General features: G+C 55.4%; 53 protein-coding genes (1 of these 53 running past the window's edge). 21 read left to right on the plus strand and 32 right to left on the minus strand.

Going from position 1 to position 57,671, the window contains the following annotated elements:
* Positions 1-433: 433 nt before the first annotated feature.
* The 4 genes from MDHKLMBL_RS18840 to MDHKLMBL_RS18855 all read left to right on the plus strand — a co-directional run bounded on the left by MDHKLMBL_RS18840 (position 434) and on the right by MDHKLMBL_RS18855 (position 2,773).
* Positions 434-1,045 carry a DUF6685 family protein gene (locus MDHKLMBL_RS18840; RefSeq protein ID WP_104272030.1) on the plus strand — a complete coding sequence of 204 codons (612 nt, stop codon included), beginning with the start codon at positions 434-436 and terminating at the stop codon, positions 1,043-1,045.
* Between the two features lie 273 nt (positions 1,046-1,318).
* The gene (locus MDHKLMBL_RS18845; protein ID WP_104272032.1) at positions 1,319-1,537 is read left to right on the plus strand and encodes an MbcA/ParS/Xre antitoxin family protein; all 219 of its coding nucleotides are present in this window, start codon (positions 1,319-1,321) and stop codon (positions 1,535-1,537) included.
* 48 nt (positions 1,538-1,585) lie between these two features.
* Positions 1,586-1,873, plus strand: coding sequence for a hypothetical protein (locus tag MDHKLMBL_RS18850; protein WP_104272035.1), 288 nt, complete (start codon positions 1,586-1,588; stop codon positions 1,871-1,873).
* Between the two features lie 102 nt (positions 1,874-1,975).
* Complete coding sequence (locus MDHKLMBL_RS18855) at positions 1,976-2,773, plus strand: tyrosine-type recombinase/integrase (protein ID WP_104272038.1); 798 nt, start codon at positions 1,976-1,978, stop codon at positions 2,771-2,773.
* A gap of 399 nt (positions 2,774-3,172) precedes the next feature.
* Here the strand turns inward: MDHKLMBL_RS18855 and soxR are convergent, their stop codons facing one another.
* Positions 3,173-3,634: a redox-sensitive transcriptional activator SoxR gene (soxR, locus tag MDHKLMBL_RS18865; RefSeq protein WP_104272046.1), complete on the minus strand. Its 462-nt coding sequence runs from the start codon at positions 3,632-3,634 to the stop codon at positions 3,173-3,175.
* A 184-nt stretch (positions 3,635-3,818) separates the two neighbouring features.
* On the opposite strand from soxR, the gene MDHKLMBL_RS18870 reads away from it, so the two are divergent.
* From MDHKLMBL_RS18870 to MDHKLMBL_RS18885, 4 genes are all read left to right on the plus strand, one after another.
* Positions 3,819-4,967: an efflux RND transporter periplasmic adaptor subunit gene (locus tag MDHKLMBL_RS18870; protein ID WP_199185539.1), complete on the plus strand. Its 1,149-nt coding sequence runs from the start codon at positions 3,819-3,821 to the stop codon at positions 4,965-4,967.
* A complete protein-coding gene (locus MDHKLMBL_RS18875; protein ID WP_104272052.1) occupies positions 4,964-8,032 on the plus strand; it encodes an efflux RND transporter permease subunit in 3,069 nt (1,022 codons plus the stop codon). The genes MDHKLMBL_RS18870 and MDHKLMBL_RS18875 overlap by 4 nt, the downstream gene beginning before the upstream one ends.
* Positions 8,033-8,034: 2 nt before the next feature.
* The gene (locus MDHKLMBL_RS18880; RefSeq protein ID WP_104272055.1) at positions 8,035-9,468 is read left to right on the plus strand and encodes an efflux transporter outer membrane subunit; all 1,434 of its coding nucleotides are present in this window, start codon (positions 8,035-8,037) and stop codon (positions 9,466-9,468) included.
* Between the two features lie 1,063 nt (positions 9,469-10,531).
* Positions 10,532-11,038, plus strand: coding sequence for a (R)-mandelonitrile lyase (locus tag MDHKLMBL_RS18885; RefSeq protein WP_167450414.1), 507 nt, complete (start codon positions 10,532-10,534; stop codon positions 11,036-11,038).
* 137 nt (positions 11,039-11,175) lie between these two features.
* On the opposite strand, the gene MDHKLMBL_RS18890 is transcribed toward MDHKLMBL_RS18885, so the two are convergent.
* The 6 genes from MDHKLMBL_RS18890 to MDHKLMBL_RS18915 all read right to left on the minus strand — a co-directional run bounded on the left by MDHKLMBL_RS18890 (position 11,176) and on the right by MDHKLMBL_RS18915 (position 17,689).
* The gene (locus tag MDHKLMBL_RS18890; protein WP_104272058.1) at positions 11,176-11,973 is read right to left on the minus strand and encodes a carboxymuconolactone decarboxylase family protein; all 798 of its coding nucleotides are present in this window, start codon (positions 11,971-11,973) and stop codon (positions 11,176-11,178) included.
* A 74-nt stretch (positions 11,974-12,047) separates the two neighbouring features.
* Positions 12,048-12,410 carry a cyclophilin-like fold protein gene (locus MDHKLMBL_RS18895; protein WP_199185541.1) on the minus strand — a complete coding sequence of 121 codons (363 nt, stop codon included), beginning with the start codon at positions 12,408-12,410 and terminating at the stop codon, positions 12,048-12,050.
* 119 nt (positions 12,411-12,529) lie between these two features.
* A complete protein-coding gene (locus MDHKLMBL_RS18900) occupies positions 12,530-14,863 on the minus strand; it encodes a xanthine dehydrogenase family protein molybdopterin-binding subunit (RefSeq protein WP_104272061.1) in 2,334 nt (777 codons plus the stop codon).
* Positions 14,860-15,321: a (2Fe-2S)-binding protein gene (locus MDHKLMBL_RS18905; protein WP_104272065.1), complete on the minus strand. Its 462-nt coding sequence runs from the start codon at positions 15,319-15,321 to the stop codon at positions 14,860-14,862. Before MDHKLMBL_RS18905 ends, MDHKLMBL_RS18900 begins: the two co-directional genes overlap by 4 nt.
* 103 nt (positions 15,322-15,424) lie before the next feature.
* The gene (locus MDHKLMBL_RS18910) at positions 15,425-16,366 is read right to left on the minus strand and encodes an AraC family transcriptional regulator (RefSeq protein ID WP_104272070.1); all 942 of its coding nucleotides are present in this window, start codon (positions 16,364-16,366) and stop codon (positions 15,425-15,427) included.
* Between the two features lie 207 nt (positions 16,367-16,573).
* Positions 16,574-17,689, minus strand: a complete 1,116-nt coding sequence (locus MDHKLMBL_RS18915; RefSeq protein WP_104272189.1) for an MBL fold metallo-hydrolase — start codon at positions 17,687-17,689, stop codon at positions 16,574-16,576.
* A 221-nt stretch (positions 17,690-17,910) separates the two neighbouring features.
* Here MDHKLMBL_RS18915 and MDHKLMBL_RS18920 point away from each other — a divergent pair, with 221 nt between their 5' ends.
* Complete coding sequence (locus MDHKLMBL_RS18920; RefSeq protein ID WP_104272075.1) at positions 17,911-18,351, plus strand: (R)-mandelonitrile lyase; 441 nt, start codon at positions 17,911-17,913, stop codon at positions 18,349-18,351.
* A gap of 57 nt (positions 18,352-18,408) precedes the next feature.
* Here the strand turns inward: MDHKLMBL_RS18920 and MDHKLMBL_RS18925 are convergent, their stop codons facing one another.
* Both MDHKLMBL_RS18925 and MDHKLMBL_RS18930 read right to left on the minus strand, forming a co-directional pair.
* Positions 18,409-19,263, minus strand: a complete 855-nt coding sequence (locus MDHKLMBL_RS18925; RefSeq protein ID WP_104272079.1) for an aldo/keto reductase — start codon at positions 19,261-19,263, stop codon at positions 18,409-18,411.
* 197 nt (positions 19,264-19,460) lie between these two features.
* A complete protein-coding gene (locus tag MDHKLMBL_RS18930; protein WP_104272081.1) occupies positions 19,461-20,363 on the minus strand; it encodes a LysR family transcriptional regulator in 903 nt (300 codons plus the stop codon).
* A gap of 120 nt (positions 20,364-20,483) precedes the next feature.
* Between MDHKLMBL_RS18930 and MDHKLMBL_RS18935 the strand changes: the two genes are divergently transcribed.
* From MDHKLMBL_RS18935 to MDHKLMBL_RS18945, 3 genes are read left to right on the plus strand one after another with little or no spacing between them, the layout of a single operon-like run.
* Entirely contained in the window at positions 20,484-21,293 is an 810-nt protein-coding gene (locus MDHKLMBL_RS18935) for a DODA-type extradiol aromatic ring-opening family dioxygenase (RefSeq protein WP_104272084.1), read from the plus strand.
* Positions 21,294-21,337: 44 nt separating this feature from the next.
* A complete protein-coding gene (locus tag MDHKLMBL_RS18940) occupies positions 21,338-22,132 on the plus strand; it encodes an SDR family NAD(P)-dependent oxidoreductase (RefSeq protein ID WP_104272085.1) in 795 nt (264 codons plus the stop codon).
* Positions 22,133-22,186: 54 nt separating this feature from the next.
* Positions 22,187-22,705 (plus strand): cytochrome b, encoded by a 519-nt coding sequence (locus MDHKLMBL_RS18945; protein ID WP_104272087.1) that lies wholly within the window; start codon positions 22,187-22,189, stop codon positions 22,703-22,705.
* 88 nt (positions 22,706-22,793) lie between these two features.
* On the opposite strand, the gene MDHKLMBL_RS18950 is transcribed toward MDHKLMBL_RS18945, so the two are convergent.
* Positions 22,794-25,622, minus strand: coding sequence for a PAS domain-containing protein (locus tag MDHKLMBL_RS18950; protein ID WP_158254294.1), 2,829 nt, complete (start codon positions 25,620-25,622; stop codon positions 22,794-22,796).
* Positions 25,623-25,863: 241 nt separating this feature from the next.
* The gene (locus tag MDHKLMBL_RS18955; protein WP_104272092.1) at positions 25,864-26,733 is read right to left on the minus strand and encodes a LysR family transcriptional regulator; all 870 of its coding nucleotides are present in this window, start codon (positions 26,731-26,733) and stop codon (positions 25,864-25,866) included.
* Positions 26,734-26,894: 161 nt separating this feature from the next.
* On the opposite strand from MDHKLMBL_RS18955, the gene MDHKLMBL_RS18960 reads away from it, so the two are divergent.
* Both MDHKLMBL_RS18960 and fghA read left to right on the plus strand, forming a co-directional pair.
* Positions 26,895-28,013 carry an S-(hydroxymethyl)glutathione dehydrogenase/class III alcohol dehydrogenase gene (locus MDHKLMBL_RS18960; RefSeq protein WP_241956275.1) on the plus strand — a complete coding sequence of 373 codons (1,119 nt, stop codon included), beginning with the start codon at positions 26,895-26,897 and terminating at the stop codon, positions 28,011-28,013.
* A 47-nt stretch (positions 28,014-28,060) separates the two neighbouring features.
* The gene (gene fghA, locus MDHKLMBL_RS18965) at positions 28,061-28,915 is read left to right on the plus strand and encodes an S-formylglutathione hydrolase (protein WP_104272095.1); all 855 of its coding nucleotides are present in this window, start codon (positions 28,061-28,063) and stop codon (positions 28,913-28,915) included.
* Positions 28,916-28,952: 37 nt separating this feature from the next.
* Here the strand turns inward: fghA and MDHKLMBL_RS18970 are convergent, their stop codons facing one another.
* From MDHKLMBL_RS18970 to styA, 8 genes are all read right to left on the minus strand, one after another.
* A complete protein-coding gene (locus MDHKLMBL_RS18970; RefSeq protein ID WP_104272097.1) occupies positions 28,953-29,567 on the minus strand; it encodes a response regulator transcription factor in 615 nt (204 codons plus the stop codon).
* Positions 29,560-32,484 (minus strand): ATP-binding protein, encoded by a 2,925-nt coding sequence (locus MDHKLMBL_RS18975; RefSeq protein WP_104272099.1) that lies wholly within the window; start codon positions 32,482-32,484, stop codon positions 29,560-29,562. The genes MDHKLMBL_RS18970 and MDHKLMBL_RS18975 overlap by 8 nt, the downstream gene beginning before the upstream one ends.
* Before the next feature lie 189 nt (positions 32,485-32,673).
* Positions 32,674-34,095: an aldehyde dehydrogenase family protein gene (locus MDHKLMBL_RS18980; RefSeq protein ID WP_104272101.1), complete on the minus strand. Its 1,422-nt coding sequence runs from the start codon at positions 34,093-34,095 to the stop codon at positions 32,674-32,676.
* Positions 34,085-34,435: an EthD family reductase gene (locus tag MDHKLMBL_RS18985; RefSeq protein WP_104272104.1), complete on the minus strand. Its 351-nt coding sequence runs from the start codon at positions 34,433-34,435 to the stop codon at positions 34,085-34,087. The genes MDHKLMBL_RS18980 and MDHKLMBL_RS18985 overlap by 11 nt, the downstream gene beginning before the upstream one ends.
* A 10-nt stretch (positions 34,436-34,445) precedes the next feature.
* Positions 34,446-35,822, minus strand: a complete 1,377-nt coding sequence (locus MDHKLMBL_RS18990) for an OmpP1/FadL family transporter (RefSeq protein WP_104272107.1) — start codon at positions 35,820-35,822, stop codon at positions 34,446-34,448.
* Positions 35,823-35,872: 50 nt separating this feature from the next.
* Complete coding sequence (gene styC, locus MDHKLMBL_RS18995; protein WP_104272109.1) at positions 35,873-36,361, minus strand: styrene-oxide isomerase StyC; 489 nt, start codon at positions 36,359-36,361, stop codon at positions 35,873-35,875.
* A gap of 47 nt (positions 36,362-36,408) precedes the next feature.
* Positions 36,409-36,924: a styrene monooxygenase NADH-dependent flavin reductase subunit StyB gene (gene styB, locus MDHKLMBL_RS19000; RefSeq protein ID WP_104272111.1), complete on the minus strand. Its 516-nt coding sequence runs from the start codon at positions 36,922-36,924 to the stop codon at positions 36,409-36,411.
* Positions 36,925-36,988: 64 nt separating this feature from the next.
* Positions 36,989-38,236, minus strand: coding sequence for a styrene monooxygenase subunit StyA (gene styA, locus MDHKLMBL_RS19005; RefSeq protein WP_104272114.1), 1,248 nt, complete (start codon positions 38,234-38,236; stop codon positions 36,989-36,991).
* A 585-nt stretch (positions 38,237-38,821) separates the two neighbouring features.
* Here styA and MDHKLMBL_RS19010 point away from each other — a divergent pair.
* The 6 genes from MDHKLMBL_RS19010 (at position 38,822) to MDHKLMBL_RS19035 (ending at position 45,257) form a co-directional block, all read left to right on the plus strand.
* Positions 38,822-40,468 (plus strand): AMP-binding protein, encoded by a 1,647-nt coding sequence (locus MDHKLMBL_RS19010; RefSeq protein WP_104272119.1) that lies wholly within the window; start codon positions 38,822-38,824, stop codon positions 40,466-40,468.
* A 53-nt stretch (positions 40,469-40,521) separates the two neighbouring features.
* Entirely contained in the window at positions 40,522-41,289 is a 768-nt protein-coding gene (locus MDHKLMBL_RS19015; protein ID WP_104272124.1) for an SDR family NAD(P)-dependent oxidoreductase, read from the plus strand.
* A 32-nt stretch (positions 41,290-41,321) separates the two neighbouring features.
* A complete protein-coding gene (locus MDHKLMBL_RS19020; RefSeq protein WP_104272127.1) occupies positions 41,322-42,104 on the plus strand; it encodes an enoyl-CoA hydratase-related protein in 783 nt (260 codons plus the stop codon).
* Between the two features lie 57 nt (positions 42,105-42,161).
* Positions 42,162-43,301: a cyclohexanecarboxyl-CoA dehydrogenase gene (aliB, locus tag MDHKLMBL_RS19025; RefSeq protein WP_104272131.1), complete on the plus strand. Its 1,140-nt coding sequence runs from the start codon at positions 42,162-42,164 to the stop codon at positions 43,299-43,301.
* Positions 43,302-43,369: 68 nt separating this feature from the next.
* Positions 43,370-44,581 (plus strand): ABC transporter substrate-binding protein, encoded by a 1,212-nt coding sequence (locus MDHKLMBL_RS19030; RefSeq protein WP_104272136.1) that lies wholly within the window; start codon positions 43,370-43,372, stop codon positions 44,579-44,581.
* 178 nt (positions 44,582-44,759) lie between these two features.
* Positions 44,760-45,257 carry a MarR family winged helix-turn-helix transcriptional regulator gene (locus tag MDHKLMBL_RS19035; RefSeq protein WP_104272141.1) on the plus strand — a complete coding sequence of 166 codons (498 nt, stop codon included), beginning with the start codon at positions 44,760-44,762 and terminating at the stop codon, positions 45,255-45,257.
* Positions 45,258-45,325: 68 nt separating this feature from the next.
* Here MDHKLMBL_RS19035 and MDHKLMBL_RS19040 read toward each other — a convergent pair whose 3' ends face one another.
* From MDHKLMBL_RS19040 to merT, 9 genes are all read right to left on the minus strand, one after another.
* Positions 45,326-45,517, minus strand: coding sequence for a nucleotidyl cyclase domain-containing protein (locus tag MDHKLMBL_RS19040; RefSeq protein WP_104272144.1), 192 nt, complete (start codon positions 45,515-45,517; stop codon positions 45,326-45,328).
* A gap of 30 nt (positions 45,518-45,547) precedes the next feature.
* Positions 45,548-46,755, minus strand: a protein-coding gene (locus MDHKLMBL_RS19045) for an IS3-like element ISMaq2 family transposase (protein WP_094182537.1) whose coding sequence is annotated in 2 segments (ribosomal slippage) — positions 45,548-46,428 and positions 46,428-46,755 — 1,209 coding nt in all. Because the reading frame shifts where the segments join, the coding sequence is not laid out codon by codon here.
* A 44-nt stretch (positions 46,756-46,799) separates the two neighbouring features.
* Positions 46,800-47,567 carry a GGDEF domain-containing protein gene (locus tag MDHKLMBL_RS21310; RefSeq protein ID WP_158254295.1) on the minus strand — a complete coding sequence of 256 codons (768 nt, stop codon included), beginning with the start codon at positions 47,565-47,567 and terminating at the stop codon, positions 46,800-46,802.
* Positions 47,568-48,324: 757 nt separating this feature from the next.
* A complete protein-coding gene (locus MDHKLMBL_RS19055) occupies positions 48,325-49,275 on the minus strand; it encodes a hypothetical protein (RefSeq protein WP_104272147.1) in 951 nt (316 codons plus the stop codon).
* A gap of 89 nt (positions 49,276-49,364) precedes the next feature.
* The gene (locus MDHKLMBL_RS19060) at positions 49,365-50,159 is read right to left on the minus strand and encodes a hypothetical protein (RefSeq protein WP_199185543.1); all 795 of its coding nucleotides are present in this window, start codon (positions 50,157-50,159) and stop codon (positions 49,365-49,367) included.
* Between the two features lie 218 nt (positions 50,160-50,377).
* Positions 50,378-51,832, minus strand: coding sequence for a mercury(II) reductase (gene merA / locus MDHKLMBL_RS19065; protein WP_206769573.1), 1,455 nt, complete (start codon positions 51,830-51,832; stop codon positions 50,378-50,380).
* Complete coding sequence (gene merF / locus MDHKLMBL_RS19070) at positions 51,774-52,034, minus strand: mercury resistance system transport protein MerF (protein ID WP_014421551.1); 261 nt, start codon at positions 52,032-52,034, stop codon at positions 51,774-51,776. The genes merA and merF overlap by 59 nt, the downstream gene beginning before the upstream one ends.
* A complete protein-coding gene (gene merP, locus MDHKLMBL_RS19075; protein WP_011783481.1) occupies positions 52,031-52,333 on the minus strand; it encodes a mercury resistance system periplasmic binding protein MerP in 303 nt (100 codons plus the stop codon). The genes merF and merP overlap by 4 nt, the downstream gene beginning before the upstream one ends.
* A 15-nt stretch (positions 52,334-52,348) precedes the next feature.
* Positions 52,349-52,705: a mercuric ion transporter MerT gene (gene merT / locus MDHKLMBL_RS19080; RefSeq protein ID WP_011783480.1), complete on the minus strand. Its 357-nt coding sequence runs from the start codon at positions 52,703-52,705 to the stop codon at positions 52,349-52,351.
* A gap of 73 nt (positions 52,706-52,778) precedes the next feature.
* Between merT and merR the strand changes: the two genes are divergently transcribed.
* Complete coding sequence (merR, locus tag MDHKLMBL_RS19085) at positions 52,779-53,213, plus strand: mercury resistance transcriptional regulator MerR (RefSeq protein ID WP_014421553.1); 435 nt, start codon at positions 52,779-52,781, stop codon at positions 53,211-53,213.
* A 145-nt stretch (positions 53,214-53,358) separates the two neighbouring features.
* On the opposite strand, the gene cap2-3 is transcribed toward merR, so the two are convergent.
* The 4 genes from cap2-3 to MDHKLMBL_RS19105 all read right to left on the minus strand — a co-directional run.
* Positions 53,359-55,683, minus strand: a complete 2,325-nt coding sequence (cap2-3, locus tag MDHKLMBL_RS19090; RefSeq protein WP_158254296.1) for an anti-phage 6A-MBL system cap2_3 protein — start codon at positions 55,681-55,683, stop codon at positions 53,359-53,361.
* A complete protein-coding gene (mblB, locus tag MDHKLMBL_RS19095; RefSeq protein ID WP_104272154.1) occupies positions 55,673-56,842 on the minus strand; it encodes an anti-phage 6A-MBL system MBL-fold protein in 1,170 nt (389 codons plus the stop codon). The genes cap2-3 and mblB overlap by 11 nt, the downstream gene beginning before the upstream one ends.
* A 19-nt stretch (positions 56,843-56,861) precedes the next feature.
* A complete protein-coding gene (locus MDHKLMBL_RS19100) occupies positions 56,862-57,485 on the minus strand; it encodes a hypothetical protein (RefSeq protein WP_104272156.1) in 624 nt (207 codons plus the stop codon).
* Between the two features lie 84 nt (positions 57,486-57,569).
* A protein-coding gene (locus MDHKLMBL_RS19105; RefSeq protein ID WP_104272158.1) for a hypothetical protein crosses the window boundary here: on the minus strand, positions 57,570-57,671 show its end. 318 nt of this gene lie beyond the right edge of the window; the window shows 102 of its 420 coding nt (coding positions 319-420); its start codon lies off the right edge, out of view; it ends in the stop codon at positions 57,570-57,572.

The following is a 57,671-nucleotide window of genomic DNA, read 5'->3' on the forward strand; positions in this document are numbered from 1 at the left end:
CTTGTTTCAGGATCGACAGGATCTGGCTGTCGGAAAATCGTGACTTCTTCATGCAGAATCTCCCTGCGTGTAGCTTACGGAAAATTCTACTTTTGATCACCGCTGTTTTTCGGGGGGATTACCGAATCTCCTGAGCGAACGAACGCGATTGGGGAGTGAGCTTCGTCTCACTGGTCAGCCATTGTTACACCCATTTGAAGTTCCAGCTCCTACCGTCCTTGAAGAGACTCGTTGTGAACTCGAAAGGCTCCGAAATATTGCGCTTTCAGGTTACCTACCAGGACTGAGCGAGAATGTTCGGTCCGTTGTAGAAAGCACTTTAAGATCAGTGGTGACAGAGAAGTCATATGCAACCACTTTCCCGATGGCCTCACTACACGGCTGCTCTTCTAGCAAAGCTAAACACAGATCTGATCGGGCAGCATGTAGCTCGATGGCTGAGCTGGGAGCGCTAATTGATGACCTTAGAGACCTAAAGGGAAAGAGCGGAGGAGAAGTCGTTTCTGCGTGTCTTGAGTGGCCAGAATTGAGGCTGGATGAAGGGGTTAGATTGACCACAGATGATTGGCATAAACGGTTTTATTGGTCCAATTCTGGTGGATCCCACCATATGGCTGTTCTTTGTTATGAGCTGCAAAGGCAGGACAAACAGTGGTGCCCAAAAGTTGAGATTAAGGAGTTCTCTCTAAACGTCTCGGCGCTAAAGCGGGTCACTGATGTGGCCTCTCTTTTCATTATTACACCGAAGCCACGCTCTTACGGCTTAGACCGGCTGTTTCAGCCCTTGGGGCATCATGTGTATTCGTCAGAGTTGCGTAGCCGACTTGGTGTTGAGCTGTTGCCGTTGGAAGTTGGGCAAGGCATTTTGAGCCGTTACGACCTGGTGGTGATTGATCATAGTAAGAAATATGCGTCACTGAGCTTGAAGCGCTTATCAGAGGCAGTCGAAGCCGGTTATGCAATGACGTTCCAGGATTTCCTTGCTAGCTGGGCAGAAGCAGACACTAAAGACAGGATGCCGTCTGTCCACGACGTGATGAATTAAAAGCTACACCACAGTCCCTTTAACATAATGTTTATTATGCGTAGCAACCTAACATATAGCACACTATGCACAATCCGAAAATAGTAGACGTCCACACAAAGTACTAAATTTCTCAACACAAAGTACTTCATTTCCACACAAAGTACTGAATCTGGCGTACTGCCGTTTGTTAATGCCTGTATGTAACCATCCTCTATGAATTCCATTTTGGAGGGGTAAACTTGAGCTTCGAGATCGCGGATTTACCTGTCGGCGAACGTTATCGGAGGAATTATGGCAACTCCTGAAGAAAGTCTTTCGGTATTACGTGAAAAGGCTTCACATGAAGCCCTGGAAATGTTCAATGGCAATCAAGATGATGCCGACCGCTGGTGGAACAATCCCGTTCTGGGGCTCGGCCACAAAACTCCTGTGGAGTGTATGGAAACTCGTGAAGGGATTGATCGAGTTAGAACGCTGATCGCACGCTTGGAGCATGGAATCTTAATATGATTGAGATATTGATCACTGAGTTTGTGAGTGTTGCGTGGAGGGACTTCGATGAGTACCAAAGCATCAATTAGCGCTGGTGAACGTCACCATCTCTACTTCCAGGAATACTTGAATACGGAACCAAAGAACGTCTTTTTCGAGCTCAAAAAGCCTCGAGAATTCTCCTTTACTACAGAAACAATGCGGGACGGAGCGATCGATAGCCTCGTCGTAGAAATCCCCGCCGAGATTATGGACGACATTGCGATCGCATGGATAAAAAGACGGAAACTGCAAGGCGCTGTTGGCGGCCCCGTCGGGAGTGAATGGGGAAGCCCAGACTGCCCTTGGGAGTGAGATTTTCAAATCGAAATGCCAATAATCCGTTAAAATAACATTATTACGGATTTTATTTCCGCTCCCCCTTCTATGCCAGCGCATTACCAGGAGCCTCTCTAAATGAGTAAAACTGGCCAGGCACGCGTGTTGACGCCCGAACAGTTCGGCCACCTCTTGAGCGTGATCCGGGAACATCGCTATCCTGAAAAGAATACGGCCCTGGTTCAGATCAGCTTCAAGCTCGGGCTGCGAGTCCAGGAAATCGCGCTTTTACAGATCAAAGACGTTGCCGAACTCGGCCCTGACACTACTGGCCAGCGTTCGTTCAAGCTCAAAGAAATCCTGGCGTTGCCTGCGGCTTACACTAAAGGTGCCGATGCGCTGAGGCGATCCAAATCAACTTATCAACGCCGTCGGATCAGTTTCAGTGTTCACGATTTTCACCAGCTTGTTCAGCGAATTGAAACCATGGCTAAGGCCGGCGCCGAGATCAAACCGGAGGATTTTTATCCTGAGGTGAACAAGCACCGTGGTAAATCGCGCGATCTTCCGATGAATGACGCAGCACTGAGAACGGCTATCGAAAATTACCTTGCGATCCGTCTGGCAGCAGATCCTTCGGTGAAAAAGACTGATCATCTATTCCTGACTCAAAAAGGAGGCCCCTACTCTCCCAACACTCTCCAGGAACACTTAGCTCTGATGCAGAGGCATTGGGCAGGTATTGAGCGAGCCAGCTCCCACAGTAGCCGGAGGACGTTAATGACAAATATCATTCATGACCAAAAGAAGTCAGTTAAAGTTGCTCAAAAAATCGCTGGCCATGTTTCACCTTCAACGACACTCATTTATGAAGAGCCTCCTGAGGAGTCACTGAAGGAAGCGTTGCAGGATGCCGGGTACCAATATGTTGGATAACCCAGCAAGCGGATAGCTCTGGCTATCTCAGAATCATCGGTGTCCCCGACCCTGTGTCCAGTACTAAACAGTATTGGACGTTTCTAGCAACAAGTTGTTTGCATGGCTCATCCGGAGTGGAATCGTCAACTGCTCAGGAATCAGCATCGTCCGGTTGACCTTCTTGAGAAACCTAACCAATCAAAAGTTGGCAGCTCTCCTGTCCGCGGTGTTGTTGGTAGCAACAAACTCATAGCTCCCCTGCTCGCCTCTCGAAAACCTTTTCGACGATTCTGCCGTCGCCAACGTGACCTCCTTGCCACTTACAACTAGATACCCGTGAGATTTGCGAACGTTAGCTGCGGTCGCAAAGCGAACATTCAGGCGTGAGAATGGCATCACCATTCTGCGGGCCTGTGACTATGGACGCTCGAGAATTCTTGCCCCCGGCCCCTCTTTCGCAAGCTCGTCCTCCGGGTTTCGAAGGGGACAGTCCTTCAGCGACAGGCATCCGCATCCGATGCAACTGTCCAGCTCATCTCTAAGGCGTTCCAGAGAGCGTATCCGGTTATTCAGGTTCTCTTTCCATTTTATTGAAATGTCTTTCCATTCGGATGCTGTAAGTTTACTGCCCGCCTGTATGGAGCTCAGCGTTTCACCAATTTCCTCCAGTGATAATCCCGTGCGCTGGGCCACTCGAATGATCGCGATGTATCTCAGGACTATGGCCTGGTACTGCCGGTGATTTCCCGCGTTACGAGTGGCCTTGATTAACCCTTTTGACTCGTAAAAATGGATCGTCGACACCGGCACGCCGCTACGCTTGGCCACCTCGCCAACGCTCAGAATCCGCCCGGCATCCATCGCCTGTGTTTTTGCCATACAGCCACCTCATCAAAAGCCGCACACACCACGGGTATCCATAACGGTCCCGAAAACGCGCTCTGTGTTCGATGATAAATTTTTCGAAAGAAACGCTTGACCTCAAGTTAACTTGAGGCCCCATAGTCCTGCCAACTCAACAGGCCGTCAAGCCGAAATATGAATTCCAGTTGGAGGATCAAGCGTGAGCCACTCGCAGTCGGGGCGATCTCATTCGCCCAAATTGAGAACTTTACAGACCGTTGTACTTGTATTGATCGCCATCACCCTTGTGAGCGGTGGCCTGTATTACTGGAAAACACAACGGCAAGCCGGGGCGGGCGGCTGGTCCGGTGGCGGTCCAATGGATGTGGTGGCTACCACCGTGCAAGCCAAAGATGCACCGGTCACGCTGGAAGCACTGGGTGAGGTTCGCGCCGTCAATCAGGTGAGGCTGTCAGCCGAAGTGGCCGGACGCGTCTCGGACATTGCGTTCGAGCCTGGCGAAAACGTTAAGGCGGGGACCCTTCTGGTCCAGCTGGACGATGCCACGGAGCAGGCCGACCTGGACGCTGCGACCGCAGACGCCCGATTTGCTCGTGACCAGTTACAGAGGGCCGAAGGTCTTTTCTCGAAAGACGCCATCTCCAAGGAACTGCTTCAGCAGCGCCACGCTGAGCGCGACCGGGCCGTGGCCAACGTTAAACAGATCGAGGCCCGCATCCGGCAGAAGCAGATCCGGGCACCGTTCGATGGCAAACTCGGGCTTCGACACATCGACCTTGGCGAGCAGATCAACGCGGGCGATAACGTGGTTTCCCTGACCGATCTGAAAACCCTCAACATTCGTTTTGACGTACCGCAGCGTGAGCTTGCGCGAGTCAAGGTCGGGCAGCAGATTCACCTTCAGAGTGATGTGTCCGGCCCGGAAACACTGGTTGCAACCATCGGAGTCATTGAACCTCAGGTCAACCAGAACACCCGTAACGTGACCTTGCAGGCGACGCTCGACAATCAGGATGGGAAGTTGCAACCGGGCATGTACGTCTCAGTGGGCGTTCAGCTTCCAGAGGAACCGGATGCGCTGGTTTTGCCTGCAACGGCCGTGGTGACCTCGTCATCCGGAGATACCGCGGTCGTCGTCAGGGACCTGTCCGAAGACAACATTGGTCAAGGGGAAACCGTTCCGGTGGTCGTCGGCCGCCGATTTGGCGATCACGTGGTTATCGAGAAGGGCCTGAAACCCGGCGATGTGGTTCTGACGGAAGGCCAACTCCGGGTTCGCCCGGGCGCCGATCTGAAAGTACAGACGCTGTCTCAGACCAACCTCGCTGAACGCGGAGGTGCCTCATGAGCTTCACGGATATTTTCATCAGGCGCCCGATCCTGTCGGTTACGCTGAGCATGCTCATCCTGTTGACCGGACTGGCAGCGCTCTTCTCACTTCCGATGCGCCAATACCCGGCGATGGAGAGCGCGACCATCGTTGTGAACACCAGCTTTCCGGGTGCGTCACAGCAAGTCATGCAGGGGTTTGTTACCTCACCCATTGCCCAGGCCGTCGCGACGGCCAGCGGCATCGAGTATCTGACGTCCAACTCGACGCTGGGTCAGAGCGAGATCCGGGCGAAACTGAAGCTCAATGCCGATTCCGACCGCGCGCTTACCGAGATCATGGCCCGGGTTCAGCAGGTGAAGTACCGGATGCCAGAAGGCGCCTCCGACCCGGTAATCAACAAGATCACCGATGGCGTCTCTGCCGTTCAGTATGTGGAGTTTGCCAGCGACCAGCAGACCATTCCGGAAGTAACCGACTACGTCGCGCGTGTGGCCCAGCCGCTGATCACCTCCGTGCCCGGCGTAGCCACCGCCGACATCAACGGCGGACAAACCTACGCCATGCGCTTATGGGTGGACCCGGATAAAATGGCCGCTCGCAACATCACGGCCAGCGACCTGTCGGCCGCGTTGCGCGCAAACAACGTGCAGGCGGCCCCAGGCACGCTTCGCGGCAGCGACACACTGATGCCGATCACCGCGCGGACAGACCTGCGGAATGAGCAGGATTTCCGGGATATGGTCGTCAAACGTGACGACAACAGCGTGGTAAGAATCAAGGACATCGCCACGGTTGAACTGGGCGGGCAAAGCTCGGACACCTCCTTTTTTGGCAGCGGCAAACGCGTGGTCTCCATGGCCATTACCCCAACACCTGACGGTAATCCCCTGGAGATCGTTGAAGGCGTCAATGCGCTGTTGCCCAAGCTCCAGGCCTCGGCGCCTCCGGGCATGACCATCACCAACATTTTCGACACGGCCCGATTCGTCAACGCATCGATTGATGAAGTCATGAAAACCCTGCTGGAAGCGGTGATCATCGTGATCGTGGTGATTTTCCTGTTCCTCGGAACCTTCCGCGCGGTGATCATTCCAATCGTCACGATTCCGCTGTCCCTGGTGGGCGCGACCATGCTGATGGCCATGTTCGGTTTTTCCATCAACCTGCTGACGCTGTTGGCCATGGTTCTGGCCATTGGGCTGGTGGTCGACGATGCCATCGTGGTGGTGGAAAACATTCACCGACACATCGAGGAAGGCAAATCGCCCGTGAAAGCGGCGATGATCGGTGCCCGGGAAATAGTCTGGCCCGTGATTGGTATGACCATCACCCTCGCAGCGGTCTATGCCCCCATCGGCATGATGGGCGGCGTCACTGGCGCCCTGTTCAAGGAATTCGCCTTCACACTCGCCTGCTCGGTGATTGTCTCGGGTGTGGTGGCTCTTACGCTCTCACCCATGATGAGCAGCTACCTGCTGGACGCAAAGATGTCAGAGGGCCGACTGGCCCAGGCCATCGAACGCACCATGGGCGGGTTGGCGAATCGCTATGGCCGGCTGCTGAGCCACATACTTCATGCACGAACGGCGGTGTTGCTGGTCTGCGTTGCAGTGCTTGCCGGCATTGTTGTGCTCTTCATGGGCGTGGATCACGAACTGGCCCCCGGCGAGGATCAGGGCTACGTGTTCGTTCAGACCAAAGCGCCCCAGTATGCCAATGTAGACCACACGGAGCGCGCGGCGTTGATGATCGAAGACGTCTTTCAGGAACTGCCGGTCTATCAGAGCAGCTTCTTCCTGAACGGTTTCGGAGGCCAGAACAACGGGTTCGGTGGCGTGGTGCTGACGCCCTGGGATGAGCGTGACATGACCGCCAGCGAAGTTGAGGCACAGATCAATGCGGCAACCGGCGGCATCACCAACGCCTTTGCGACCGCCTTCCAACCTGCACCGTTACCCGCCGGCAGCGGTGGGTTGCCTGTGCAGATGATTCTGCGCGCGCCGATGGAGTTTTCCGAACTGCACAAAGCCATGGAAACCATCAAAGGTGCGGCCTGGGGCAGCGGACTGTTTGCCTTCGTCGACAGCGACCTGGCGTTTAACAGCCCGCAGGCCCAGATAACGGTGGACGCCGACAAAGCCGGTGAGATGGGCGTCACCATGAGCGCCATAGCAGAGACGCTGGCGGTTCTGGTGGGCGAAAACTACATCAATCGATTCAACTGGTTCGACCGGTCCTACGACGTCATTGCGCAAGTGCCGCAGGACAAGCGTGCAGCCCCGGGCGATCTGACGGGCTACTACGTGCGCGCCCAATCCGGTGACATGGTGCCACTGGCTACGGTGGTGGACGTCGAAGTCCAGCCACAGGCCAATAGCCTGCCGCAGTTCAACCAGATGAATGCGGTGACCCTGTCCGCCGTGTTGCTGCCGGGCGTGACCATGGGGCAGGCCGTCGATTTTCTGCAATCACAGCCGTTACCGCCGGGCGCTCAAATTGATTGGATGTCTGACAGCCGCCAGTTTGTGCAGGAAGGCAGCCAATTGATCGTGTCCTTCGGATTCGCTCTGATCGTCATCTTCCTCGTGCTTGCCGCCCAATACGAGAGCTTCAGGGACCCGCTGGTGATTCTGGTGACCGTTCCGCTCGCCGTATGTGGCGCCCTTATGCCGCTGTGGCTTGGGTACACCACCATGAACATTTACACCCAGATCGGTCTGGTGACGCTCATTGGACTGGTCTCCAAACACGGGATCCTGATGGTTTCATTCGCCAATGACATCCAGAAACGGGATGGGCTGGTGCCCACTGACGCGATGTTGAAAGCGGCGACCATCCGTATGCGCCCGATCCTGATGACCACGGCGGCCATGGTCTCCGGGTTGATCCCACTGATGTTTGCGTCGGGTGCCGGGGCGGAAAGCCGCTACGCCATCGGCGTTGTTGTCACCACAGGTTTGCTCATCGGCACGCTGTTCACCCTGTTCGTGCTACCCACCATCTACACCTTGCTGGCGCGGGATCACCGCAGTGAGGCGGCTTCCGACCGCGAACTGGAATTGGCAAGGGAGGTTTCTTAATCATGTCCAAACGCACATTGATCGCTTTCAGTCGCGCTTCCCTTATCGCACTCTGGAGCGCCGCATGGCTGGCAGGGTGTTCGCTCGCCCCCTCCTTCTCAACGCCCGAGGCACCTATTGCCTCGGACTGGGGCAGCGAAAGCTCCGCCGCTAAACCCGGCACCGCTGTTGAGTCTTCATCGGCTTCACTCGATTGGCGCACCTTTGTGGTTAATGAACAACTCCAAGGGCTGATTGAAACGGCACTGGCGAACAACCGCGATCTGCGGCAGGCCCTGCTGAGCGTCGAGGCGGCGCGCGCGCAATACGGTATTCAACGGTCTGATCAGCTCCCGACTCTTCAAGTGGAAGGTTCGGGGCAACGGGAACGGGTCCCCGGTGACCTGTCCGCCTCCGGCCGTTCGACAACACAAAGCCTTTATCAGGCCGGCGTTGGATTGACCACCTACGAACTGGACCTGTTTGGCAGAGTTGAGAATCTGTCCGAAGCTGCCTTGCAGGAGTTCCTCGCCACGGAAGAAGGGGCTCGAAGCACCAGGATCAGCCTGATTTCCAACATTGTCCGCACCTATGTGATCAGGGATGGGGCACTCGAGCGAAAGCGCCTCGCAAAGCAGGTGCTGAACACACGCGAGGCGTCATTGCAGTTGATCGCCGACCGTTTAGAGCTGGGCGCCGCCACCGCGCTGGACTATCAGGAAGCCCTGGGTCTGGTTGAACAGACCCGCGTTGATCTTGAACGGGTTGAACGTGAGATCCGGCAAACGACGAATGCCCTGACCCTGCTCGTCGGTGTTCCGGACGTGCGCCCACAACTTTCCGAGGAACCGACGTCTGATCGCTGGATCGTCCAGGGACTGGCTCCCGGCGCGCCCTCAGAGCTGCTTGAACATCGTCCGGATATTCGTGCCGCAGAGCATCGACTGAGGAGCCGGAACGCAAACATTGGTGCAGCCAGGGCCGCCTTTTTCCCACGGTTTTCTCTGACGGGATCGTTCGGTTCGGCAAGCGCCGAGCTATCCGACCTGTTCGGATCGGGTCAGGAAAGCTGGTCGTTCGCCCCACGACTCACTCTGCCGATCTTTGATGGTGGCCGCAATGAAGCCAATCTTGATCTGGCCCACGTCAGAAAAGACCTTGCAGTGGCTGAATACGAAAAGGTCATCCAGTCGGCGTTTCGGGAAGTCTCAGACGCCATCGCAGCGAAAGAAACTCTGCAACGAGAAACGGCCGCCCGACAATCACTGGTAAAGACCAGCGAAATGCGGCTTCAGTTGTCCAGGGCTCGCTATGAGAATGGCGCAGATGATTACTCTCGCTACCTGGACGCCCAGAGACAGAGCTTCAGGAATCGAAGCGCCCTGGTTCAGGTACAAACAGAACAGCAACTGGCTCTGGCCGACCTTTTTCGGGCTCTGGGGGGCGGGTGGCAATGACATATTCATCGGGAATGGCATGAGGTGAAGCCTCAGTCACAGATTCTCGATGAACCGCCGCACTGAGATGCTTCAAGAATGTTCGCTTTCGTTTAGTAGCAGATCAAATACTGTGTCTGGATTCTGATAAAGCGGACATTTCAGTATCTGTCAAAAACGCCTGTTCGAGTGGAAGAGGCCGTGGCGGGGACCGTTTGAGGAAGTCGCGATCAAGTAGATCAATCCGTCAGCGACCCGTCTCGTTCAATGTCTATAATCCGAATCCCGGGGACATGGTGGCAAAGACTCTGATAATTCGAAGTCGTCTTCACCGCGTTGACAATAGTGGGCAATCGTCTGCGAAAGGACACTGTTGAGTTCCGCAACACGAGCAATGTGTTTCTCGCTCACGTAGTGGTAAGCATCATTGGCGGGAGTGGATTTTCGATCCTAATGAAGCCGCCCAGTGACGCTTGCACATCCCCTGATGCAAGCAACAGGGCGTCAAACTGAGTGGCATCAAGCGCAACTGATGCACGCTTCGTCGGTCTTTCGGTGAATGTTGGCGTTATGCCCAGTTTTTCGTAGGCTCTGGCAATCAAGCGCTCGTATTCTCTGACTGACTCACCGCCGGCTCGTAGGTTGCAACGGACCATTGCTCAACATCAGGTGTCTTATTCGCCTCCGATGCCAGGCTCAACGAAGAGGCCAGTATCAGGTAACTGAACAAACCGCACCCAAGGGAAGTGATCGAAAATCTGTTCGGTTTCATGGTGAGCGGCCGCTGCTTCTTCGGGTTGGCGAGATGACACTATTAATTCACATCTTAACCTGAATTTCATCAGTGGCATTTGTGCAGGCGAGCGTTCGCCTGCAATCGGTGATGCCGGATGTTGTTCGGTGTCAGCACTTCTTCCTGCCCAATATCATGCACGCGAATCATCGCCAGGCCCCAGTAGAAAAGTGAAGTACACGAACCCGTAGAATTGGGCAATCAATGAACAGGATTGCGATAACAGCTTCCCCGCACCAGTGTTTGAATAGGAGTGCACTACTGACTTTTCAGTTCTCAAAGGAGATCGTTATGAAATCCAGAACCCCAATCATGCGAACGGTGGCCGTCGCTTTGCTCGGGCTGTCGGCCATACCCGCTGTTGTTGCTGAGGAAAACCAGGGGCACTCGCTCTACGACAAAGAGTGGAAAACGCCGATTGATGGCCCAGCGCAGTGGTTTACAGGAGAGGTCACCGTCGATCCTGTGTTCCCAAGCAATGACGTTGCACGGTATTCCGGCGCGTATGTGACGTTTTCTGCAGGTGCACGGACGATTTGGCACGAGCATCCGGCGGGGCAACATATCGTGGTGACTGAAGGAACCGCTCTGGTGGGAACTCGCGATGGCTCCGTCACAACGTTTCATGAGGGCGAGGCTGTCTGGTGCCCACCCGATATGGATCACTGGCATGCAGCGACACCCGAGTCCCCGATGACCCATTTTGTTGTTACGGCCTTCAAAGGTGACGAGAACGTGGTTTGGAAAGAAAAGGTGACCGACGAGACGTATCAGAACGCCCTGGAAAAGTCAGAGTAATTGACGGTTCCAGATGTTTTTAGGGGTCGGGCACAGCGTGCCCGGCCCTGTTTCTTAAACGGTTCGAGCCGAGGATTGCTCCAGGCTCGTCCCTGACGCCGCCGTTCCGCAGCGCCAGATCACGGGTGACTTACCGCTTAATCTTCCCTGTCCGCAAATACCTTTTTGACCACCGGCATGGCCGAGAAGACGTTTGGCCAGCCTGCGTAGAACGCAAGATGAGTCAGAACTTCCGAGGCCTGCTCTTTGCTCAGCCCGTTGGTCATGGCCTTGTTCAGATGGAAAGGCACCTGTTCGACCTTGCCTGCCGCAATAAGGGCGCTGACCGTCACCAGGCTCCGATCCCGAGGCTGCAATCCCGGTCTGAGCCAGAGATCGAGGAAGAGTGCGCTTTCGGTATAGTCAACCACGCCCTGGGATACCTCGCCAAAGGTATCCTGCACGAACGTTTGCCGTTTCGCTTCGGCTTCTTTATCCAACGGGAGGAGCTCCGGAGAAACGGCGGGCAGCTCAGAGGCCTCTACGCCACGGGCTTCGAAAACTTCCGCTGTCACAGCCACCGCTGACATCGCATTTGCCCACCCTGAATAGAATGCCAGGTGGGTAATGAGCTCTGAAATTTCAGACGGTTTAACACCGTTATCCAGCGCCAGGTTGACGTGGTAAGGCAGCTCAACCTGCTGATTGCGGGAAATCAGGGCCGCCAGCGTGACAACGCTCCGGTCACGGGCGGACAGCCCGGGACGGTTCCAGACCTCATCAAGGACCAGGTTTTCCGTATACGACGCCAGTGCAGGCGAGACTGACTGAATCTGCGCCATAGACGGAGCACTACCAGGCAAGCTGAGGCTTGGGCCCGACGCCGAACCCTGCGCGAGCGCGGGCGCTGAAAAACAAAGGGCGAGGGGGAAAAGGGTTTGTGCCAGTTTCTTCATGATGATTGCTCCGGATTGGTGGAAACGGGGTGATTAAGGTGATTGGGTTGCTGAAAAACGAGACTCGGGGCTTGCTACCGGGCTACGGAAATGGTGGCTGTGAAGCTGTCGGATTGACTCAAATGCTCCAGACCACTGGTCACGGTCCCGAGATTGACCAGGGATCTTGAGTAGCCAAAATCCCTGTAAAAGATGGCCAGATTCCCCCAGGGTGCGTAGTAGGTGAAGCTACCCACCTGAGGGTCAAAGCCGGCTGGCGCCCCCTCTGTCGAGAGACGGCTGGGCAAGTCACTGACCTTTTCAATGCCATGATAATCCCCGAAGCTCAGTGTCAGTGGCAGCTGGGCCAGAAAATCACGGGTGGCCGCGGAATCCTCAAGGCTCACATGCACGATGGAGCCGTCGATATCCAGGATGATCTCTGTTTCAGTGTTCACGGCATCTTCCTTTGTCGAACTGGATTCGGCCTGTGCCATGACAGACCCGACGCTCCCCTGGACAGCCAGCACAAAGCAAAGCCGCCGCAGGGTTCCGGCCATCGAAAGAGACTTCATGGTCACGACGTCAGTTGGTCAGCCACTGGCAGACGGCGGATACGTTTTCCGGTCGCGGCGTGGATGGCATTACACAGGGCCGGCGCAACCGGTGGCAGGCCCGGTTCGCCCACACCACCCATGGCATCGCCCGGGTTATCAATCAGGTGGACACGCACCACCTTCGGAGCATCCGGCATTCTCGGCAACAGGTAATCGTGGAAGTTGCTCTGGGTGGCGACGCCGTTCTCGAAGGTCACTTCGCTCTTCAGTGCGATACCGATTCCCATGACACAAGCGCCCTCCATCTGGGAGCGAATGCGCTCGGGATTGGCCTGAGGGCCACAGTCGAAGGCAATGTCCGCGCGGTGGATGGTGAGTTCGCCAGAGTCATCCACCTCAACCTCGAAAACAATCGCCGTGTACGAAGCAAAGCTTTGGTGGAACGCCAGGCCAAGACCTCGACCGTCTGGCAGCTCTCGCCCCCACCCGGCTTCCTCCGTGGCGCGCTCAATAACACGCCGCATTCTGGCGGTATCGATCGGGTACAAATCGGGGTCTTCACCGTAGTTCCAGCCATCGCCAACGGTCAGGTTGTGCACCTTCCTGCCCGGGCCCAACAGTTCCAGCACGTAGTCCCGATGGTCACGGCCCGCAGCGACTGCCATTTCATGGGCAAAACTCTGAATGGCCCAGGCGTGAGGCAGGTTGTAGACCGACCGGAACCAGCCAATCCGAACGTGGGCCGAGGCTGGCGGATTCTCAAGCCGAATCGACGGGATGCTGAACGGCATCGTGTTGAAGCCCATGCCCAGCTCAAACTCGCCTTTGTGCTCGGGATCCGGTGCAAACAGCGACGCAATGCTTGGAGAAAGCGTCCTGTGCAGCCAACCCGTTGCCTTGCCCTGGTCATCAAGCCCGGCTTTGAGGTGATCCACGGATACCGCATGAAAGTAGGCGTGCTGCACATCGTCTTCCCGTGACCACTGCAGCTTGACCGGTCTTCCCTCAAACTCTTTTGCCAGTCGTGCCGCCTCACTGACGAAGTCCGGCTTTGATTTGCGCCCGAAACCGCCGCCCAGCAAAGTCTGGTGAACAGTCACGTTCTCTGCATCAATTCCGAGAATGCCGGCAATGCCGCCGCGGGTCGCGCCCGGGTTCTGAACCGGCGCCCAGGCCTCCGCCTTGCCGTTCTGCACCCGCACAACCGCAACCGGCGGTTCCATCGGAGCCTGTGCCATGTGCGGCATGTAGTAGGTCGCTTCCACGACGTTTGCCGCGTTGCTCAGGGCAGCCTCAACATCTCCCGACTGGCGGATCACCTTTCCGGGGGATTGTGCGGTTTCCTCCAGGGCGGCCCGGTAGGACTCGGAGGTATAGCTTGCGTTATCCCCCGCCGGTGAAAGATCCCACTGAACCTTCAGCGCCTTTCGTCCTTCCATGGCGGCCCAGGTGTTGGTGGCCACAACGGCCACACCCCCGAGCGGGTTGAAAGCAGCCGGTTGGTCTGCCGTGTCGATGCGTATCACCTTCTCGACGCCGGGGACCTCAAGCGCAGCGCTGTCGTCCACGCTGGTTATTCCGGCTCCGTATACGGGTGGCCTTGCGACGACGGCATAAAGCATACCGTCAAGCTCGACGTCGGCACCGAATACGGCTCTGCCGGTAACGATATCCTCACCGTCGAGGGCTCTCGGGTAGGCTGAGGTGAGCTCGCCATTCACCCAACCCGATTCTTTTCCAATGAATCGAAGTTCGCTGTCCTGCTTCAGGGTCAGCGCGTTTCGACCGGGAACTTCCAGCTCCCTCGCCGCACCCGCCAGCTCACCAAAACTCAGCTCACGACCGCTCGGCACATGAACAACCTTGTGAACTCCGGTCCGGATTTCAGACGCAGGCACGCCCCACTGGTTTGCCGCTGCCTGCTCCAGCATCTGCCTCGCGGCCGCGCCGGCCCGACGAATGGGCTGATACCAATGACGCATGCTCCGGGAGCCGTCGGTATTCTGGTTGCCGTACTTTTCCTGATCTGCCGGCGCCTGTTCAACCTGAACCTGGTCCCAGTCGGCACCGAGTTCATCGGCCGCAACCATGGCCAGACTGGTTCGGATGCCCTGCCCCATTTCTGCCCGGTTATTGATAAACGTTACGATGCCGTCGGAGTCGATGCGGATAAACACGTTCGGGTTGTCGACCCAGCCTCCCGGCATGGCGCCAGCGCCGAACTGTGCCTGTTCATTTGCAAAGCCCGCGTCCCAACGGGCCGCCAGTACCAGCGCCGAGGCGCCAGCCATGCCTTTGAGCAGACCGCGACGGCTGACGTTGGCAAGCATCAGGGTGTCGTTTGAATGACTCATGAGGACGCCTCCTCACTGACAACCCGTTCGACCGCCGCAAGGATACGGTTGTAGGTGCCACACCGGCACAGGTTCCCCGCCATGGCATCGATGATCTCCTGAGAGCTGGGGCTGGGATTGTTTTTCAGCAGCCCCGTCGCATTCATGATCTGACCGCCCTGGCAGTAGCCGCATTGGGCCACACCAAGATCCAGCCACGCTTGCTGAACCCGCTTGCCGAGCGCATCATCGGCCATGGCCTCAATGGTTTTTACCTCGCCAGACACGGCAGAAACCGGTGTCACACAGGAGCGGGTGGCAACTCCATCGATATGAACCGTGCAGGCACCGCACTGCGCCATGCCACAGCCAAACTTGGTGCCTTTCATCCCGACCACGTCGCGTATGACCCAGAGCAGGGGCATGGTATCCGGCACGTCCAGCTCATACTGGCGTCCGTTAATGGTTAAACTGGCCATGGGTTATCTCCCTCATCGATTCTTTTCTGACTGTCGGTGCCGGCAGCGTTCTCTCACAGGATGGCTTTGACCACCGCGCGGTTTACCGTTTTGCGATAACCGGTCAGGCCGGCTGCTGCACCAGCTTGCGGATATCCTGCATCGGCGGAGCCCCGAACATCCGGCTGTATTCCCGACTGAACTGCGATGGGCTCTCATAGCCCACCTGGAAAGCGGCGCGAGAGGCATCCACGTGTTCGGTCAGCATCAATCGGCGAGCTTCGCTGAGCCGCATTCTTTTCTGGTACTGAAGAGGCGTCATCGCCGTCATTGCGCGGAAATGATGATGAAAGGCCGAGACGCTGAGTCCGGCCCGGCTGGCCATCTCGTCTACCTTCATGGATTCCTTGTAGTGTTCTTTCAGCCACTCAATGGTTTTGGAAACCCGATAACCGTTCTGGCCCGAGGCCGCCATATTGCGCAGTCGAGGGCCCTGCTCTCCTTTCAGCAACCGGTAGAGAATCTCACGCTGAATGAGGGGGCCAAGCGCCGCGCTGTCTTCAGGCTCACCAACGAGATCGAGCAATCGATTGAAGGCATCCATTAACGGCGGATCGATATCGTTGACCGCGATGCCGAGCGACTTGTCGAAGGGCTGCCGTGCGATGTGAGCCGGGTTCTCCAGTATCAGCTGGGATAGCGCCCGAAAATCGATTTCCATGGTGAGACCGAGGTAGGGCTGGTCCTCCGATGCCTCGAGGATTCTGGACACCACCGGCAAATCAATGGAGGTAATCAGGAACTGGCTGGTGTCGTAGAAAAACGTATCTTCGCCCACCACGACCTGTTTTCGACCCTGGCCAATCAGGCAAATACTGGGCGCCAGCATATAGCTGGTCGGGTCCGTGGGATGATGCCAGCGATGGAGGCTCAGGCCCTTGATGTCTGTATCCAGACGGTTGGTACCCTCGGTGGCTTTCTCAATCCTGGCGGCAAGACCGAGGGGGCCGCGGTCGTCGCCCGTATACGGTTGCTGCTTATCTGCACGCGCCTGTTTGTCAGACATTGTTCGGTTGCCTCCACGAATCACTGTTCCAATGCGGTTGTTCAGAAAGTCAGGGATACAGCGTTCTGACTTGATTCAAGCTCAAAACCGACGCCAATTCACGCCCCACACCGGGCATAAAGAGAATCGGGCAAGAATTCAACAGTATCGAGCCACTCACGCCCCAAACGCCGTCTTAAGAGCGACTCTGGCCCTGACCGTACCTGGTCATCTCCACCAGGCGCCAAACCTGGCCGGTTGCAGCTGATCCAACTCAAGCGGTTCACCCACCATCGGCGTCAACAAATCGAACGGTTTTCCCTCACTCGCTGCCACCATGCGCTCAAAGGGCTCGTCCCATGGGTGCCGGGCCAGTGTGAATCTGCCAACGTGCGCCGGGATGAGTGCCTTAGCACGAAGATCCTCAGCCGCTGCCACTGCTTCCTCCGGGTTCATATGGATATACGGCCAGCGCGGGTCGTATTGCCCGCTGTCCAGCGACACCAGATCAAAAGGGCCGAAGCGTTCGCCAATTGCCTTGAAATGGGGGCCATAACCGGAGTCCCCACTGAAGAGCACGCGACGATCGGGCGTTTCGATCACGAAACCCGCCCAGAGGGTCTTGCCGCGGGTCAGCAGGCGGCCGGAGTAATGACGGGCGGGGATGAGATGTATGCGCACCTCATTACCGATTTCAAAGCTGTCATACCAGTCACCCTCCCAGACCCTTGCCTCCTCATAACCCCAACCCCGGAAATAGCTTCCGACACCCAGCGGAGAGACGACCTGATCCACTTTGGGCTGAAGCTGTATCACGCTGGAATAGTCCAGGTGATCCCAGTGATCATGAGTAATAAGAAGCGCGTCAATGCCCGGGAAATCGCTGGCCCTGTAGCCATTCGTCCCCGCGTAGGCCGCGTTGAGAAACGGTAAAGGCGCCGCGTAGTCACTGAACACCGGATCAATCAGGATGCGTTGGCCATTCAATTGAAGAAAGAACGATGAGTGACCAAACCAGACAACCAGGTCTTCCCGTGCATCGAGTGCCTTCAGGTCGACTTTTCTGGATGGAATTGGTCCGTTCGGTGCCAGCCGCTGAGTATCGGAGCGCAGATTTTCAAGCAAGACTTCCACGAACGATTTGTCGCCAGCGAACATGGGTGTTTCAACAAGATTATGGAACTGCCCGTCCTGATAATTGGAGGAACGCTCAATGGCGGACAACCGATCACCTTCGGGCAGCTCGCCAAACTTCGGATGCTGAAGATACGCGACCCCGGCAACGATGAGGACGGCGAGGATGCCGCTCAATCCGTAAAACACGTTTCTTGCCTTTCTTTTCATGACAACGATAACCAACCTGATTGAGGTATTCCGGACGCAGTGTTCCGCTGCCCAGCGCACGCCATTAAACACCACTGGATAAAACGCGTTCACCTCTTTTCAGTGTCTTCCGGAGGATTAGGCAATAAACCAGCAGAATCGCTATAAGACGGCGGCAGGGAGAGGTGCTCCAATGGTCTTGCGATAGAAAATTCCACTGAAGCGACAGAGGAAAAAGCGTCATGCCGAACAAACCGTTCCCGGAATCTCAGACTCACTACACCGAAGAATCACGGAATTCATTTACCGGCCCCGCCGAGTTCTTCACCGGTGATGTCCAGGTGGATGTGATGTTTCCCAATAACGACACGGCCCACTATTCCGGAGCCTTTGTCACCTTCTCGCCGGGCGCGCGAACCGCCTGGCATGAGCACCCCGCTGGCCAGCACATGGTTGTGACCCAGGGCACCGCACTGACCGCAACACGAGATGGGACAGTGATCAAGTTCAAGGAAGGCGAGGCGGTTTGGTGCCCACCCGACCTGGACCACTGGCACGGCGCCACACCGGACGCGCCGATGAAACACTTCGTCGTGACAGGCGATAAAGACGGCGAAAATGTTTCCTGGAAAGAAAAGGTCAGCGAGGAGGAGTACCAGCAAGCCGTTGCCAAAACCCAATAAAAAGAAGCCCCTCGTTTGACCGGGGGGCTTCTTCTTTTGAATCAGCCAGGATTCGTCTTATTGAAAGACCGGGAACTGGCTTGCCTCTCCGTAGTCCTTGATCGGCTCCAGGGCACTCAGCGCGTCCATGTCGGCCTGTGCGATCTCGAAATCCACCGCGGCGTTGTTCGCCATGTGGTCCGGGTTGGCGGTTTTGGGCAACGGCAAGAGGCCCAGTTGCAGGTCGTAGCGAATACACAGCTGCGGCACGGAGACGTTGTACTTCTCCGCCATTTTGATAATCGCTTCGTTCTTGAACAGCTCTCCATGACCGACCGGGGAATAGGCCTCAACCAGCATGCCTTTATTGCGTGAGTAATCGATCAGGGCACCCGGCACATTGGTGACATGCGCCAGGATCTGATGAACCATGGGCGCCACGCTGCAGGTTTCGAGAATGGTATCGATGTCCCGTTCCTGAAAATTCGACAGACCGATGGCCTTCAGCTTTCCGGCCTTGTAGGCGTCTTCCAGGGCACGCCAGGCTTCCTGATTGCCCTCAGGGAAACGGTCCTCGGATCCGAAGTGATCCCAGGGCTGCGGGCTGTGGATGATCATCAGATCGAGGTACTCGAAACCCATTTTCTCGAGCGATTCCTCAATCGCAGCGGTGGCCTCGTCATAGGTCTTGTGACGGGCTGCCAGTTTGCTCGTGACAAACAATTGCTCACGCTCCAGAGAACTGGCGCGCACACCGTCCGCCACCTCGGCTTCGTTACCGTAATCCTGGGCCGTGTCGATGTGCCTGTAGCCAAGCTCGATGGCTTTTTTGACGGCATTTGTGGCGGATTCGCCCTCGATCATCCAGGTTCCGAGGGCAAGCTTCGGAATCGCAATACCGTTCGCCAGTGTGTAAGTCTCTTTGAGAATCATAGTGATCGCTCTCCTGTATTTAGCCTTGATTTTCCGAACGTTATGGAGCGAGTTTCGGAAATGAGGCGTTCAGGGATGGGACCATGGCCTCATAGGTCAGAGTTTGCTCGGAAAGCGTCGGTGTTTGAATACACGATTCGGTCGGTTGATTGCCTAAAACTCCAGCTCCGCCGCTTGCCGGGTCAGAGCTGTGGTTGTCACCGGGAACTGACCGAGAACGCCTCCACCAGGAAATCAATCATTGCGCGGACCTTGGCCGGGAGCCGTCGATCGGGCGGAAACAGTACGTGCAGGCCGCCAAGCTCCACCACCGGAACATCCAGTACCAGTTCCACGAGGGTTCCATCGCGCAGCGCGTCGGCGACAATAAAGTCGGGCTGGTAGATCACGCCCTGACCGCCAACGGCGGCGGCCAGCAGTGCATCGCCGTTATTCGCCTTGAGCGGCCCCTGAATCGGCACTTTTACCTCACCGTTGCGGCCAAACGACCAGGTTCCATCGCCCTGCTGGGAAGACAACGAATAACTGAGGCACTGGTGACTACTCAGTTCAGAGACTTTGCGAGGGGTACCACAGCGCTCCAGATAATCTGGCGCGGCACAGACCCGCATCGGGTAGTCTCCCAAATGCCTTACTTTCAGATCACTGTCGGCCAGGTGCCCGATGCGAATCGCGAGATCCCATCCCTCTGCAATCAGATCCTGCTGTGCATCACTCAAACCGAGTTCTATGTGAACGTGCGGATAGCGGCGACTGAATGCCGGCAACAGGGGGGCGATGTAGTGAGTGCCAAAAGACAGGGGCACGTTCATCCGTAGCAGGCCAACGGCCTGATTACCCTGGGCCGCCAGCTGCGACTCGGACTCTTCAAGATCCAGGAGGATTCTCTGGCAGGTGGCGAGGTAGTCCAGCCCAGCATTGGTCAGCGTCAGGCGACGGGTGGTGCGATGACACAGGCGCACGCCCAGCCGTTGCTCAAGTGCGTCCAGATGCTTGGTGGCCATCGCCGGCGAGATCCCCAGATCACGGCCGGCTGCAGAGAGACTACCCAGCGTTGCGGCCTGAACAAACACTCGCATGCCGGTAAAACGGTCCAACATTATTTTTAACTCTCAGTTAAAACTGATCCTAAAGTTAACATGTTCTCTTTCTGAAGGTGAATAGTTATCGTTGCTCGGCAACGCTGTTTCCACAGACTGCGGTCAGGAGAGGTAGTTCCGATGCACCAGAAAGCGACACAGCCAGTACTCTTTATTCCTCACGGAGCGGGGCCCTGCTTTTTCATAGACTGGAACCCGCCGACCACCTGGAATGGCATGGCTGAGTTTCTGGCCAGCGTAAGCACTTCATTGCCGGAACCACCCAGGGCCATTCTGATGGTATCCGCCCACTGGCTTGCCCCCGAGTTCACGGTGACGTCGGGCCAGCAGCCGGATCTGATTTACGACTACTACGGTTTTCCCGAACACACATACCAGCTCAGTTATCCAGCAGAGGGCATGCCTTCATTGGCCAGTGAGGTTGTCTCAAGGCTCAAGGCTGCCGGCATTGAAGCCCATGAAGACGCCCAGCGCGGGTTTGACCACGGTATGTTTATTCCCCTGAAGCTGATGTTTCCGGAGGCCGACATCCCGGTGGTCCAACTGTCGCTGAAGGCGGATATGGACCCGGTTTCTCACCTTGAAGCGGGCGAGGCCCTGGCTGGTCTTCGCGAGGACGGCGTGCTGATCATCGGCAGCGGCATGAGTTTCCACAACATGCGAGGGTATGGCGATGCCCGCTACACCCAACCATCGGAAACGTTCAACGAGTGGCTGGTCAATGCCGTCCACGACACACCCGCTGAACGAAAACGGGCGTTGGGCAGCTGGACCACGGCACCCCACGCCCGGGATTGCCATCCACCACGCGCAGAAGAACACCTGATACCACTGATGGTAGCGGCAGGTGCCGCAGGCGCGGACCAGGGGCGCACCGTCTACACCGAAAACGTTCTGAAAACCCGGCTTTCGGGATTCCGTTTCGGATGACGATGGCGTGAAAGCAAATTCAAAAAACCTTCAGGAGATTCCAGATGCAGATTGATCTCAGCGGCAAAACCGCACTGGTAACGGGTTCAACCGCCGGTATCGGGCTGGCCATTGCCAGCGGCCTGGCAAACGCCGGCGCACAGGTCACGATCACAGGCCGTCGTCAGGACAAACTGGACAACGCCCTCGCGAGTATCGAACAGACCTCCGGACGCACCGATATCCGGGGGATCGTGGCCGACCCCGGCACGGCCGAGGGTTGCCAGGCCCTGACTGGGGCCTGTCCGGACGTCGATATTCTCGTCAATAATCTGGGTATCTACGGCGCACAGCCGTTCTTCGATATTGCGGACGACGACTGGGACCACATACTTGAGGTCAATGTCATGAGTGCTGTCCGGCTCGCCAGGCACTACGCCCGTGGGATGGCGGACCGGGGTTGGGGCAGGATCCAGTTTATTTCCAGCGAGTCAGCCCTGAACATCCCGTCTGAAATGGTTCACTACGGCGTCAGCAAGGCCGCCCTGCAGGGGCTTTCCCGCGGCCTGGCGAAGGTACTCGCGGGCACAGGCGTCACAGTAAACACGATCCTGCCGGGCCCTACCCGCACCGAGGGCGCCGTAGCCATGCTTCAGGAGATGGCTTCCGAACGGGGCGTATCGATGGCAGAGATGGAAACGCTCTTCCTTGAAGAAAACCGACCCTCAACGCTGATCAAGCGGTTCGCTGATCCCGTGGAAGTAGCCAGCCTGTGTGTTTACGCGGCCTCCCCCCAGGCCAGTGCTACCACCGGTTCAGCCCTGCGAGTGGAAGGCGGCATTGTTGAAAGCATCGCCTGAAACAGGGCGCTGCATCGATTACCAAAAACCGAAACCAGAGGACATCCCTTTACCATGAAAGACTCCAGGGAAAGTTACGGAACACTCAGCAAAAGCCTGCACTGGCTGATGGCCGTCTTGATCGGCTGGCAGTTTCTGAAGTTTGGCGACCGGGTTGCCGACGGCGAGCACTGGGTTGGCGAAACCCTGGTGCCCTGGCATGTGTCGATCGGAACACTATTGCTCGCATTAATCGTGCTGCGCATGATTTGGGCTTTCAGTCAGCGCGGCCAACGGCCCCAACATGAGGATCCGCAGGGACGCCTGGTGAAAATCGGTCATGGTTTGCTCTATGCGGCCATGCTGTTGCTGCCCGTCACCGGAATTCTGATTCTGCTGGGCGGCGGTTATGGTCTGAACGTCTTTGGCATGCAACTGATTGAAAAGGGTGACAAGATTGCCTGGGCATCGACCATTGGCGGCATCCATTCCACCCTAGCCTGGGCTCTGGCGGCTCTGGTGATTGGTCATATCGGTATGGCGCTGTTCCACCAGCATGTGAAAGGCGATGGCACCCTGAGCCGGATGGTCTGATTGAACCGAGAGTTGCAGCACCTCGCTCGGCGGGTGCTGCAACTCCGCAGCGCACCCAATTCGGCATGTGCGCCCGCGGCCGAAGCCATTATGTGCTGCTCTTGATCAGGTCGATAAAACTCTCCGGTTTGCCCAGAGCAAAGCCTTGACCGTAGTCGACCCCAATCTCCCTGAGTTTTGAAATAATCGCATCACTTTCCACAAACTCGGCTACGGTTGTCATACCCATCAGTTGCCCGAGATCGTTGATCGATTTCACCATTGCATAATCGAAGGAATCTTCAGCGATGTCTTTTACAAACATTCCGTCTATTTTCAGGTAATCCACCGGCAGATTCTTCAGATAGCCGAAAGAAGAAATGCCGCTCCCAAAATCGTCCAGCGCAAAGCTGAATCCCAGACTCCTCAACGAATTGATGAACTTCACCGCGCTTTTGAGGTTTGAGATCACCACCGTTTCGGTCACTTCGAAACACACCTTGTCAGGCGCAAGAGAACCACTGCGCACCAGCTCGAGAATGTACTCCAGGAAATGAAAGTCACCAAGGGAGGCACCGGAAAGGTTGATGGCGACCAGATCAACCGATTGGAAGAATTCCCTGTAACGAACAAAGAGATCGGCAACTTCAGTGACGACCCAATGGTCAATTCTGCCAATAATATCGTAGCGCTCTGCCGCTGGTAAAAACGCGCCCGGGGGGTAGATTTGACCGTCTTCCCCGCGAAGCCTGATCAGGATCTCGTAGTGCCCCGCACCCGGCTTTTTGAACGACTGAATGGGCTGGGCAAACAGAATAAACCGGTTATCCGTCAACGCCGCTTCGATCTTCGAGATCCACTCGATCTGGCCTTTCCTGAGATTGATCTCGGCATCATCCTCTTTGAACACATGGATGCGATTTCGGCCTTGTTCTTTGGCGGTGTAACAGGCGATGTCCGCCTGCTTGAGGAGAGTTGTCAGATTTCCGGTAGCCGCGTTGATCTCGACAAGGCCGATACTCGCCCCGATACGAAAAACGCCGGACTCCCAGACAAACTGGTAATCGGCGATCTGGCTCAATACGCTCTGCGCGACTCTGAAGGCCTGCTCTAAACTGCAGTCCTCCAACAAAATCGCGAACTCGTCGCCCCCAAGGCGGGCCAGCGTATCGTTTTTCCGAACCAGCGTGTCCAGCTCAATGGCCAACTGCCGAAGCAGCTCATCACCCGCAGTGTGTCCGCAGGTATCGTTGATAACCTTGAATTGATCCAGGTCCAGGAAACAGAGCGCGTGTTGTCTTTGCGAACCTTCTACGTCCGTCATCAACTGATTGGCCCGCAATTCAAACTCACTCCGATTGATCAGGCCCGTCAGGCTATCGTGACTGGCGCTGTAGGCAAGTTTGTAATCGAGCAGCTTTTTATCCGTAACATCGGCAGTAACCACAATCCAGACCGGGCCATGGGTGGGATGATCAAACCCCGAGAGACTCGTGGAATACCATACGTTTTCACCTTGTTCGTTTGACCGGCTCCACTCTCGCCTCCAGACCTTCTTGTTGGCGACTGACTGGACCACTTCCTTGATGGTGTCCGAGTCGAGCTGTATACCGAAGCAATCCAGTTCAGTCAGTTTTTTTCCGACCACGCTGTCTTGATGACAACGAAACATTTTTTCAAAGGTCGGATTCACATAAACAATTTTTTGGGAGTCGCTGACAACCAGACAAACGCCCTCAATCATGTTTGAAGTGATCTGGCTTTGCGTTAACAGGAGGGATTCTTTTTCCTTCTTTTCGGTCACGTCTGAAACCATCGAGGCGATTCCCAAGACGCGGCCCTCTTTATCCACCAGCGTGGTATTAAACCATTCACAAACAATAACTTTTCCGTCTTTGGTCCTGTTCTGGTTTATCGATGATTCACCGCCTGTTCGGTGCAGGAGTGAATGGAACAGGTTGAAAACATGGCCTTTGACCTCCTCTGGCACAATGGATTCCCACGAGGACAGACCAATCATCTCGGACTCGGAATAGCCGAAAATTGAGGTCGCGGCGGGGTTCCAACTGGTACAGATCAGGTTGGGATCCCAGGTAATACATCCCAGAGGGGTATTCTCAACGTGCGAGGAAAGCAGGGCTTCGCTCCTGGTGAGTTGATTTTCCGCTTCTTTCCTCGCCGTGATGTCCACAAAGCTGATAATGGCCTTTCCCTGAACGGAATCGTCAGGATTCTGGGTTTCCAGGTAATGAGTCGTCACAGAGGCCCAGATCGGCTTGTCACGGTCGGGCCTCAAGACCCCGACGACATAATCAAACAGGTTCGCTGACGACGACAACGCCACGTTAACGGGGTACCTGGACAAAGGCAGTGGGTTCAATTGCTCGTCGATGAATTGCCAGGCGGGATCAATTGCCTTCTTTCCGGCCATTTGCTCCTGTGTCAGGCCAAGGATGTCAGTTGCAGCGCGGTTGCTGTAAAGGATGCTGGTATCCTCTGCATGCAAAACGATACCAATCTGCAGGCTGTCCAGAGTCGAACTGTACTCTTGCCGTTCCTCTGAAATTCTCTTCTTGCTCTCGGCAAGCTGTTTCAGCGCGGACGTCTGCTCATGAATGTCATGACAGGAGCCGATATAGCCCACGAACTCGCCCGTCGGCTCAAAGTATGGAGCACCTTCATCCCGAATCCAGCGATAAACACCGTCCGCACGGAGCAATCTGTAATCCATCGAAAAGGACTGTCTTTGATCAAAGGCTTGCCCAAAGATTTCCCGGCAACGGCCATAGTCATCCGGGTGAACTCCCTTGCTCCAGCCGAAACCGGCTTCATCATTCAGACGCTTGCCCGTGAATGTCAGCCACGACTCGTTGAAATAAACGCACTCTTTGTTGGCATCCGAAATCCAGATCATGACGGAAGCTGAGTGGGTCAGCATTCTGCCGACCAGAATGCTTTGCTCCGGACTGAGTGGGCCAGAAATCATGGCGGGAGAAGACACTTTTCAGAAGAGAAGCGATTGATGCCCATAGCGAACCAGCCATCAGAATGGTAGGACTGTTCATTCACCATAGACGTTGGAACGGTATCTGCAACTCGTGGCCTCTTGATGCGGAACCCTGACCGGGGGACCGACTGTGCCCGAACCCGGTCATCAGTCGATGAAGAAAGGGGGCGACCTACACCAGTGAGTCGGCAAAAAAATCGAGGAGCAGTCGCACTTTCGGTGATACATGGCGATTGTGAGGATACACCGCCCAGATACCGTCATCGTCTTCCTGGTAGTGAGTCAGCACCGGGATCAGCCGCCTCGAGTCCACTGCAGCCTGAACGTAATAATCCGGCAACTGAACAATACCAATGCCCTTGAGGGCGGCATCGAGCAGAGCCCTGCCGCTGTCACAGCGAATATTTCCTTTGACCCGGACATTTCGGGGCTGCCCTGCTTCCTGGAAGCGCCAGTAATCGAGGTTGCCCAGCAGACAGTTATGATTCGCCAACTCGGAGAGCGAGTGCGGCGTGCCATGCGTCGCAAGGTAATCGGGCGACGCACACACGTACAGGGTTCGGGATGCAAGCCGCCGCGCCATCAGAGTGGAGTCCTCCAGCTTACCCATGCGCACCGCAAGATCGTAGCCTTCAGCCACCAGGTCCAGGGTCTGATTGGTAAGATGCATCTCCACATCAAGTTCGGGGTAACGCACAACAAAGTCATTGACCAGTGGCGCAATCGACTTTTCTCCATAGGTCACCGGCGCCGTGAGTCGCAGCCTGCCTCGGGGGATCAGCTGCATATTGGTGATGGAACGCTCCGCCTGCTCAAGGGCATCAAGCACCTGGCGACAGTGCTGGTAATACAGCTGCCCGGCCTCGGTGGCAGACACGCGACGTGTGGTTCGATAAAACAGGCGAGTTGATAAGCGGGCCTCCAGGGCACTGACCTGTCGGCTCACTTGTGCGGTCGAGACGCCCAGTTGCTTCGCGGCACGGGTGAAGCTCCCGGTTTCGGCTACCGCCACGAATTCATCTACCCCTTCCCAGCGATGCATGACTGTCCCCGTTCATGGTGTGCCATCTTGATTATTGCACACCAGTAAAAGTTATTTACTGAGAGCGGTCATTATCAATCAGATCACTATAAATACAATGGGCACTTCGATCGGGCGGCGCCCGCCCTTCCTGTATACCGATGGAGAACACTATGGCTGAAATGATCAAATCAAAAGCGGCAATTGCCTGGGGCCCCGGTCAGCCACTGTCCGTTGAAGAAGTGGATGTCATGCCCCCGAAAGCGGGAGAAGTGAGAATAAAAGTGATGGCAACGGGTGTCTGCCACACCGATGCCTTCACCCTCTCCGGAGAAGATCCCGAGGGCAACTTTCCGGCCATCCTTGGTCACGAGGGCGGCGGAATTGTAGAAGCGGTCGGCGAAGGAGTCACCAGTGTGGCGATCGGCGATCACGTCATTCCGCTCTATACCCCCGAGTGTGGCGAGTGCAAATTCTGCCTGTCTGGCAAAACCAACCTGTGCGGGAAAATCCGCGAAACCCAGGGCAAAGGACTCATGCCCGATGGCACCAGCCGTTTCTACAAGGACGGCCAGCCCATTCATCATTACATGGGTTGCTCGACCTTCTCCGAGTACACCGTTCTGCCGGAGATTTCACTGGCGAAGGTCAACAAGGAAGCCCCGCTGGAAGAGGTCTGCCTGCTCGGCTGTGGCGTCACCACCGGCATGGGCGCGGTCATGAATACCGCGAAGGTGGAAGAAGGCGCCACGGTGGCCATTTTCGGGCTCGGCGGCATCGGCCTGTCTGCGATTATTGGTGCGACCATGGCCAAGGCGAGCCGAATCATTGGCATCGATATCAATGACAGCAAGTTCGACCTGGCACGACAGCTTGGTGCAACCGACTGTATCAATCCCAAAGACTACGACAAGCCGATTCAGGAAGTGATCGTCGAACTGACCGACGGTGGCGTGGACTATTCCTTCGAATGCATCGGGAACGTCGATGTCATGCGGTCCGCACTGGAGTGCTGCCACAAGGGCTGGGGCGAGTCGGTCATCATCGGCGTTGCCGGGGCAGGCCAGGAAATCTCCACCCGCCCGTTCCAGCTGGTCACTGGTCGCGTCTGGAAGGGCTCTGCCTTCGGTGGCGTCAAAGGCCGTTCCGAGCTGCCCGGCATTGTCGAGCGTTACCTGCAGGGTGAATTCAAGCTCAATGATTTCATCACCCACACCATGGGGCTTGATGACATCAACGAAGCCTTCGAGCTGATGCATGAAGGCAAGAGCATCCGCAGCGTAATTCATTTCGACAAGTAATCGCGACGGCCACCTGCCCCGCAGGTGGCCGACCGATGGAGGTCCCGATGACAATCGAAAACCTGAGCAGCAACAAGAGTTTCGGTGGCTGGCACAAGCAGTACAGTCACCGTTCTGAAACCCTGGGTTGCAGAATGCGATTTGCGATCTACCTTCCGCCAGGAGTAGCCAACGGGGAAAAAGTACCGGTGCTCTATTGGCTGTCCGGCCTGACCTGTACCGATGAAAACTTCATGCAGAAAGCCGGCGCCCACCGTGTGGCCGCGGAATTGGGCATGGCCATCGTGGCACCGGACACCAGCCCCCGCGGCGATGACGTTGCCGACGATGAAAGCTACGATCTTGGCCAGGGCGCAGGCTTCTACGTGAATGCCACGGAAAGCCCATGGCATCCCCACTACCGCATGTATGACTACGTGCTGAATGAGCTGCCCGCACTGATCGAATCGGTGTTCCCGGTAACGGATCAACGCTCGATTTCCGGCCATTCAATGGGTGGTCACGGCGCTCTGGTTCTGGCTCTGCGCAACCCAGAACGATTCCAGTCCGTATCGGCCTTCAGCCCGATCAGCAACCCGGTAAATTGCCCCTGGGGCAAAAAGGCCTTCACCGCCTACCTGGGCAAGGACACCGCGCGTTGGGCCGAATACGACGCCAGCCTGCTGATGCGGGATGCAACACAGTTCGTACCAGCCCTGGTCGATCAAGGCGATGCGGATAATTTCCTGACTGAACAGCTTCAGCCAGAGGCGCTTGAGGCCTCGGCCAGCATCAGCAATTACCCGCTGGAGCTGAACTTTCGAGAGGGCTACGACCACAGCTACTTCTTTATCGCGAGTTTTATCGACCAGCATCTGCGGTTTCATGGCCGGTATCTGGGGTGCTCCACGTTGCAGTCCTGAGCATTCTCAAAAAGGTTGCCAGAAACACGGTTCCCGGTTAAAACAAATCAGGATAACGCTCGGCGATACGAACAAGCTCAGCAAGTGATCGTACGTCGAGTTTCTGCATCATATTGTGCCGGTGAACCTTTATCGTCACTTCGGCCACACCCAAATCAGCCGCAATTTGCTTGTTGAGCCTGCCTTTTACTGCCTCTTTGAGGATCTCCTTTTCCCTCCTAGTCAGCAGGTTTACCCGTTCTTTCAAGCTGGCTAACTGGCTGAGCTCTTCGTGTTTTCTCGCGTCCTGCCGCAAACCCTGATGGACGGCCTCCAACAAGTGATCCTGGTTCACCGGTTTTTGTAGAAACTCTATGGCTCCTGCCTTGATCGCCTTCACTGACATAGGGATATCGCCATGAGCGGTCACGAAAACGATCGGTACCAACTCATCGATCCCAATCAGGTGTTCCTGTAATTCAACACCCGTCATTTCGGGCATGCTGACGTCCAGCACCAAACAGCAGGGTCTCTCAAGTACCAAACTGTCCAGAAACGCTTTCGCAGATTCACAGGGCACAACGTTGAATCCGTGAGAACGGAGCAGGCTACTGATGGCCTCCCGCATCGAAAGGTCATCATCAACGACGTAGACAGTTTGCGTCTTACCCATGGCTGTTACCTTCTAATGGCACCGTCAATTCAAACGTAGCACCTGCCTGCCCTGGCTCCTCATCCAGGAGCGCAACATCGCCTCCCAGACGACTGGCAATTGTCCTGCATATGGCCAGTCCCATCCCCAGGCCCTCTGACTTGGTGGTGAAGAAGGGTTCGAAGGCACGGCCACGGGCCTTCAGCGAAACGCCCGGCCCACTGTCGCTGACCAGAACACGGATCTTGGCGATCTGAGGGCAATACCGAACATGCAAACGTAACCGTTTATCGTTGCTGGCCATGCTCTTCATGGCATCAATCGCATTCAGGACCAGATTCAGAAGGATCTGCTGCAGCTGTACTTTATCGCTCGTGGTTACAGGCAGATCCGACTCGATTACGGTATGAATCCGAATACCAATCTTACGGGCGGTCTCATTGACGAAATCCAGAACGTCCGAGATCAAATCAGTCCAATCAATCGGCTGGAGCTCCCCCGCATCGCGCTTCATAAACCCACGAATCCGAATGGCCACATCAGCCGCACGCTCACCGTCGCGCTGGATGTTTTTGATTGCTCTCGAAGCCTCGTCGACATTTGGGGGTGAATGGGACAGCCACTGGAGCCCAGCCTGACTATTGGCAACGATTGCGGAAAGCGGCTGATTGATTTCATGAGTGATCGACGCCACCAGTTCACCCATGGACGTGACTCTCATTACCCGCGCCAACTCCAAACGGGCTTCTTCCAACTCAAGCTCGGCCTGTTTGCGCTCACTGATGTCCTCAACGACGCCCATTAATAGGGGTGGCGAATCTTCAGTTTGGGGTATCACAGAAACGCTGGAGCTGGTCCAGACCTCATAACCCTGTTTGCTGATAAATCGCTTCTGATAGTGGTAGTTTTCAATGTCCCCTGATAGAAGCTGGTTCAGACGATTCCCGGTGATCGACCGATCAGCCTCATGGGTGAAATCAATCACCGAGCGCCCCATAAGTTCCTCAGCAGAGTAACCCAACATCTGACAAAAAGCCGGGTTCACGTTCACGAACATCCAGTGGGTATCGACGACAGCAATACCAACAGCGGAATTCTCATGAATCGCCCGCCAACGCCCTTCGGATTTTCGCAGTGCGTCGAAACTGCGCTGAAGTTGCCGGCGACCCTCAATCAACTCCCGGGTAAGCTGCATCAGATTCGTGTCCCGGGATTCCAGCTCCTGCTGAAGAGCCCGTCGCGCATCCCGCATAGTCACAATATTCCGAACCCTCGACAGTAACTCCGGCACAAAAAACGGCTTGGTGACATAATCCTGGACGTATTTCGAGAGCAGTTCGTTTTTGACCGCTCCCCCCGAATGGGCCGAGAGCACCAGAATAGGAATCTGAGCAGAATCCACTCGATTGCGAATGGATCGGATCATCTCATCACCGCTGAACTCCGGCATCATGAGGTCGGTAATGATCAGATCGGGCTGAGTCGATTCCAGAATCGCCAGCGCTTTTTTTGCGCCATCGACCGTGCGGACCTGATATTCATCACTGAGTACACGATCAATCAGCTCCCTCATTTCACGGTTGTCGTCGACCACCAGCACCCTCGGCTTTCCGGTTGCTTCAGAGGCTGATGGCTCATCTCCCTGATGCCCATCTTGAACGAGGAGACTCCCCGTATCGCGGTTGCTGTTTCTGACACTTTCACGGACGCCAGTACCACAGGGTGCCTTGGCCGGTAACTCCACACTGAACAGGGCGCCACCCACCGGAGAGTTGGTAACCGTTACTGTACCCCTATGAAGATCAACGAACTCCTTGACGATCGCCAGCCCCAACCCTGTTCCCTGGCGCGTACTCTGAAGCAGGCCCGCTCCCTGTTCGAAGCGTTCGAAAATCTTTGCCCTCTGGTCTGAGTCGATGCCAGGCCCCGTGTCCGTGACGCTGATCAGTATCCGGTCATTCTCGTGCTCCTCGACAGAGCAACTGATACGCCCGCCTCGGGGGGTCACACTGAACGCGTTATAGATCAGATTGAACACGGTTTGGCTCAGGCGCTCCCGATCCGCTTCGATCTCCAGACCGTCCGGAACCATCAGAGCAAACGCAATATTATTTTGCAGGGCAATCGCATCGAAATGGCTAGCAACCTCTTTCATGAACCCGACCATGGGAATCACTTCATAAAAGAGCTGAACCTTTCCCGCATCGACTTTCGCAAGATCGAGAAGGTCATTCACGAGATTGAGCATGGTAATGGCATTTCGCCTGATGGCTGACAGGTCCGTCTTCTGCCGTTCGGATAAACCACTGCTTTGAGAGAAAATGTCATCAACCGGGCCAATAATCAGCGACAGCGGGGTTTTGAGTTCGTGACTGATGTTGGCAAAGAAGCGATTTCTTTGTTCGTCCAGTTCCCGGTTTTTTTTAAGGAGCTCCTCAAGTTCGTTTTTCTTCCTTGCCACCTCAACTTCTACTTTTTTCTTCTCGGTGATATTCCGGCCTTCCGCGAGAATGAACCGCACCTCGCCGGCCTCATCCCTCAAGGGTGTGAGAGAATAATCCGTAATGATGGTTCGCTCACCGCTGGCCTCACCATAGACTTCGATATCTCGACGGATGAACTCACCCTGCGCGGCCCGCAGAACCATCTCCCGCTGGGAGGCCCTGCTTTCCTCAGACAGCGCAAACCAGCGAGCCTCCCAGAACGGCGTACCAACCACGTCTTCCATGGAAAGACCAGCTCCTCGCAGCGCAGGGACGTTGATCTCAAGGATGTTTCCCTCCCCGTCCAGGAGCCCGGCAAAGTGGTACATCTGATCCAGAATAATCCGGGCAAACTTCTCTTTTTGGGTCTGATAGTCATCCTGACCATCCAGATCAACGCTACCAATCCTGAAGGTTGGCTTGTTACGGAAAATACGCTTTATGAATTCATACATGCCCGGAACCGGTTTTTGTTGTTGTAAGGCTGGCGCAACACATTCCGCGAGCCAGTCCAGCGCCCCCAGACAAGCTCTCTGGCATAGTAGCCCCAAGCGCTTCCCCTGAAAACCGGGGCTGAGGCGGTTGCCCGTCCCAGCCCCCAAGGGCACAACAACAAACCTTTCGGGAAACCGCTAACGGGCTGACTAACCCCCTCCGCGATTCATACTGACAAGCTGAGCGGTGGTGTACTCGAGCAAACCCTCCTCACCGAACTCAACGCCTATACCCGACATCTTGCAACCTCCAAACGGGCAATGGGGAAGCACTTCGGCGTGGTTGTTGATCCAGGCCGTTCCAGTCTCCAGCTTCATTGCCAGAGCCCTGGCCCGCTCCAGATCACGGCCCCAGATGGAACCACCAAGGCCGTTGGGATTGTCATTGGCTCGGACCATCACTTCCTCAATGTCGGTGTAACGAATCACCGGCAACACAGGACCAAACTGCTCCTCGTCCACCAACCGGGTTCCATCGGATATATCCGCCACAATGGTTGGCGGATAAAAGAAGCCCTCGCCCGGCATTCGTTCACCCCCACAGACGATACGGGCTCCGTTCTCTCTCGCATCGCTGACAAGCTCTTCAATGTATCGCAGCTGTTTCAGGTTCTGGACAGGGCCAAAGCTGTTTGCCGCATCAAACCCACTGCCAACGCCTTGTTCTCTCGCCATGGTGGCAAGACGCTGAACCAGGTCTTCGTACAGGGAGTCATGAACGTACAATCGCTTCAGCGCGGCACAGGTCTGCCCCATGTTGAGAAACGATGTCTGGAAAATGGCACCGGCAATCTCATCGAGATCGGCATCATCCAGCACGATGCCCGCATCGTTACCCCCGAGTTCCAGAGTCAGTCTTTTCAGCGTATCCGAGGCCCCACGCATAATCGCCTTGCCGGTCGGAGTTGAACCGGTAAACACCATCTTGCTGATACCCGGGTGGGTGCTCATTGCCTCGCCGATTTCAACGTCGCCCGTCACACTGTTCACGACACCGGGCGGCACCACCTCGTTGATCAGCTCGACCATTCGCAGGGTACTGAATGGCGTTAATGGCGCTGGTTTTATAACCACCGTATTACGGGTGCGAAGCGCTGGCATGATATGCCAGACCGCAATCATGAGCGGCCAGTTCCAGGGTGTAATGGAGCCCACAACGCCAAGCGGCTTGCGGTGCAGTTCGGCAAGCCGGGTTTCGCTGTCCTCGATGACCTTGACTGGAATATCCAGATCAGCGGTGTATCGAGTCCAGGCAACAGCGGCACCTACTTCCATCTCGGCAAGTGCCAGTGGCTTACCCTGTTCCTGAACCACCATGTGCGCCAGTTCTGAGGCGTTGGCCTCAATGCGACCGGCAATCTCATGCAGCATGGCGCGCACATCGCTCTCGGGAGTATGTTGCCAGTGGCCAAAGGCCGTCTTCGCGGACGCCACGGCCTGATCCAGTTGGGCGACTGAAGTGCCCGGACACTGTGCGAACACCTGCCCACTGGCAGGATCCACGACATCCAGCGAGGGCGCCTCTCCGCTATGCTTCATACCACCAATGGTTAGAGCTGCTTCATAGTTCATTGTCATCTCCTGCACTCAATCGCTCCGGTGTGACCACCAGAGGTTTCAGAATGTCGGTATCCGAGACCACGGTCACCGCACCTTTGGGGGAAAAGTTGCCGATATCACCCGCCAGAAAAATCCCCACATCCGAGGACATGGCACGTTCCAGTGCCGGACCATTCCGGAAAGCGGCTTCGAAGTACACGAAGAACGGTGCACCCTCATCATTCGTCACGCTGTAGGAGGCTGACAGCAAGCCCGGCAACTCCAGTGCTTTCGGAAGATGGACCTCTCGGTAATAGGTCAGAAAGCCGTCTTCGTCGACGGGACGTGGATACAACACCAGTAGTTTTTTCATCCGGCTCACCTCAGAAGTTCAGCGCGTAGTTCAGGACGAAGTTGTCCTGAGACTCCGTCGTTCTCACCGGATTTCCAGTGTTGGTGTTTTGCGGGTTTGACCTGTCGATTTCGAGATTATGGGAATACGCAAAATCAATCTGACTTCGAGTGGACAATCGATATGAGAAACCGGTTGAGAGGATCCGGGTAGGGGTCACGGGCAGGGTCACAAACAGGTCACGATCAGGCACCACCTCGGTTCCATGACGGTAGCCGGCTCGTAAAACCCAGTCGCCAATCGAATACGCAGACCCAACGGCAACAATGGTTTGATCCTTGTAATTCTGGGGGACGACCAGATTCAGATCATCACCTCCGTCACTGGTAAAACCGACATGGATATCCTTCAGTACATCACGCCAGAACACTCTCGACACATCGAGAGACACACGCCAGTGGTCCCGAAGCTCATGGGTTACCCCGAACCCAAGAGAGGCGGGCATCTGAAAATCAGTGATTTCGACGTGTCCCTTGATGGGAATCTGCCCGGCCACCAGATCCACCGCGGTAAGAACCGCATCGCCCTGCAAATCATTCAGGCGGGTTCCAAAGTTATAGGCTGCACCCACACGCGTATTATCTGATGCCCGCCAGCTCAGGCCTAAGCGGCCGCTGACACCCCATGCATCTGCGCCACTGCTCAATGGGTGCTCCCGGGTAAAGCTCAGATGAGCGCCATCCAGGGCAGGCAAAGTAGCCAGGGTGCCCAGCAGGCTTCCACTGACACGGCCGTCGGCAATCAGGCTACCCACCTGATTTGCCCCCAGCAGCAGATTCAGATTCATGCCGCTCCATACCGCATCTACAGTGGCACCGATCGAAAGACTCTCATTCACCCGAAAGCTCAGAGCAAACGGTATATCGACAACCAACAGCCGGCTGCTGTTTTCCAAACCCGTAGCCGTGCCACTGGTCCCATCTGACAGAAAACTGTCGCTGCCGTATTCGGTCCCCAAACCACCCAGCGCAAAGGCACCAACCCCAAATGCCCAGTCGCCCCGGTTTACCGTGTAACCAATCTGTGGCGCAACGTAGGGCCCCCGGTTCTGCCCCCGGTCCGACGACCGCACCTGTTCACCGGTCGTGAGGTCCTCATTAACGATGTCCGCTGTGATCACATCCGCACCAAGACTGAAACGGCGGCCCTCGGGTGCCATTGACAAGGTTGCCGGATTAACCATCATGCCCGCCACGCCTACGTCCTGAGCCAGGGCCGTTCCGCCCATAGCCCTCGAAACGGCACCATAGCCTTCAAGCCTCAACCCCTCCGTCGACCAGGCGAATCCAGAGGCGGCCATAAGCGGAACGCCGAGCAAACCAATAGCTAATTTCGTATGTTTTCGCATGACAAGTCTCTTTTGTTGTTGTCGTAAACAAAGCCGTTGCGACTGCGCAGTTATGCTGAACGCTGGGTGCTCGTTCGGAGCGCCTTCAGACCAATGACGAACAGGGCCCACAACGCCAGAACGCCAAACAGATAGGCAGGTGCAAGCGCTAACACGCTGAAAATATTGCCTTCCCCGTATACATTCGGACCAAACGTCAAACCACGGTTTTCGGAGAGATTGGAGAAGAAGTAGAAACCCACGTTGGACCAACCGTCCGCGACGATGATCCATCCAAGAATCCGGGCCTTTTTAGCCTCGAAATCAAGGTGGGGGAGAATGAACGCGACGGCTATGACCATCATGCCGTTCAGGGCCGGCCCTATGTGGGCCTTGGCCCATCCTTCGGGGGTACCCGGCACGTCAAATTCCACGATGTAGCCCGGAATAATCTCGAATCCCCCGACCAGATTCATCCAGAGCGCAACCCCGAACACCAGGGTTGAAAAAATCATAAGAACACCGTGTCCGGCCATTTTCTTTTCAAATGCACCCAACATAAAACCTCCAGAATCAATGTTGTATTTGTTGTTATAGAAGCCTGCCCTCAGGCGATGGGGGCTGGGTTGTGGTGGTACTTGCTCGCAAAGAACAGAAGCGGTGCCTGGCTGTCAGTATCGGACTTGCCACAGGCAGTCACTCTGGCTATGAACAGCGTGTGGTCATTGACGTCGACCGTTTTCACAACCTCACACTCAAACCAGGCGATGGCGTCGGTCAGGGTTTTGAGAGCCTGGCGCTTGGTAAATTCGGGGGCAGGCATGCCGTTCAGATCGCGCCGACTGTAATAGGCCGAATAGTCTTTGTGGTTCTCACCCAGAATGCTGACACCAAAACTTCCGCGCTCAGTGAGCATGCCGTGCATTTTTCCCGGCTTGAGCGACACCATAATGGTCGGTGGTTCAAGGCTTATGGACGTAAAGCTGTTGACTGTCGCCCCGTGAATGTCGCCATGACTATCCTCGGAACTGATTACCCCAATGCCGGTGGCGAACAGCGAGACAGCCTGACGAAAAGATTGGCCATCAAGTTCCTCGATGGCAGAGCATTTAAGTGCTGACATGATGTTTTCCTCTTTTTGTTCTGAGCAAACGGCCACTCACTCTGAGTGACCGCAACATTCCTTCTCAGGCGGCCTGCGGACCAGCAAATCTCTTGCACCACTCGGCGAGGCGGTCCGGGCTTGAGAAGTAATCCCATTGCTTTTCGGGATAGTTAAAGTTGTTGGTGAATTCATCCGCCATCTCCCGACTCTGGCTCAGGGTGCCGATGAATTGCTGGAACTCTGGAGGTAGCTCCTTGAGGTTCTTGAGCATGTAGTTGGTCCAGCGTGTCGCACACAGAACACGGTCTTCCCGTCGGGATTCCAGATGCTCGACAAAGCGTTCGTCGAAGACGTTGGTCGCTACAATTTCTTCGCCTAGCACCCGAGCAGCGTGAGACGCCATGTTGGCGCCCTGCCCCAGCAACGGATCCACGGTCGCCATGACATCCCCTAATCCGATCACCGTTTTCCCATTGCTCAATTGGGCAGAACCCTCCCGAAAAATGGGGGGAACAGCGCCCTGAAGGATGTCGTTCGCGTCATGCGCCAGATCGAACTTCTCCGGATCGATCCTTTCGGCAACAGAGGGGTGATGCTTGTAAAGTTTTTCAAGCAACAGATCCAGGAACGCCCGAGGGTCATTGTCGTATTTGGTCTTGGACAGAATCTCGAGGTCGCCACCGAAATGGTTTTCCAACACCAATGCTGTGCACATACCATCAAAAGACAGCGTCGGGATCTCAATCATTTCACCGGCGCCCGGCGAGAAGGACATGGTCACTGAGCGGATGGGGGCCTCTTTGATCCCCTTAAACAGCCCCACACAGAGAGCCCGTTGAGGCGTCTTGAAAGGCGTAGCGGATTCCCGGGCTTCAAACAGCGATCCAAACCCGCCTTTGCCGGTGCAGACCACCAGCAAATCGTATTGCTCGGAAAGCGTTTCGAGGTCATCGGCGCTGATCTGCTCATGCACGATAAGTCCACCGCGCTCGGCAAACGAAGTCATGAGCTCCGGCAAGTACAGACGGTAATCAACTGCTCGACTCGGCGTTGCCAGATCCCCGTAAAAACGGAGGGGGGTTGGTGTGCCGACATAATAATAGTGGCCGTAATAGCCGTTCTCGTTGACTGGCCACTTATTCACGTTCAGATCCGCCTCCCGGGCGATCGTAACGGAGTGGTGCGCAACCGTGTTCAGAAGACGGGCTGTGCGATAGTCCTCAGGACGCCGATCGGAATACAAGGTTACATCGACGTTGTGCTGCTGCAGATAGAGTCCCAGATGCAGGCCAGCCGCCCCGGCACCGACGATACAGATACGTTTGTTCATGAAGTCACCTCTGTGTTGTTGTTGTTTCAGAACAACTTCACACTAGCTATGGCGACAGGGCGGAACAATTAACCATGGTTTAGATGGTTTGGTAACCACTGCCTGGATGCCGCCGCTCATCAGAGACTTCAACACCTGAGTATCCAGTGGCTGATGGACTCGAAGAACCGGGGGCTAACGGCAGCACGTAAGGCAGGACTCTCATCGGGAAAGCCCAGTCCTTTTGGACAGGGACTATTGGATCTCCCAATCCGACTTCTGCCAAATAAAGCACCTCCGGACCACCACACTGAGTCAACCCAATTGCTCGCATCCTCCGGAGCCACAACCTCGCACATTTCAATCAATATATTGCTTTAAAATCCCACCTAACCCCACAAAATGATCTTCTGTATTTTCTTCGATTTAGATTAACAAAACTGAATATTTCACCCACCCATCCTGGTGACACGACTCTCGATCCTTAAAGCAATATGTTGACATATTATTCCAAGCGCGCGTATGTTGAACCGGACAAGGCAGGACCCTGCAATTGAGGTCGGAGGCCTTCTAACAACAACAAACCGGACACAACAGGTGAACACGATGGATACAGGCATCTCGCTCAATCCGGAACGCCGTGCCGCGATGATCAACAGCGGCGCGTGGAACGACAAGATCATTACCGACTACTTCGACCAGGCGGTCGCCAGCACCCCGGACAGGGAAGCGATCGTCGGCTATCAGGTCACCAGCGACACCCGCACGTCCCTCACCTATCGGGAACTCAACGACCGGGTCACCCGCATAGCGGCAGGGCTTGCAGCCATGGGCATCGGAAAAGGCGAAGTGGTGGCCTGCCAGCTACCCAACTGGTGGCAGACCACGGCCCTGCACCTGGCCTGCATGCGAATCGGCGCCATTCTGAATCCGCTGATGCCCATTTTCCGGGAGCGGGAACTGCGTTTCATGCTCAGGCATGGCGAGGCCAAACTATTGGTGATTCCAAAGGCATTCCGTGGCTTTGACTACGAAGCCATGATTGACGGCATTCGCGGCGAGTTGCCAGACCTCGAAACCCTGCTGGTGATCGGAGGCGTTGGCGAGCGCAGTTTTGAAGAACGCCTGACAGAGACGCCCTGGGAAGAAAGGCAGGACGTCACAGCTCTGTTTTCCGAACGTCAGCTCAACGCCGACGACGCCATCTACATCCTTTATACCTCCGGCACCACCGGGGAGCCCAAGGGGGTCATGCACACCTCCAACACGCTGTTCTCCAACGTGCGCCCCTATGCCGATCGCCTGCACCTGAACTCCGACGACAAGGTGCTGATGGCCTCGCCCCTGGCACACCAGACCGGTTTCATGTACGGCATCATGATGCCCATCTATCTGGGCACCACCGCCATTCTCCAGGACATCTGGGACGCAGAATACGTCTGCAAGGTAAACGCCGCCGAGAAACCGGCCTTCACCATGGCAGCTACCCCATTCCTGGCAGACCTCGTGAAGACCGCGCCAAATCATGAAGGTGAACTGGATTCCCTGAGAATCTTCGTGTCCGCCGGAGCGCCCATCCCCAGCGCTGTCGTGGAACAGGCCGGCAAGGTACTGAAGGCGAAGATCGTCTCGGCCTGGGGCATGACCGAAAACGGCGCTGTCACCATGACCTGCCCCGAAGACCCGCCTGAACGGGCCAGCCAATCCGATGGAAAGGCCATGCCCTTTATGGACGTGAAAATCACCGACTTTGAGGGCAATGACCTGCCTGCCGGCGAGGAAGGCAGCCTGCTGGTTCGGGGCTCCAGCCTGTTTGTCGGCTACCTCAAACGCCCCGAACTCTATGGCGTGGACGAATCCGGTTGGTTCAACACGGGAGACCTCGCCCGCATGGACAAGGATGGCTATATCCGCATCACCGGCCGGACCAAGGACGTAGTAATCCGCGGTGGCGAGAACATTCCCGTGGTGGAGGTGGAAAACCTCCTCTACAAGTTCCCCGGCATTGTCGATGTCGCCCTGGTGGGCTGCCCGGACGAACGGCTGGGCGAGCGCCTCTGCGCCTACGTCACCCTGGACGAGCACGCCAGCGACATAACTCTGGATCAGGTAAAGACCTACCTGACCGAACAACAACTGTCCCGGAACTACCTGCCCGAATACCTGGAAGTGATCGCGGCCATGCCTCGCACGGCCTCCGGCAAGATCCAGAAATTCAAACTGCGCGAGCAGGCCAAAAAGGTTCGCCTGTAACCGAACGCACGCAGTTAATCCCAGTGATCCGACAACAACAGGAGCAAGTCATTATGAGAGGCCTCAAGGGAAAAACAGTCATCGTGACCGGCGGCGGGGGCGGCATTGGACGTGCCGTATGCCTGCGCTTTGCGGAGGAAGGCAGCCTGGTGGCCGTACTGGACCGGGACGCGAAAACCGCACAGGCCACGGCTGATCTGATTGCCGAAGCCGGAGGCACTGCCCGTGCCTACGCGGCGGACATCACCGACTACGCCGCCATCACCGAGACCGTAGCGGCCATCGAAACCGACCTGGGCACCCCCACCGTGCTGGTGAACAACGCCGGGTTCGACCGATTTCTGCCATTCCTGAAAACCGAGCCAACGCTCTGGGACCAGTTGATTGCAGTGAACCTCACGGGCGCGCTCAACATGCACCACGTGGTGCTGCCGAGAATGGTCGCAGCCGGCGGCGGCAAAGTCGTTAATGTCGCCTCCGACGCCGCCCGGGTTGGCTCCTCCGGCGAGTCTGTCTACGCCGCCTGCAAGGCCGGGCTGGTGGGCTTCAGCAAGACCGTGGCCCGGGAACTGGCCACCAAAAACGTTTGCCTGAACGTGGTCTGCCCCGGTCCCACCGACACCGCCCTGCTCAAAGGCGTGGCAGATACCGCCCCGAACCCGGAAAAGCTGCTGGAGGCCTTCCGCAACGCGGTCCCCATGAAACGCCTCGCGCAACCGGAAGACTACCCCGGCGTCATCGCCCTGCTCGCCAGTGACGATGCCAACTTCATAACCGGCCAGGTCATCAGTGTGTCCGGCGGCCTGACCATGGCCGGCTAAGCGACCAGCTACATGATTTAGGAGAACGCACCATGAATTACGAAGACATTCTGTACGACGAAAACAACGGCGTCGCCACCATCACCATCAACCGGCCGGACCGTTACAACGCCTTCCGGGGCCAGACCTGCATGGAGCTGCTGGACGCCTTCAACCGCGCCGGCTGGAACAAGGACATCGGCGTCATCGTATTCACCGGCGCCGGCGACAAAGCGTTCTGTACCGGCGGTGACCAGGGCGCCCACGAGGGTCAGTACGACGGCCGCGGTCTGATCGGCCTGCCGGTGGAAGAACTGCAGCGCACCATCCGCGAAGTGCCCAAACCGGTGATTGCCCGGGTCAACGGCTTTGCCATCGGCGGCGGCCACGTCCTACACGTAATCTGTGACCTGAGCATCGCCTCGGAAACCGCCATCTTCGGGCAGGTCGGCCCCAAGGTCGGCTCGGTCGATCCAGGTTTCGGCACCGCCTATCTGGCGCGGGTTGTGGGCGAGAAACGGGCCCGGGAAATCTGGTACCTGTGCCGCAAGTACAGCGCGCAGCAGGCGTTGGAATGGGGCCTGGTCAATGCTGTGGTCCCGCCCGAGCAGCTGGACGAAGAGGTACAGAAGTGGTGTGAGGAAATCCTGGAGAAGAGCCCTACGGCCCTGACCATCGCCAAGCGCTCCTTCAACGCCGACAGCGACAATATTGCCGGTATTGGCGCCCTGGGCATGCAGGCCCTGAGCCTCTACTACGACACCGACGAGTCCAAGGAAGGCGTCAACGCCTTCAAGGAAAAGCGCAAGCCGGACTTCCGGAAATTCTACAAGTAAGCCGATCGACCCGGTGGCGACGCACCGCCGGGTCACAGACAACGCCCGGAGAACACCATGAATTTCGGATTCAATGAAGAACAGAACGCGATTCGCGAGGTTGTGGCCCGCTTCAGCGCCGAGGTGCTGGCTCCGGGCTATCGCAAACGGGACCAGGAAGGGGTCATCGAAAAGGCTGTTATCCGCCAGCTCGGCGAGATGGGTCTGCTCGGTGGCGAGCTGCCGGAAGAGTTCGGCGGCAGCGGCATGGATTGTGTCACCAGCGGCCTGATCATCGAGGAAATTTCCAAAGGGGATTTCAACGTTGGCTACATTCCCCTGCTGACCTCCCTTAACGGCCAGATCATTGCCAGCCACGCCTCACCGGACCTCGCAAAAGAGTGGCTGCACGGCATGACCTCCGGACAGAAGGTGGCCTGCATCGCCCTGACCGAACCCCACGGCGGTTCCGACGCCGCCAACCTGCGCCTGAAAGCCGAGAAAAAGGGCGACGTCTACGTACTCAACGGCGAGAAAACCTCCATCTCCATGGCCGACCAGGCGGATGTCGCAGTGGTATTCGCCCGCACCGGCACGGTGGAACAGCGCGCCTCCGGGATCAGCGCGTTCCTGGTACCCATGAACACACCGGGCATCACCACCACCCGATTCGAGGACAACGGTCAGCGTGCCATCGGCCGCGGTTCGATCTTCTTCGACAACGTGGAGGTGCCCGCCAGCCACATGATGGGCGACGAAGGCAAAGGCTTCAAACAGGTCATGCAGGGCTTCGATTACAGCCGCGCCCTGATCGGCCTGCAATGCCTGGCTGTGGCCCAGCAGTCGCTGGATGAAACCTGGCAGTGGCTGACCGAACGTACCGCTTTCGGCCAGAACCTGTCTGCCTTCCAGGGCCTGACCCATCCGCTGGCCGAATACCAGACCTACGTTCACGCCGCCCGTATGCAGTGCTATCACGCACTGTGGCTCAAAGATAACGACCTGCCCCATAACGCCGAAGCAGCCATGAATAAGTGGTGGGGACCGAAACTGGCATTCGACGTTGTGAAACAGTGCCTGTTGGCTCACGGCCACACCGGCTGGGGCGAGGACCTGCCGTTTGCACAGCGTCTGAGAGACGTTCTTGGCCTGCAGATAGGCGATGGCACAGCTCAGATCATGAAAAACATTGTTGCACGGGAATATCTGCCGAAGTAAGCAAATTGGTCACCCTTACAGCAGTAACGAGAACCCAAACCAAAAAGTATCGTAGCGGAGTTAGAACAATGAAAAATACAAAAAAGCTTCTGCCCTCAGTCGTTGCCTCAGCTCTAATTGCAGGTACCACCCAAGCAGCAATCTCTGGAGACACAGTTAAGCTGGGGTACCTTGCTGACATGTCCGGCACTTACCGTGACCTTGCCGGTCCGAACGGTCTTAAAGCCATGGAAATGGCTGTTGCCGACTTCGGCGGGACAGTAAACAATGCCAAGATCGAGGTGGTCAGTGCCGACGATCGGAATAGCCCTGATGTTGCATCCAGCACAGTGCGTCGCTGGGTTGAGAACGACGGTGTCGACATGGTTGGCGGCATGGTGGCCTCTTCAGTAACCATCGCCACTACCAAGATACTTGAAGAAAACAACAAATTGGGACTGATCTCAGGCTCTGCTGCATCCAGCATCACCAACGAGCACTGTACACCCAATCACATACAGTACGTCTACGACACCTACGCACTGTCCATCGGTACTCCGACCGCGATCGTTCAGGAAGGCGGCAAATCCTGGTACATACTGACCGCAGACTATGCCTTCGGTCATGCCATGGAGGCGGACGTTACCCGGGTTGTAGAAGCCAATGGCGGTGAGATTCTCGGAAGCATCCGTCATCCATTCCCAACGCCGGACTTTTCCTCGTTCATCCTCCAGGCCCAGGCTTCAGGAGCCGACGTCATTGCTCTGGCGAACGCCGGTGCGGACACAACCAATGCAATCACCACCGCTGCGGAATTTGGCGTCACGCAGTCGGGTCAAATCATTGCTGGTCTTGTCGTATTTATCAGTGACATTCACGCCCTGGGTACCGAAGCGGCCCAGGGACTGCAGCTGACTACCGGTTGGTACTGGGACATGAACGATGAAACCCGTGAATGGTCTGATCGTTTCATGGAAGAAACCGGTACCCGTCCAACAATGGTTCACGCGGGGATCTACTCCAGCACAATGCAATATCTGAGGGCGGTGGAAGCTACTGGCTCGGATGACGCCCAAACTGTCCGAAAGCATCTGATAGAGACTCCGATCAACGATATGTTCGTCAAAAACGGTCGTATCCGTGAGGACGGCCGGATGGTTCATGACATGTACCTGGCCGAGGTAAAAACACCGGAAGAGTCCACCGGCGAATGGGATCTTTACAAGATTGTTCGAACGATTCCGGGCAACGAAGCCTTCCGTCCGCTTTCGGAGAGCAAATGCAAGCTCATCAATAACTGAGTGAAAACTGCGATCGCGGAGTTCCCTGCGAGATCTCAGGGAACTCCGGGTTCACAGCGCCCTTATCATCCGGACTGAAGCAAGAAAATGCGGAAGACCACCCCGGATCTATGTGAAGATATCGTTGATAAATAAACTTAACGGGCTTGCGAACCATTCTTTACCAACGGGATACGAAATGATCGTCAACGAATCCGGAGGCATTCCCAACCGGCTTTTTTTCCGCCTGTTCCAGACCGGAAACATTCTGCAGCGCCAGGTCCAGAATGAAATGGGCATCAGCGCCGTTCAATGGGCGGTCTTGGGTGCATTGTCCCGGGAAGGATTCGAAAACGGCACCTCATTCAATCAACTCAAAGAGTATCTGTACGTCAGTCGCCAAAACCTTGATGGCGTCCTTAAGCGAATGGAAAGGGATGGGCATGTCGTCCGGATACAGGATCCCCAAGACCGCAGAGCAAGACTGGTAGTACTTACCGAATCCGGTCGAACGTTCTGGAACCGGCTGCAAGACACGATTGCCGAGTTTTACAGACAGGCTATGCAGGAGATGAGCTTTGATGACGGTGTCAGCCTGCTTCACCTTTTGAAAAAACTTCAGCATGGGCTTATTGACGTCTCTCTGGAATCGACCATCCCAGAGCCCCATGACACCGAGAACCTCCAAACCGAATAAAGCGTCAGCCATTCAACTTGATCAAATGGCCAACTCGCAGACTTGGGCACCAGAAGTGAACGCCGGAATCACTGAAAGGTACGCATTGCAGCTCTGTTTTTGCCCGAACGTTTCGCAAGGTACATGGTTTCGTCTGCCAGCATCAGAGCTTTATCGACTCTACCGGGTGCCTCATTAAAAGTGACCATGCCAAGTGAAAATGTCACCGGCCATTTACTTTGATCCATCTTGTTTTCTAAGGTTTGAACCAGTCGCGGCATGTAGTTGCCCCCGCTAAACCGGACACCACCTCATTCGTTTGATGCCAGTTCTGCCCGATATTCCCAGGGCGATTTCATTTTCAGCCCCTTGTGCGGGTGGCTTCGGTTATAGTCCTCGATCCATCCCGGCAGCCTGGCCATCACCGTGGCGGCATCAGGGAGATCGTTCAGGTACACATAGTCCCGCTTAAACGTCTTCACGAAGGCCTCCGCCATGCCGTTACTCTGAGGGCTTCTCACCGGTGTGGTACACACCACAAAGCCCAGAGAGGACGCGAAGGTCCGCGTTTCTTTGGCAATGTAGCAGCTGCCATTGTCTGTCAGCCACTCCAGCGGATGAGGCACCCTCTCTGACTGGCCGAACCGGTATTCCAGGCTTTCCAGCAGTAGGTCCTGAATCATCTCACCGGTGATGCCACCAGTGGTCGCTACATAGCGCATCAGCTCGCGATCACAGCAGTCCAGGCTGAAGGCTACACGGACAACCTCCTTGTTCCAGCAGCGGATCTCAAAGCCATCCGAGCACCAGCGAAGGTCCGGCTTCAACGTAATAACCTGGCCATTGTGGCAGCGCTCTTGAGGTCGCCCTGTATACCGGGGTAACAGCAGCCCATCCTGCTTCATCAGTCGGTACACGCGCTTGTGGTTTACTCGCTCATCGTTGGCTGCGAGCAACCGATTCAGTCGAGCCGTGATCCTTCGATAGCCATTGGCCGCACGGGCCTCGCACAGCTCGCGGATAAACGGTAAATGCCGGTCATCGTCCTGTTTGCTGTATCTCGGGCTTCGGCCTTTCTGGCGACCATGAAGGCGATCCAGAAGATTGGAGCGCGACACCTTCAGCACTTCCGCAACCCGCTTCAGAGGGTATCGTCCGGTGGCAGCAACGGCATGCGCGAGATCAACTTTTTTGACTGAGCCACCTCCAGGGCTTCCCGGAGTATTTCAGCTTCCATCGTCTTGCGGCCCAACATCCGCTCCAGCTCCCGAACCTTCTTGTTCAGGGCTTTCACCTCGGATGCGCTTACAACCTCATCACCGGATTCAATCGCGGACATGCCACCGTCTTTCATCAGCTTCTTCCAACGGAACAACAGACTTGCTGATATACCATGACGCCGGGCGACAAGCGATACCGACATGCCTGGCTGCTCACACTCTGCAACCATGAATGCTTTCTCCTGCGCGGAATACCGGCGACGGCGCTGCACTCCGGTTATGACTTCGATTCTCTCCACCTTGGACACTCCTTTGCACTAGGTCTATGCCTAGGCCTTTGCTTCTACCAAGGTGTCCGGTTTAAATGGGGGCTACTACACGGCATGAACTGCTTAGCCGCGTCGAATCCCGTATCAGGGAGCAACACCGCAAATTCGTCGCCACCAATGCGTGCTGGGAAGTCGCCGCTACGAAGGCCAGACTTGAGGGCATCCCCCACGTCTTTGAGCACTTTATCGCCCTCTGCGTGCCCGTAGTCATCGTTGATCGGCTTGAAGTTATCTAAATCAATACTGATTAGCGTGAAATGTCGGCCATAGCGGGAAAGACGCTCGATCGAGCGTTCAAGCTCTGCTCGAAAACTGCGTATGTTAGCAATTGATGTAAGGGGATCTGTCCGGGCCAGCATGCGTTCTTGATCTAGTTCATTCCGTAACCCAGTTACGAGGTATCGCTGTTCGGACACATCCTGACAAATCGCCAGGGTGTAACTTCCGGACGCCAAGGTAATCTGCCTTAAAATAATAACAATCGCGAAGTGCGTCCCATCGCCTCGCACAGCTTCCAGTGCAGAATTTGCAATCCGTGTCTCTTTCTCTGGAGAGGCGTGGAAGCGGGCCATCTTATTATCATGGCCATCGCGCTTCTCCACTGGAATAAGCTCCCCAACATGTTTTGCATGGAAGCCATCTCCGCTGGACTTGAAAACCCGCCTGGCCATTTCGTTCGCAATAAGAATTTCACCGCTATCGCCAACCACGAGGGCAGCTTCAGGAAGGGTGTTCAGGAACCAGTTGTAATCGGAGAGACAAGGCAGATTTTCAGTATTCACAAAGTGGGACTCAAAGGTGATAAACCCAACACTAAACAAAGTCGACCGGGAAGAAGTAACTAGTATATCGACTTGAGTCCAAATCTTGGTCAATCATTGGACATGTTTGACAGGAATTTACGAGCACCGTTCGTTCTAGTTCCGTAAGGAAGCAACCCTAAAATTGCTGAGTCATGTCCAATTTAGGGCAGCCGTAACCGGACAAAATCCAGGTAGTTGTTCAGGCACATCTGCGCGAGTAAAGTGTGAAATCGAGGGCATAGGGCAGCGGTCACTTTGGTAGTTTTGCGACGATCTCAACCGGACAACCCTGTGCCCAGATTCGGCCTCAATCGTGTAACTATCGGTATTAAATGAACTTTATCGAGGGCGAAGCTTGAAACATAACCGCTTGAACCGCCTCAAATTACAACGATTAACCCCTAGCTAAAGCACCTTGGTACAGTGCACTCCGGAGGCAAAGGTCATAGGTTCGAATCCTATCGGGCGCGCCATTATTTTCAAAGGCTTACGTGAAAACGTAGGCCTTTTTTATTTGTCTGTGTCCAAATTGTGTCCATGGTGTGTCCGCACAAATTCGAAAGGAAATTGAGGCGACCGCATTCTGACCTTTGCACTGAAAGTAACCTAAGCACCTCTTGAAAAGAAGGTTCATTAAGGTCGCTATGGTCGCAAAGCGAACATACAGATGGGGCGTTAATTTCTTTTCTTCAGCGCGCTGGAGTGCATCGTAGGTGCGTCTGCCACCAGCCGCTTGTTATGTCTTTTCGGCATAGTCTTGATCTATCTCTCGAGCGATCTGAACAAAATGCTCATGCTGATTCAATAAATATGTATGGTAGATTCTGGCATCAGCTTCTTCCATCCACTGAGACGCTCCAGTGAAATATTGGTCGAGTTTTTCTATCGCATGGAAATATTCTTTGAGGTCAAATTCCGTATGGCTTGCAAGCTCATTGCGTTCTTTTAGTGCAGCTTCAAAGCGCTGATATGCCGTTTTAACCATGTGTAAGTTGCTGTGACCAAAATCCTTGTCACCATACGAGTATGCATATATTCCAGACGCAATTTTTTCAAACGAATAACCCATCGCGGAATGAAATATGTCTTGGAGTTGGGTGTTTTTGAACTTATTTCTGTGCATACGATCTATTTCGCTCAGCTTTTCAGATATTCTCTTATAATCGACAGCGATACAATCCAGTTGAGACTCGATCGCTGAAATTATATCCACTCTAATCATCTCGTGAGGGCGCGACTTACTAAACCTCAGCAAATCAAAACCGTTTTTTGACAGCGATATTCTTGAAACATGGTTGTAGAAACATTCACCACCTCTATTTTGTTTAGTGGGATGTCCAATTGCGGCGTTCCGGTTTTCTCTAATCTCTTTTAATATCGCATTACCTTTGTATTCGATTTCAAATGCCTCTGATAGATGGCGAAGAGCATCTTGCTGTATAAATAGCGCCTGCAGAATTCCATAGGTAACTATGTACTTCATGCCAGTCTCGTCAGGGAACGGTTGCAACTGGTATGACTCAATCGAGCAGATTGTATCCCCGATAACATCAAGCGAACTACAAATCTGATTCCAATCATTCGAGTCTTGGAGCAACACAGATTGGTAATGATGTGTGTTTATATGGTTGCGTACTGATCTTTCCAGCTCTCTAACTTCGGCAATACGCTCCTCAATGCCACTCAATTTGATTGCTCCCTCAAAAATAACTCCCGGCTCACGCGCTGGTTTGGAGCCGCGAAGCGGCGGAACATCGGTCGCTGTCCAGCCGATGGTTAAGTGGCGTTCCCACTCATGCCTTTAGGGTAGGTTTTGCCTACTTCACCAAACGTGCTTTCGCCTTCCGTATGTACTCGTACAATTTTAGCGGTGCCAAGGCAGTTCGTAATTGCAAGATCGCAACCTGTGGGGACCACGGAGACTCCGATCTTCCTCGCCCATGCTTCTAATAATGTGCTCGAAGCACTGAACGCATTGAGGCGGTCTGAAAGTTCGCTTTCAATCTCAAGAATTCGTGGAAAACCCAGCTTTTTCAGTTTCGCAGCCACCGACTTATCGGAAAGCCAAAAATATGCAGACTCGCCTCCCCAGCTTCCAAGGAGAGGTGAAACGCCCCCAGCGCGGTGATGCTGGGGCACGGTGACAGTCCACAACTTCCCAGATCTGATGTTTTCCTGTGAATGGAAGGGACTTTCTTGAAAGATCTTATCGGCTTCTTCCTGGCTTAGCAGCTCCATCGCGACAAGCTTATGAAGACGTTCTTGCAAAAATTCCAATGATGAAGGCACTAGTCCTTGTTGCATCCCATTCACTTCATGATCAAGTAATCTAGCGTAGTGCCATACTCTTATTCGAGTCTCAGTCAGTATCGGTGTCAGCTCATGCTCCTGAAACCAAAGGTAATCTGAGGAGAACCGGTTCGGCTTCAAGCTTTGGTAAGGCGAGCTATTCAAATGCTCGTCCATCAATCTGCGTTCTTCAGTGTGATAGTCGAAAACTAGCTGTGATTCCGCTGTAAGCGCACGCTGAAGCTCAAGACTAAAAGTGCATGGATTCCAGAGGTCTATCACAGTGCTACTTTTCCTTCCCACTTAACGTTGAAGCTCACCGGGGGCCTTGACGCAACGAAGCGTAGGCAAGGGCATCCGAGTGACGCGTCTTTTTATAGCTCGAATCTTATGTAAACATCCCGGCTTCAGTTGCACCGCTGATTAGAGCCCTTCGCTGATGGTCGCAAAGCGAACGTTCAAATTTTGGACAGTGCTCGCGTTGACCAGAGCCGGAGCGATTAACCGGCACAGCAGGACAACTGCTTTACATCCTTGGTGAACGTTTGCGCACAGAGTTTGAGTCCTTCAACCATGGTCAGATAAGGGAACAAGTCATCGCCGATTTCCTGAACGGTCAAACCTGCTCGTAACGCCATCACTGCCGTTTGGATAATTTCACCGCCTTCCGCTGCGACAACCTGCACCCCGAGCAAACGGCCTGTGCTGCGCTCTGCTACCATTTTAATAAATCCATGGGTGTCAAAGTTTACTAGCGCACGCGGCACGTTTTCCAAGTCGAGCAGCCTGGTGTCCACGCTATAACCCCGAGCAACTGCTTCGGCTTCAGTGAGGCCAACGGTGGCGACTTGAGGATCGGTGAACATGACCCCGGGCATGGCACTGAGGTCGAGTTTGGCCTCGCCTCCCGTCATGTTGACGGCGGCTCGGCTGCCTGCGGCAGCTGCGACATAGACAAACTGCGGTTGATTGGTGCAGTCACCAGCAGCGTATATTCCGGTGACCGTGGTTTGCAGATGCTCATCCACCTGAATTGCGCCGCGTGAAGTTTCCACGCCAATGCTCGCCAGGTTCAGGGCCTCGGTATTGGGCGTTCGACCGGTCGCCACCAGTAGTTGGTCGGCTCGCAAGGTGCCGGCAGGCGTCTCGACGATAAACTCGTTGTCGCTATAGTCCACGTTGCTGGGCGTGGTCTGGCGAAGCACCTCAATCCCTTCCCGTTTAAAAGCCGCCTCTATGGCCTCTCCGATCGTAGGATCTTCGCTGGACAACACACGGCTCCGGGCTAAAACGGTAACCTTGCTGCCGAGTCTGTCGAATGCCTGAGCCAATTCCAAGGAAACGAAACCGGCACCAATCACGATCAGCCGTTTGGGAACGGTATCCAGCGCCAAGGCACTGGTTGATGTCAGGTAAGGAGTGTCTGCCAGCCCCGTTATTGGCGGCTCTGCCGGTCTGGCTCCGGTTCCAATAAAGGCGCGATCAAAATGAACCGGTTTTTCACCACCCTCAGCCAGCGTGACTACCAGGCTATTGGTATCGACAAACCGGGCCTCACCGTTCAGGACTGTGATGTCCTTGTGTTCTCGAAGTATCTTTTCGTACTTGGTGTCACGCAGCTCCTCCACTCGTGCCTGCTGTTGCTGAAGCAGTTTTGCTCGGTCTACCTGAGGAGCCTCAGCACTGATGCCCGCGTCAAACGGGCTTTCTTTTCGCAGGTGCGCGATATGTGCTGCACGAATCATAATCTTCGAGGGCACGCAGCCAACATTTACGCAGGTGCCGCCGACAGTCCCACGTTCAATCAGGGTGACGCGGGCACCGCGCTCTGTTGCCTTCAGGGCAGCCGCCATGGCGGCACCACCACTGCCGATTACCGCAATATGCAGTTTGTTGTCATTTTTCACTCGGGAAACTCCTTGGAGCTTTGAAGTTGCTCTCGTAGCTGGCGTCATAGTGCTTTTTCCGCCAGAACGCATAAACCGTCAGGCCGATGAATACCGCCAGTGCCGGAAGAAGCACATAGTCGAGATAGCCCGTCAGGGCGGCCAGTCCCACGGTGGCCATCAAAATGACCAGAATCGGTGTGAAGCAGCATAGTGCAACCAGAATAGTCCCTACTATGCCGACCCTGAGCAGGTTCTTCGGATTCTTCATTGCCCCTCCGGAGTCGCCTCTGAGGCCGTGGGAGTGGAGGGGTAACCAGCGTCGCTCGTGGCCTCGGTGAGCGCCTCTATGGAAGTGAGCGCATCGTTAAAGGTGACGACGGCTTCTCGATCAGGGTAGCTCACGGAAACTTGCGACACCCCTTCCACCTTACTTAAGGCCAACTTGACGGTGATCGGACACGCGGCACAGGTCATGTCAGGCACCGAGAGAGTTACTGTTTGAGACGCAGCCCAGGAGGACATGCTGAGCAAAGTGAGGAACATGGCAAGTACAAACTGTTTACGCATGAGAAAAATCTCCGTTTAGTAGAATAGAGGCAAAATGTAAGGGAACACTAATGCGACCAGTACCAGAGCCGTAACTACCCAAAAGATCACCTTATAGGTCTTTCGGACTTGAGGGATCGCACACGTTTCACCGGGTGAGCATTGCTCTACAGGGCGATAGATTCGTCGCCAGGCAAAGAACATGGCGACGGTGGCCGCGCCAATGAACAGCGGTCGATAGGGCTCCAAAGCTGTCAGGTTGCCGATCCAGGCACCGGAAACGCCCAGAGTGATAAGTACCAATGGCCCGAGACAGCACGCCGAGGCGAGAAGTCCAGCCATGCCCCCGACAGCGAGAGAAGCACCTCCGGATTTAGATTTGAATTTCGACATGACGTTGACACCTGTTGCCCATGGACTCGATGCGATAAGGTTACTTCCGTAGTCAAGTACGGAGTCAAGCAGTATGTCGGTTAAAGCCAGTTCACTGACTATTGGCGGCTTGGCCAAGGCGGCCAATGTAAATGTCGAGACGATCCGCTATTACCAGCGGCGAGGTCTGTTGTCGGAACCCAAACGACCTCTAGGTGGTATTCGACGCTACGGTTCCGCCGATATTGATCGGCTGACATTTGTTAAAACGGCGCAGCAGCTGGGTTTCAGTCTCGACGAGGTCGGCGACCTTTTAAGGTTGGAAGATGGCACTCACTGTCAGGAAGCCAGTGCGCTCGCCGAGCACAAGCTGAAGGATGTGCGTGAAAAGATCGAAAGGCTGGTCAAAATTGAGAAGGCTCTGAGCGACATGGTCAGTCAATGCCACGCACAGCCGGACAGCATCGCGTGCCCGCTCATTGCATCTCTACATGAGGGAGACATTGGAACAAAAAGCCAAAGGGATTAGCTTCTGAACCAATCGACCTCTTGAGGCTCTACCCCGTCACTGCGGACACTACGAAAAGATAGGCAGATTTATCGAACCGAGGTGCGCGAACGTTCGCTTTTGTTTAAAAAGCGTCTTAATCGCTCAACAGTGAAATAGTCAAAGGTTAAATTTTGCCTTCTTCAAGAGTGAAAAAGGACAACTCAACCGTCGTTGTTTGTTGACCCAATGAAACGCTGATCGTTGAGTCCGAGACAATCATGGAGATTGCAGGACTGCCATCACGAGCCATAACGTTCTCTAGGTAATCCAGCTGTTTTCGATCGTGAGTGCTTGGATCGGATTTGCAGCCCCTCGGATGAGAATGCCATTCGCCTAGATACGAAACGATCCCGCCAGTTCTACGACGACACTCATCGATATCTCCTTCTACACCGGCAGTTCCGCGCAAGAACTCTTGGGGTGTTGCAGTGCTGTCCTCTGGTGCGGGCCTGGCTAGCACGACCGATATCGTTTTGATCTTCTGGTCAACAAAACCAAGCAAAATGCCACCGGTTTCATTGGGCAATTCGTCATTTCTGAGTCTGGACATGCCATCTTCGATCGAGACGTCCCACCACACAGTCCAATCCCCGACTTCCGCGTAAATGGGCTTGCAGGCCTGAATGTCATGAGCGCTAACGGCCCCGGAGAGCCCATCGCAATCCCAGATCTTGATCTGGGCCTCTTCTTTGTCTGAAAGCAACCTCAGCTGGCGAGCCAGTATCGATCCGTGGAGCCATACCAGTTCATTGGACATCGCCATGGTGATGTCCCGGCATCCGGCCCCAACCCATAAAGAGCCCGAGTTCCCTTCCAGATGATCGGTGCCCCAGCAATCATTGGTCAGAATGGCTCGATAATACTGAGCCTCGAGTGACAGACTACGTGTGTATCCGGACTGATCCTCCATGAGTAAAACCGAGGACCTGCCTGATGGAGTTATGAAGAGTGTTGCCAAACGAGCCGACCTATCCATGCCGGACAGGTCCCGAGGGACCTCTAGCGTCGTGGATGCATCGACAATGATGTCCTTGTGCTCCAATAGGGCTTCTAGCCATTGGAGGTCCTCCGTGAGCCTCCTTACGTATGCTTTTGGCACGCTGCTGTCACTCACCTTGAGGGAGAACATAGATGCGGCCTGGGCGCTCATCATTTCGGATTTGGCCATGCCCACACATGGACCTAGGGAAACATGACGGGACAGGTTATGGGGCTCAACCGCATCATGATCGACATATTCCCATTCACCCCAGCCTTCCCTTGCCCAGATTGAGGCAACGGCACTTCCCAAAGATCCGAGCCCAGAAATGACCCCGTTGAAATCGCATGGTGAATCAGCTATTCCCGAGTATTCCCTCACCTCCTGCTTTGATGGCATTAGCCTGATACCAACAGGGGTCAGAGGGTAACTTTCCAATCGATCCACGTTCAGGGGCTCGACTTTTTCCATTATCCCAGTATTACGAAACCACTTGTTTTCGCCGGGACTACGGATCAGGGCACCAAGGTCTTCACCGAGCCGGCCAAAATGTTGATCCATAGCGAAGCCGTAAACGTCCGTTCTCTCGGTCTTGCTGTCACGTTTGAGGGAGATGCCCAGCACTAGAAGTATCTTATTGGTCTTGCCGGCCGGCCAGTCAAAGCTTTGACCCTCAGGAACAAGATCCTGAATCGCCTCACGGAGCAATCCGGAAATCCTGGCACCTCGAGAATCGAGTCTTTGAAGCAGATCCCCAAGATGTTTGGGGTGTTCCTCTACGCAACCGTGAGTAATGGGAGGCAAGATGATCGTAATTGGTATCCATTTTCCATCCTGGAAACCCGGATGCGACCTATCATCTACAACCCGGGCTTGATACAAGAATCTTCCTCGACAGGCGAATGGTCGCTGATCGAAAACGATACGATAGCCGGTTTCGGTGAGTCTCTCGAAATAATCCTCCGGCAATACAAAGCGATCCGCGGGTTCGAAAAAAAGCTGCTCAAGAGGTTGATCCTCTTGATGCAGGTTTTCGCAGGCGGTTTCCCGAAGCCACCAGAGAACTCGACCCAGAAATGAGTGAGGGTTCCAGACTCGCTCCACAGATGACCAAGGCTCAACGTAGAGGCACAGGGAACGTGGTGAATTGGGCCCTACATGGTTTTGATGCATGGTCACTGGGAAGTCGGAGCGAAGCGCCCTAACCTCCCATGGGAAACCAAAAACGGGGTTATAAGCCAGCGCCAGGCGCTCAAAGCGGCGTATTCCGACCCGATTCTTGGCATCAAAAGTCCCATCGCCAACATCGACAATAAGCGCATGTGAATCCGACGAAATCCGCCGGAATTCAACAACGTCAAAAGCAGAGTGCTCACTGCACGCGTCGGCCACGTCACGCAATGGTGCAGGCAAATTCGACGTTACCGACTTTCCCAGCGACTCTCCGTAGTCAATGTATTCAGTCGTCACTGCCTGCCCTCGGTGGAGCGGCGGATGCGACTGACGCTGTTGCGGCAGCGGCAACGGCCAGCCTGAAGCCAGACCTGGCGCCTTGAAATACGATGGGCTCCGGCTTCTTGCGAGTCGGCTCTTCCCCGGTGCACTTAAAGATACCTGTTGACCCCAAGATACTCCTGTACTCACGCTTGGCCCGAATACAGGGGGGGTCGTTATCGTCATCAACAACCGGCTTGCTGCTGGAAACAATAAACGCATCATCATTTGCCTGCGCTAACGCTGAACGCGCATCCTCGGAGATCTCAGCATCGTTGCCATTATCAGACCAGCTGTCGTGTGAAAGTGAACGCCATGAGCAGTGATGAGGGGCAAGGAGGAGGTCGTATTTCAGGTCGTCAGCCGTGTACTCGCGCCAGAGCCGCTCCCAGATGCATACCCCCGAGTCACCGCCAGACAGGAATCGGCTGAAACAATCGCCGGAGCTGGACTCACGAATGCTGAAATTGATCACAACACTGGAGTCGTTTTTAGACAGCTCTTCCTCCACCTCCTCGTCTTGCTCTCGGAAAGGGGCAAGCAGGCGCGATTCCAGGAGGTTTTGGCCAACTCCGTTAATTCCTTTAATGACATCCCCATGCCTTACGAGGATTTGCTCCAGGCCATCTGTCTTACCGTCTTTGTCTTGCCCCAGGATAAGAATCCGATCGCCATCGGGAACATTGAATCCGCTATCGCGGTTTGCCTGGACTCGACGGCGCGCTTCTTTGGCGAACGCCTTAGCATCGTCGCACAGGGGCAGCTTCTTCGACGCACGCCTGAAAACCATCGGGGACGACCAAAGCTCCCGAATGATAATCCTCTTCTGGGGCTGGTCTCTGTCATCGTCGGGATAGTCCTGAACTGGGCCAAGCCAAAAGTGCGCCCTGAGGCCAAGGCAATGGTCCTCATCCGGGTGAGAAAGAAGCATCGCATCAACAAACGGGCGCCCCCGGGCATCCTTCTTAATGCGCTTTCGAAGTTCAGAGGCAACGTCAGGCGTCGTGTCGCTCGGATCATCGGCAGAACGCCTGATCCGACAGTCAATCAGAAGGCAGGTCTGGCGATCATCCGCAAGCTGCAACAGGGTCATGTCACCATTATCAACGGGGAAAAATGTAACCTTCGAGTTCATGAAATGCAGTTCCTTTCGTCTATTGAGCGACGGCAACGGCGTTTACAACGAGCCTGTTACCTGCATTGCGAGCGGCAAGAAGAGCCAGGAGGGATGAAATGACGAGCACGACATAGACAGCAGGGACAATGTCACCAAGAAGTTGATGGTCTCCCAGGGAGTCCCACAAAATTGTAAAAATCAGGAGAGCGACCAAACCCGAAAAGGTGTCGCGGTAGAGGAGAAAGCTTCTGTGCGATTGACGGACCTCATGGGTATCTCGAACAGGCTTGTATATGTCTCGATACCAGAGGGAGTTCCGATCACCCGCGGCGATCACCTCATCAAAGACATGCGGCCATTGTGATGCAACGTCTTCATACACCACTCTCGAATCCCGCTTGCAGAGACGATGAACCCGTCCTCCGGGCATTTCATTCACGAAACGGGTGAAGACGAGTTTGTGCTTTATATCGTGTGGGAGCAGATGGGTGATAAAGACCAGAACCGCTAGGGTAATCACCCCAGCAACCCCTGTAAGAAGCCCCTCTTTGAATGATGGCAAGTAGTTGAAACCAAACTGAAACCCCAAACACACGAGGACGACAGCGCTTAACAGCGCGGCGATCGTGGCATTGTTCTGTTTCTTGAGATCTTTTTCCACTCTTGCACCCCATCCGTAACAATCACGTAAAGTCCTTGAACTGATTAGAGCCGCTGCTATAAAAACGATTTCCTTACCTTCTACCTACTCGGTGACTGGGCAGTTGACTGTGGACGGCGGGTTGATCCGGCATGGCACTACTTCGGTGGAATCCCAATACGGTTTATCAAGCTTGGCGGTGCATCC

Source organism: Marinobacter flavimaris (genome assembly GCF_002933295.1).
Taxonomy (GTDB): Bacteria; Pseudomonadota; Gammaproteobacteria; order Pseudomonadales; family Oleiphilaceae; genus Marinobacter; species Marinobacter flavimaris.

Bases quoted from the DNA above. Each gene is read 5' to 3' on its own strand.
- MDHKLMBL_RS18840 (WP_104272030.1), top strand. From the start codon at position 434: ATGGCTGAGCTGGGAGCGCTAATTGATGACCTTAGAGACCTAAAGGGA.
- MDHKLMBL_RS18845 (WP_104272032.1), top strand. From the start codon at position 1,319: ATGGCAACTCCTGAAGAAAGTCTTTCGGTATTACGTGAAAAGGCTTCA.
- MDHKLMBL_RS18850 (WP_104272035.1), top strand. From the start codon at position 1,586: ATGAGTACCAAAGCATCAATTAGCGCTGGTGAACGTCACCATCTCTAC.
- MDHKLMBL_RS18855 (WP_104272038.1), top strand. From the start codon at position 1,976: ATGAGTAAAACTGGCCAGGCACGCGTGTTGACGCCCGAACAGTTCGGC.
- soxR (WP_104272046.1), bottom strand. From the start codon at position 3,634: ATGGCAAAAACACAGGCGATGGATGCCGGGCGGATTCTGAGCGTTGGC.
- MDHKLMBL_RS18875 (WP_104272052.1), top strand. From the start codon at position 4,964: ATGAGCTTCACGGATATTTTCATCAGGCGCCCGATCCTGTCGGTTACG.
- MDHKLMBL_RS18880 (WP_104272055.1), top strand. From the start codon at position 8,035: ATGTCCAAACGCACATTGATCGCTTTCAGTCGCGCTTCCCTTATCGCA.
- MDHKLMBL_RS18885 (WP_167450414.1), top strand. From the start codon at position 10,532: ATGAAATCCAGAACCCCAATCATGCGAACGGTGGCCGTCGCTTTGCTC.
- MDHKLMBL_RS18890 (WP_104272058.1), bottom strand. From the start codon at position 11,973: ATGAAGAAACTGGCACAAACCCTTTTCCCCCTCGCCCTTTGTTTTTCA.
- MDHKLMBL_RS18900 (WP_104272061.1), bottom strand. From the start codon at position 14,863: ATGAGTCATTCAAACGACACCCTGATGCTTGCCAACGTCAGCCGTCGC.
- MDHKLMBL_RS18905 (WP_104272065.1), bottom strand. From the start codon at position 15,321: ATGGCCAGTTTAACCATTAACGGACGCCAGTATGAGCTGGACGTGCCG.
- MDHKLMBL_RS18910 (WP_104272070.1), bottom strand. From the start codon at position 16,366: ATGTCTGACAAACAGGCGCGTGCAGATAAGCAGCAACCGTATACGGGC.
- MDHKLMBL_RS18915 (WP_104272189.1), bottom strand. From the start codon at position 17,689: ATGAAAAGAAAGGCAAGAAACGTGTTTTACGGATTGAGCGGCATCCTC.
- MDHKLMBL_RS18920 (WP_104272075.1), top strand. From the start codon at position 17,911: ATGCCGAACAAACCGTTCCCGGAATCTCAGACTCACTACACCGAAGAA.
- MDHKLMBL_RS18925 (WP_104272079.1), bottom strand. From the start codon at position 19,263: ATGATTCTCAAAGAGACTTACACACTGGCGAACGGTATTGCGATTCCG.
- MDHKLMBL_RS18930 (WP_104272081.1), bottom strand. From the start codon at position 20,363: ATGTTGGACCGTTTTACCGGCATGCGAGTGTTTGTTCAGGCCGCAACG.
- MDHKLMBL_RS18935 (WP_104272084.1), top strand. From the start codon at position 20,484: ATGCACCAGAAAGCGACACAGCCAGTACTCTTTATTCCTCACGGAGCG.
- MDHKLMBL_RS18940 (WP_104272085.1), top strand. From the start codon at position 21,338: ATGCAGATTGATCTCAGCGGCAAAACCGCACTGGTAACGGGTTCAACC.
- MDHKLMBL_RS18945 (WP_104272087.1), top strand. From the start codon at position 22,187: ATGAAAGACTCCAGGGAAAGTTACGGAACACTCAGCAAAAGCCTGCAC.
- MDHKLMBL_RS18950 (WP_158254294.1), bottom strand. From the start codon at position 25,622: ATGCTGACCCACTCAGCTTCCGTCATGATCTGGATTTCGGATGCCAAC.
- MDHKLMBL_RS18955 (WP_104272092.1), bottom strand. From the start codon at position 26,733: ATGCATCGCTGGGAAGGGGTAGATGAATTCGTGGCGGTAGCCGAAACC.
- MDHKLMBL_RS18960 (WP_241956275.1), top strand. From the start codon at position 26,895: ATGATCAAATCAAAAGCGGCAATTGCCTGGGGCCCCGGTCAGCCACTG.
- fghA (WP_104272095.1), top strand. From the start codon at position 28,061: ATGACAATCGAAAACCTGAGCAGCAACAAGAGTTTCGGTGGCTGGCAC.
- MDHKLMBL_RS18970 (WP_104272097.1), bottom strand. From the start codon at position 29,567: ATGGGTAAGACGCAAACTGTCTACGTCGTTGATGATGACCTTTCGATG.
- MDHKLMBL_RS18975 (WP_104272099.1), bottom strand. From the start codon at position 32,484: ATGTATGAATTCATAAAGCGTATTTTCCGTAACAAGCCAACCTTCAGG.
- MDHKLMBL_RS18980 (WP_104272101.1), bottom strand. From the start codon at position 34,095: ATGAACTATGAAGCAGCTCTAACCATTGGTGGTATGAAGCATAGCGGA.
- MDHKLMBL_RS18985 (WP_104272104.1), bottom strand. From the start codon at position 34,435: ATGAAAAAACTACTGGTGTTGTATCCACGTCCCGTCGACGAAGACGGC.
- MDHKLMBL_RS18990 (WP_104272107.1), bottom strand. From the start codon at position 35,822: ATGCGAAAACATACGAAATTAGCTATTGGTTTGCTCGGCGTTCCGCTT.
- styC (WP_104272109.1), bottom strand. From the start codon at position 36,361: ATGTTGGGTGCATTTGAAAAGAAAATGGCCGGACACGGTGTTCTTATG.
- styB (WP_104272111.1), bottom strand. From the start codon at position 36,924: ATGTCAGCACTTAAATGCTCTGCCATCGAGGAACTTGATGGCCAATCT.
- styA (WP_104272114.1), bottom strand. From the start codon at position 38,236: ATGAACAAACGTATCTGTATCGTCGGTGCCGGGGCGGCTGGCCTGCAT.
- MDHKLMBL_RS19010 (WP_104272119.1), top strand. From the start codon at position 38,822: ATGGATACAGGCATCTCGCTCAATCCGGAACGCCGTGCCGCGATGATC.
- MDHKLMBL_RS19015 (WP_104272124.1), top strand. From the start codon at position 40,522: ATGAGAGGCCTCAAGGGAAAAACAGTCATCGTGACCGGCGGCGGGGGC.
- MDHKLMBL_RS19020 (WP_104272127.1), top strand. From the start codon at position 41,322: ATGAATTACGAAGACATTCTGTACGACGAAAACAACGGCGTCGCCACC.
- aliB (WP_104272131.1), top strand. From the start codon at position 42,162: ATGAATTTCGGATTCAATGAAGAACAGAACGCGATTCGCGAGGTTGTG.
- MDHKLMBL_RS19030 (WP_104272136.1), top strand. From the start codon at position 43,370: ATGAAAAATACAAAAAAGCTTCTGCCCTCAGTCGTTGCCTCAGCTCTA.
- MDHKLMBL_RS19035 (WP_104272141.1), top strand. From the start codon at position 44,760: ATGATCGTCAACGAATCCGGAGGCATTCCCAACCGGCTTTTTTTCCGC.
- MDHKLMBL_RS19040 (WP_104272144.1), bottom strand. From the start codon at position 45,517: ATGCCGCGACTGGTTCAAACCTTAGAAAACAAGATGGATCAAAGTAAA.
- merA (WP_206769573.1), bottom strand. From the start codon at position 51,832: ATGACGCCAGCTACGAGAGCAACTTCAAAGCTCCAAGGAGTTTCCCGA.
- merF (WP_014421551.1), bottom strand. From the start codon at position 52,034: ATGAAGAATCCGAAGAACCTGCTCAGGGTCGGCATAGTAGGGACTATT.
- merP (WP_011783481.1), bottom strand. From the start codon at position 52,333: ATGCGTAAACAGTTTGTACTTGCCATGTTCCTCACTTTGCTCAGCATG.
- merT (WP_011783480.1), bottom strand. From the start codon at position 52,705: ATGTCGAAATTCAAATCTAAATCCGGAGGTGCTTCTCTCGCTGTCGGG.
- merR (WP_014421553.1), top strand. From the start codon at position 52,779: ATGTCGGTTAAAGCCAGTTCACTGACTATTGGCGGCTTGGCCAAGGCG.
- mblB (WP_104272154.1), bottom strand. From the start codon at position 56,842: ATGAACTCGAAGGTTACATTTTTCCCCGTTGATAATGGTGACATGACC.